The 57,671-nt window shown below is 45.1% G+C and carries 43 protein-coding genes, 1 other RNA gene and 4 pseudogenes (2 of these 48 cut by a window edge); 35 read left to right on the forward strand and 13 right to left on the reverse strand.

Annotated elements, in window-relative coordinates; translation table 11 throughout:
* The 7 genes from trmD to cysS form a co-directional block, all read right to left on the reverse strand.
* Nucleotides 1–465 carry the 5' portion of a tRNA (guanosine(37)-N1)-methyltransferase TrmD gene (gene trmD / locus NG78_RS00245; protein WP_004135485.1) on the reverse strand. The gene continues 357 nt to the left of window position 1, outside the view, so only the first 465 of its 822 coding nucleotides appear in the window; the start codon lies at nucleotides 463–465; its stop codon lies beyond the left edge, outside the window.
* 32 nt (nucleotides 466–497) lie between these two features.
* Nucleotides 498–1,097 (reverse strand): ribosome maturation factor RimM, encoded by a 600-nt coding sequence (rimM, locus tag NG78_RS00240; protein ID WP_032837919.1) that lies wholly within the window; start codon nucleotides 1,095–1,097, stop codon nucleotides 498–500.
* Between the two features lies 1 nt (nucleotide 1,098).
* Nucleotides 1,099–1,332: an RNA-binding protein gene (locus tag NG78_RS00235; RefSeq protein WP_004105376.1), complete on the reverse strand. Its 234-nt coding sequence runs from the start codon at nucleotides 1,330–1,332 to the stop codon at nucleotides 1,099–1,101.
* A 2-nt stretch (nucleotides 1,333–1,334) separates the two neighbouring features.
* A complete protein-coding gene (gene rpsP, locus NG78_RS00230) occupies nucleotides 1,335–1,817 on the reverse strand; it encodes a 30S ribosomal protein S16 (protein WP_004135488.1) in 483 nt (160 codons plus the stop codon).
* Nucleotides 1,818–1,964: 147 nt separating this feature from the next.
* Nucleotides 1,965–3,266 carry an endonuclease/exonuclease/phosphatase family protein gene (locus NG78_RS06090; protein WP_004135490.1) on the reverse strand — a complete coding sequence of 434 codons (1,302 nt, stop codon included), beginning with the start codon at nucleotides 3,264–3,266 and terminating at the stop codon, nucleotides 1,965–1,967.
* Nucleotides 3,267–3,300: 34 nt separating this feature from the next.
* Nucleotides 3,301–4,977, reverse strand: coding sequence for a signal recognition particle protein (gene ffh / locus NG78_RS00220; RefSeq protein ID WP_004135492.1), 1,677 nt, complete (start codon nucleotides 4,975–4,977; stop codon nucleotides 3,301–3,303).
* A gap of 55 nt (nucleotides 4,978–5,032) precedes the next feature.
* Nucleotides 5,033–6,658, reverse strand: a complete 1,626-nt coding sequence (gene cysS, locus NG78_RS00215) for a cysteine--tRNA ligase (RefSeq protein WP_004135494.1) — start codon at nucleotides 6,656–6,658, stop codon at nucleotides 5,033–5,035.
* 193 nt (nucleotides 6,659–6,851) lie between these two features.
* On the opposite strand from cysS, the gene NG78_RS00210 reads away from it, so the two are divergent.
* Entirely contained in the window at nucleotides 6,852–8,189 is a 1,338-nt protein-coding gene (locus tag NG78_RS00210; RefSeq protein WP_004135496.1) for a nicotinate phosphoribosyltransferase, read from the forward strand.
* A gap of 89 nt (nucleotides 8,190–8,278) precedes the next feature.
* On the opposite strand, the gene NG78_RS00205 is transcribed toward NG78_RS00210, so the two are convergent.
* Complete coding sequence (locus NG78_RS00205) at nucleotides 8,279–8,608, reverse strand: DUF3039 domain-containing protein (protein WP_004135497.1); 330 nt, start codon at nucleotides 8,606–8,608, stop codon at nucleotides 8,279–8,281.
* A 163-nt stretch (nucleotides 8,609–8,771) separates the two neighbouring features.
* Between NG78_RS00205 and coaD the strand changes: the two genes are divergently transcribed.
* From coaD to rpmF, 4 genes are all read left to right on the forward strand, one after another.
* Nucleotides 8,772–9,338: a pantetheine-phosphate adenylyltransferase gene (coaD, locus tag NG78_RS00200; RefSeq protein WP_032837922.1), complete on the forward strand. Its 567-nt coding sequence runs from the start codon at nucleotides 8,772–8,774 to the stop codon at nucleotides 9,336–9,338.
* 15 nt (nucleotides 9,339–9,353) lie between these two features.
* Nucleotides 9,354–10,391, forward strand: a complete 1,038-nt coding sequence (locus NG78_RS00195; protein ID WP_004135500.1) for an HlyD family secretion protein — start codon at nucleotides 9,354–9,356, stop codon at nucleotides 10,389–10,391.
* Nucleotides 10,392–11,021: a YceD family protein gene (locus NG78_RS00190; RefSeq protein ID WP_004135501.1), complete on the forward strand. Its 630-nt coding sequence runs from the start codon at nucleotides 10,392–10,394 to the stop codon at nucleotides 11,019–11,021. It abuts the gene before it with no gap.
* 122 nt (nucleotides 11,022–11,143) lie between these two features.
* Nucleotides 11,144–11,338 carry a 50S ribosomal protein L32 gene (gene rpmF, locus NG78_RS00185; RefSeq protein WP_004127492.1) on the forward strand — a complete coding sequence of 65 codons (195 nt, stop codon included), beginning with the start codon at nucleotides 11,144–11,146 and terminating at the stop codon, nucleotides 11,336–11,338.
* Between the two features lie 79 nt (nucleotides 11,339–11,417).
* Here rpmF and rnc read toward each other — a convergent pair whose 3' ends face one another.
* Nucleotides 11,418–12,212 (reverse strand): ribonuclease III, encoded by a 795-nt coding sequence (gene rnc / locus NG78_RS00180; protein WP_032834702.1) that lies wholly within the window; start codon nucleotides 12,210–12,212, stop codon nucleotides 11,418–11,420.
* Nucleotides 12,213–12,308: 96 nt separating this feature from the next.
* Here rnc and NG78_RS00175 point away from each other — a divergent pair.
* The 16 genes and pseudogenes from NG78_RS00175 to NG78_RS00115 form a co-directional block, all read left to right on the forward strand.
* A pseudogene (locus NG78_RS00175) lies at nucleotides 12,309–14,013 on the forward strand (ABC-F family ATP-binding cassette domain-containing protein); the annotation flags it as partial.
* Between the two features lie 152 nt (nucleotides 14,014–14,165).
* Nucleotides 14,166–14,393: pseudogene (locus NG78_RS06260) on the forward strand (ABC transporter C-terminal domain-containing protein); the annotation flags it as partial.
* Between the two features lie 36 nt (nucleotides 14,394–14,429).
* Nucleotides 14,430–15,191, forward strand: coding sequence for a ribonuclease PH (gene rph / locus NG78_RS00170; RefSeq protein WP_004135504.1), 762 nt, complete (start codon nucleotides 14,430–14,432; stop codon nucleotides 15,189–15,191).
* A 24-nt stretch (nucleotides 15,192–15,215) separates the two neighbouring features.
* The gene (locus NG78_RS00165) at nucleotides 15,216–15,902 is read left to right on the forward strand and encodes a non-canonical purine NTP pyrophosphatase (RefSeq protein WP_004135505.1); all 687 of its coding nucleotides are present in this window, start codon (nucleotides 15,216–15,218) and stop codon (nucleotides 15,900–15,902) included.
* Nucleotides 15,903–15,996: 94 nt separating this feature from the next.
* Nucleotides 15,997–16,143 carry a hypothetical protein gene (locus NG78_RS06175; RefSeq protein ID WP_176605909.1) on the forward strand — a complete coding sequence of 49 codons (147 nt, stop codon included), beginning with the start codon at nucleotides 15,997–15,999 and terminating at the stop codon, nucleotides 16,141–16,143.
* A 213-nt stretch (nucleotides 16,144–16,356) separates the two neighbouring features.
* The gene (locus NG78_RS00160) at nucleotides 16,357–18,105 is read left to right on the forward strand and encodes an ABC transporter permease (RefSeq protein WP_004135507.1); all 1,749 of its coding nucleotides are present in this window, start codon (nucleotides 16,357–16,359) and stop codon (nucleotides 18,103–18,105) included.
* A 78-nt stretch (nucleotides 18,106–18,183) separates the two neighbouring features.
* Nucleotides 18,184–19,009: pseudogene (locus NG78_RS06265) on the forward strand (ABC transporter ATP-binding protein); the annotation flags it as partial.
* A gap of 62 nt (nucleotides 19,010–19,071) precedes the next feature.
* A pseudogene (locus NG78_RS06270) lies at nucleotides 19,072–19,698 on the forward strand (AAA-associated domain-containing protein); the annotation flags it as partial.
* 247 nt (nucleotides 19,699–19,945) lie between these two features.
* Nucleotides 19,946–20,314, forward strand: coding sequence for a 50S ribosomal protein L19 (gene rplS, locus NG78_RS00150; RefSeq protein WP_004127473.1), 369 nt, complete (start codon nucleotides 19,946–19,948; stop codon nucleotides 20,312–20,314).
* Between the two features lie 27 nt (nucleotides 20,315–20,341).
* Nucleotides 20,342–21,160: a signal peptidase I gene (lepB, locus tag NG78_RS00145; protein ID WP_004135511.1), complete on the forward strand. Its 819-nt coding sequence runs from the start codon at nucleotides 20,342–20,344 to the stop codon at nucleotides 21,158–21,160.
* Between the two features lie 37 nt (nucleotides 21,161–21,197).
* Nucleotides 21,198–21,902: a ribonuclease HII gene (locus tag NG78_RS00140; RefSeq protein WP_004135513.1), complete on the forward strand. Its 705-nt coding sequence runs from the start codon at nucleotides 21,198–21,200 to the stop codon at nucleotides 21,900–21,902.
* Nucleotides 21,903–22,124: 222 nt separating this feature from the next.
* Nucleotides 22,125–24,752 (forward strand): ABC transporter ATP-binding protein, encoded by a 2,628-nt coding sequence (locus NG78_RS00135; RefSeq protein ID WP_004135515.1) that lies wholly within the window; start codon nucleotides 22,125–22,127, stop codon nucleotides 24,750–24,752.
* Between the two features lies 1 nt (nucleotide 24,753).
* On the forward strand, nucleotides 24,754–25,476 hold the full coding sequence (locus tag NG78_RS00130) for an HNH endonuclease family protein (protein ID WP_004135517.1): 723 nt from the start codon (nucleotides 24,754–24,756) through the stop codon (nucleotides 25,474–25,476).
* Nucleotides 25,477–25,587: 111 nt separating this feature from the next.
* Nucleotides 25,588–26,100 carry a Panacea domain-containing protein gene (locus NG78_RS00125; protein ID WP_004135519.1) on the forward strand — a complete coding sequence of 171 codons (513 nt, stop codon included), beginning with the start codon at nucleotides 25,588–25,590 and terminating at the stop codon, nucleotides 26,098–26,100.
* Entirely contained in the window at nucleotides 26,097–26,573 is a 477-nt protein-coding gene (locus tag NG78_RS00120) for a Fic family protein (RefSeq protein ID WP_004135521.1), read from the forward strand. Before NG78_RS00125 ends, NG78_RS00120 begins: the two co-directional genes overlap by 4 nt.
* Before the next feature lie 450 nt (nucleotides 26,574–27,023).
* Entirely contained in the window at nucleotides 27,024–27,728 is a 705-nt protein-coding gene (locus NG78_RS00115) for a DUF3800 domain-containing protein (RefSeq protein ID WP_004135526.1), read from the forward strand.
* Between the two features lie 78 nt (nucleotides 27,729–27,806).
* Here the strand turns inward: NG78_RS00115 and NG78_RS00110 are convergent, their stop codons facing one another.
* The gene (locus NG78_RS00110; protein ID WP_004135528.1) at nucleotides 27,807–29,258 is read right to left on the reverse strand and encodes a tyrosine-type recombinase/integrase; all 1,452 of its coding nucleotides are present in this window, start codon (nucleotides 29,256–29,258) and stop codon (nucleotides 27,807–27,809) included.
* 228 nt (nucleotides 29,259–29,486) lie between these two features.
* Nucleotides 29,487–29,883, reverse strand: a transfer-messenger RNA (tmRNA) gene (gene ssrA / locus NG78_RS06095).
* A 466-nt stretch (nucleotides 29,884–30,349) separates the two neighbouring features.
* Here ssrA and NG78_RS00105 point away from each other — a divergent pair.
* From NG78_RS00105 to NG78_RS00060, 10 genes are all read left to right on the forward strand, one after another.
* A complete protein-coding gene (locus tag NG78_RS00105; protein WP_004135535.1) occupies nucleotides 30,350–39,598 on the forward strand; it encodes an InlB B-repeat-containing protein in 9,249 nt (3,082 codons plus the stop codon).
* Nucleotides 39,599–39,700: 102 nt separating this feature from the next.
* Nucleotides 39,701–39,913 (forward strand): 50S ribosomal protein L31, encoded by a 213-nt coding sequence (gene rpmE, locus NG78_RS00100; protein WP_004118797.1) that lies wholly within the window; start codon nucleotides 39,701–39,703, stop codon nucleotides 39,911–39,913.
* 93 nt (nucleotides 39,914–40,006) lie between these two features.
* Complete coding sequence (gene prfA, locus NG78_RS00095) at nucleotides 40,007–41,104, forward strand: peptide chain release factor 1 (protein ID WP_004135537.1); 1,098 nt, start codon at nucleotides 40,007–40,009, stop codon at nucleotides 41,102–41,104.
* A gap of 86 nt (nucleotides 41,105–41,190) precedes the next feature.
* Complete coding sequence (gene prmC, locus NG78_RS00090) at nucleotides 41,191–42,096, forward strand: peptide chain release factor N(5)-glutamine methyltransferase (protein WP_004135539.1); 906 nt, start codon at nucleotides 41,191–41,193, stop codon at nucleotides 42,094–42,096.
* Between the two features lie 81 nt (nucleotides 42,097–42,177).
* Nucleotides 42,178–42,858 carry an L-threonylcarbamoyladenylate synthase gene (locus tag NG78_RS00085; protein ID WP_004135541.1) on the forward strand — a complete coding sequence of 227 codons (681 nt, stop codon included), beginning with the start codon at nucleotides 42,178–42,180 and terminating at the stop codon, nucleotides 42,856–42,858.
* A 138-nt stretch (nucleotides 42,859–42,996) separates the two neighbouring features.
* Entirely contained in the window at nucleotides 42,997–44,100 is a 1,104-nt protein-coding gene (locus NG78_RS00080; protein ID WP_004135543.1) for an MraY family glycosyltransferase, read from the forward strand.
* 52 nt (nucleotides 44,101–44,152) lie between these two features.
* A complete protein-coding gene (guaB, locus tag NG78_RS00075; RefSeq protein ID WP_004135544.1) occupies nucleotides 44,153–45,697 on the forward strand; it encodes an IMP dehydrogenase in 1,545 nt (514 codons plus the stop codon).
* Between the two features lie 184 nt (nucleotides 45,698–45,881).
* Nucleotides 45,882–46,589, forward strand: a complete 708-nt coding sequence (orn, locus tag NG78_RS00070) for an oligoribonuclease (RefSeq protein WP_004135546.1) — start codon at nucleotides 45,882–45,884, stop codon at nucleotides 46,587–46,589.
* A 30-nt stretch (nucleotides 46,590–46,619) separates the two neighbouring features.
* The gene (locus NG78_RS00065) at nucleotides 46,620–48,068 is read left to right on the forward strand and encodes a PIF1 family DEAD/DEAH box helicase (protein ID WP_004135548.1); all 1,449 of its coding nucleotides are present in this window, start codon (nucleotides 46,620–46,622) and stop codon (nucleotides 48,066–48,068) included.
* 78 nt (nucleotides 48,069–48,146) lie between these two features.
* Nucleotides 48,147–49,979: a proline--tRNA ligase gene (locus tag NG78_RS00060; protein ID WP_004135550.1), complete on the forward strand. Its 1,833-nt coding sequence runs from the start codon at nucleotides 48,147–48,149 to the stop codon at nucleotides 49,977–49,979.
* A gap of 93 nt (nucleotides 49,980–50,072) precedes the next feature.
* Here NG78_RS00060 and NG78_RS00055 read toward each other — a convergent pair whose 3' ends face one another.
* A complete protein-coding gene (locus tag NG78_RS00055) occupies nucleotides 50,073–50,558 on the reverse strand; it encodes a single-stranded DNA-binding protein (RefSeq protein WP_004135556.1) in 486 nt (161 codons plus the stop codon).
* A gap of 316 nt (nucleotides 50,559–50,874) precedes the next feature.
* Between NG78_RS00055 and NG78_RS00050 the strand changes: the two genes are divergently transcribed.
* A complete protein-coding gene (locus NG78_RS00050; protein WP_004135558.1) occupies nucleotides 50,875–51,942 on the forward strand; it encodes a CAP domain-containing protein in 1,068 nt (355 codons plus the stop codon).
* A gap of 101 nt (nucleotides 51,943–52,043) precedes the next feature.
* Here NG78_RS00050 and NG78_RS00045 read toward each other — a convergent pair whose 3' ends face one another.
* Nucleotides 52,044–54,173: a M13 family metallopeptidase gene (locus tag NG78_RS00045; protein ID WP_004135562.1), complete on the reverse strand. Its 2,130-nt coding sequence runs from the start codon at nucleotides 54,171–54,173 to the stop codon at nucleotides 52,044–52,046.
* Between the two features lie 102 nt (nucleotides 54,174–54,275).
* On the opposite strand from NG78_RS00045, the gene map reads away from it, so the two are divergent.
* From map to ftsE, 3 genes are all read left to right on the forward strand, one after another.
* On the forward strand, nucleotides 54,276–55,049 hold the full coding sequence (gene map / locus NG78_RS00040; RefSeq protein WP_004135563.1) for a type I methionyl aminopeptidase: 774 nt from the start codon (nucleotides 54,276–54,278) through the stop codon (nucleotides 55,047–55,049).
* A gap of 80 nt (nucleotides 55,050–55,129) precedes the next feature.
* Complete coding sequence (gene prfB / locus NG78_RS00035; RefSeq protein WP_004135565.1) at nucleotides 55,130–56,272, forward strand: peptide chain release factor 2; 1,143 nt, start codon at nucleotides 55,130–55,132, stop codon at nucleotides 56,270–56,272.
* A 69-nt stretch (nucleotides 56,273–56,341) separates the two neighbouring features.
* Nucleotides 56,342–57,671: the 5' portion of a cell division ATP-binding protein FtsE gene (gene ftsE / locus NG78_RS00030; RefSeq protein ID WP_004135567.1), read on the forward strand. The gene runs 35 nt beyond the window's last position; the window shows 1,330 of its 1,365 coding nt (coding positions 1–1,330); it begins with the start codon at nucleotides 56,342–56,344; its stop codon lies off the right edge, out of view.

Below are 57,671 nucleotides of genomic sequence, written 5' to 3' on the forward strand. Positions count from 1 at the left end.
GCCGTTAAGCACGTAGTCACCAATCGAATATTCGCGCACGTCGATGCCTTTTGCGCGGTAATATTCCGGAATTCTAGCGTCGTAGCCTTCGTAGCGGCCGCATCCAAATAGCAAATGATTAGCGTGACTTAATTCCGTTGCATCTTTTTGCGTAAATAGTGGGGCAGAAGGGTTTGGGAAAATAAGAATTGGTAAATCTTGCGTATCTTGCGAATCCTGCGCATTTTTCTGATTCGGCAAATTCAGCAGCTCGTCTAAGCATTCAGCCCAAACTTCCGGCTTCATAACCATCCCGGCTCCGCCGCCAACAGGAGTATCGTCAACTGACTGATGCACATCGTGAGTCCACTTTCGCAAATTGTGTGCGCGAATCTGCAGAAGGCCGTTATTTTGCGCCTTGCCAAGCAGACTTAAATCGAGCATTTGAAAATACTCGGGAAATACTGAAACAATATCGATGTCCATCATAATGCACTCTACTACGGAAACTACGGAAACTACGAAAGCCCTGGAATTAAGCCGCCTGGAGGGTCAATAGTCAAATACCCTTCATCAACGTCAACCTCCGGCACAAGCGCCTCAACAAATGGCACAAGCGCAGTCTTATTATCGTCGTCAACCGGATTATTTAAGCGGATTTTTAGCAAAGATTGCGCACCGTCGAGCACATCCACAACTTTTCCAATAGTGCAAGCCGGCAGCCCCAGCTGATTTTCCTCGCAAAGCCGCGCTTGTAAACCGACCAAATCCTTAATATACCAAGCATTTTCGGCAGCAAGTTCTTGCGAATCTTCTGCAGGCGCATACAATTCCAAGCCATTAAGAGCTTCAGCGTCGTTGCGATTTTGTGATTCTTCAAACAGCAGAATCCAGCGATTTTTAAAAGTTCGTGCGCGCTCAATAACAAACTCGCGCTCGCCGTCGGCAGTGCATAACACGTTTCCAGGCTCGAAACGTTCGTAAGGTTCGTCGGTAAAGACTTGTACAGTTACTTCGCCTTTTAAACCTTGGGCTTTGCCGATACGACAAACCCTCAGCAGGTCATTACGACTTTGCTGAGGGTTGTCAAAAGATTGTTGGTCTAAGGCCACGTTCATCTCACTTACGTACGTCCATAATGTCTACGCGCACATTGTGATTGCTTAAAGCTTGCACAACAATGCGAATAGCATTAGCAGTACGACCGTTTCGGCCGATTACACGGCCAATGTCTTCAGGATTCACGCGCACGCGCAGCAGTTCGCCGCGAGCGTTTTCGTGAGAACGCACCGACACATCATCTGGAAAATCCACGATGTTTTTAATGAGATGTTCCACAGCTTGAGCCAGCATGATTACTCAGCCTTTTCCTCGGCTTCGGCAGCTTCAGCGGCCTCTGCTGGTGCTTCAGCTGGAGCTTCTTCAGCTTCGTTTGCAGCAGCTTCTGCTGCGGCCTTTGCCTTTGCAGCGGCTTCAGACTTAGCGGCCTTCAACTTCTGAGCTTCAGCTTCAACAGCCTCAACGCGAGCCTGTGCATCTGGGCCAGCTTCGGAAGTCTTCAAAGTACCTTCAGCGCCGTCAAGACCCTTGAACTTCTGCCAGTCACCGGTGATCTTCAAGAGCTTCAACACTGGTTCGGTTGGCTGTGCGCCAACGCCAAGCCAGTACTGTGCTCGCTCAGAATCAATCTGAATCATAGATGGCTGCTTGTTTGGATCGTAAACGCCGATCTCTTCAATGGACTGACCGTTGCGCTTGTTGCGCGAATCAGAAATGACCACGCGGTAGAAGGCATAGAACTTCTTGCCGAGTCGCTTAAGACGAATCTTGGTTGCCAAAATGGCTCTCCTTATAACTAGAGTCGCGGAATTTCGTTCGGGTGTGGGGCACTCCTTGCGAGCTTCCACATGTTCCTCACGTGGTCGGGAAGAGGGCGCCGATTCACGCGAATAACTTATCCATTATGCCTGCGCGCTTGGACGTTTTTATTCCAGAGAATATAGGGCGATTGATGCGATGTATGCAAGGTGATCAGTGCCGTCTATTACGGCGTTTTTTTGCCACACTGCTTTGGCGTGCAAGTTTTTTGCGCAAAATAGAACGTGATCAAGAGTAAGATTCGGCCATTTAAGCCAGGTAGGCCAAGTTTTTAGGCGCTTTCCAAGGCAAATAGAAGCGTCTAAAAATCCGGATTTTAAAAGAGAACGAAAACTTGGGTGGTCGATTGCTGAATTAAGATCGCCTGTAAGGATTGTGAGAGTAGATAATTCGCAAGTTTCCGCAGTTTCTGTAGTTTCTGCAGCATTACCAACTTTTGCCAGCGCGCGGATTCCCTCACTCCAAGCAGAACATCCTCGCATTGGCGACTTTGGATGCGCGGAAGCAAACTTAACGCAAACGTTTTTTTCATCGCCAAAATCTAAGTAAGTTGTAACGCTAGGAACGCTTGCAGCCTCAATTTTTACAGCATTGTTGCAAGTAGAAATCGCGGAATATTGTGTAAAAATCGCGTTGAATCCACCGTTATTGTGCTCGCTTTTGCTACCTACGCAAGAAGTTGGAAAAATTTCGTAAATACCTAGTTTTTCAAGATTTTTTACTAAGGATTCGCTTAATTCTTGTAAAAGTAACGTGTTTACGTTGTATTTTTTCGCAGTTTCGATTATTTGAGCAGCATTCGCTTTTCCGTATCTGCAATTTAGTGTCATTACGCGGATCTCTTGATGCTGCTTTTCCCGGCATTTGTTGTCGTTTTGGCCTAATCTGACCACATTTGCCGTGTAATTTTCCGGCGCTTGTTTTCCGAATCCGTGTGTGTGGCCACAAAAGCCGTGTAATTTTCCGGCAAATGTTGCTGTTTTGGCGTTTTTTGGAAACATTTGCCGTGTAATTTTCCGGCGTTTGTTGCTGTTTTGGCGGGTTTCGGAAACATTTGCCGTGTAATTCTCCGGCATTTGTAGTCGCGCGCTTCTAAACCTTCCAAACCAGTAAGGCGTATAAGACTTAAGTGAAATCAAAAATAGTACCGCGTAAGCAATGCATAAATATGCGTAAGATTGAGCGAAATTATACGATTGCGGATTTTTAGATGCGTACAGCACTTGCCATTCTGTAGCGAAAATACTGAAGAAAAGCAGTGCCACTACAACATAAGTTGAAAGCGGAAGAAGCGCAATAATATACGGAAGTGGGTTATATTTATCCGCGCCAGCAGGCAGCCACCGAAGCAGCTGCCAGCAAAGAAGCGCCGCAAATATAACCCACAGAATCGCTAATACAAAACTCATCTTCCGAATAGTCGCTTATTTTTCGAGTAATCGCTTATTTTCCGAATAATCCGGCTAATCCGCCGCCGAAGTTAGGTGGAAGTTGATTATCTTGATTTGAATTTTCAGAATTCATAAGCTCTTGTAAGCCTTCAGGAAGATTCTGCGGATTTGGCTGCTGCTTTGCGAAAGCGGAGCCAGCAACGTCGTTACTGCCGCTTCCGGAAGATTCTCCCGAAAGTCGCTCGCGCAACGCGCGCTCCTCAGCCTCGCGACGCATTGGATTACCGGACTTTCCGCCCTTCTTCTTCGACTTCTTATCTTTGCGCTTCGACTTTCCTCCAGGTCCGCCAAATCCTGGAATACCGCCCATTCCAGGCATTCCAGTGCCGCCGCTCATACGCTTCATCATCTTGGCAGCCTGCTCAAAGCGCTGCAAAAGCGCGTTAACCTTAGAAACGCTTACGCCAGCACCGGCCGCAATTCGCGCGCGGCGAGATCCATCAATAATCTTCGTATCTCTACGCTCTTGAGGAGTCATAGAGCGAATAATTGCCTCAGTGCGGTCAATTTCCTTATCGTCAAACTGTTCAAGCTCCTGGCGGTGAGCGGCCATTCCTGGCATCATTCCCAAAAGCTTCTTCATTGAACCAAGCTTACGAACCTGCTGAAGCTGCTCCAAAAAGTCGTCTAAACCAAAGCTTCCTTCAGCAATCTTTTCGGCAGCCTTACGCGATTCTTCCTCGTCGAACTGCTTCTGAGCGTGCTCAATAAGCGTTAAAATATCGCCCATATCGAGTATGCGTGAAGCCATTCGATCCGGATGGAAAATCTCAAAATCCTTCAAACCTTCGCCTGTAGAAGCGAATAAAATCGGCTTGCCGGTAACGCTTGCAACCGAAAGTGCAGCACCGCCTCGAGTGTCGCCATCGAGCTTAGAAAGCACAACGCCCGTAAAGTTTACGCCGTCGTTAAAAGCCTGAGCCGTGCGAACAGCGTCCTGACCAATCATTGCGTCAATAACAAACAGCACTTCTTGAGGATTTACAGCGTCGCGAATATTGCGAGCCTGCTTCATCAAATCCTCATCCACGCCCAAACGACCTGCGGTATCAATAATCACCGTGTCGTACATCTTTTCGCGCGCATAATCAATAGAATCGCGTGCAACTTTAACAGGGTCGCCTTTAGTAAACCATGGCAAAGAAATTGCGTTTCCGCCATTTTGCACGCCCTTTTCCGGCGCAAAAACAGGAACTCCAGCGCGCTCGCCAACAACCTGCAGCTGCGTTACTGCGTTTGGACGTTGCAAATCCGCCGCCACAAGCAAAGGAGTGTGGCCGGAATCTTTAAGCCAGTAGCCAAGCTTTCCGGCAAGCGTAGTCTTACCAGCGCCTTGCAAACCCGCAAGCATAATCACAGTAGGCGGGTATTTTGCAAAATTAAGTGGCCTATCAACTCCAGAGCCAAGCACTTTAGTCAACTCGTCGTTAACAATTTTCACAACTTGCTGAGCAGGATTAAGCGCTTTAGACACTTCTTCGCCAAGAGCGCGCTCGCGAATTTGCGCTGTAAAGGAGCGCACAACTTCAAGAGCAACGTCGGCGTCAAGAAGAGCGCGACGAATCTCGCGGATTGTGCCGTCAATATCCGATTCTGAAAGCTTGCCTTTACTGCGCAAATGCTTGAAAGCACTAGAAAGGCGGTCTGTTAACGAACTAAATGCTGCCATAATTTTCCTATTCTACCCGCTGTTACTAACGTTGCGTTACTGTGTGGTTGCTTTCTTAATGCAAATGCCACGAAGATCCTTTAGCGCCGTCTTCAATTACGATTCCGGCGTTATTCAGCGCATCTCTAATTGCGTCTGCTTTAGCAAAATCTTTTGCCTTTCTAGCATCTGCTCTAGCCTGAAGCTGCAAGGTGATTAAAGCGTCCAAAGCCGCGCATTCCTTACTGCTTTCCCCGTTTGCTCCGGCTGCAGAAGATTTATTTGCGTTAGAAGTCCAAGGCTCTGCATAAGGATCCAATCCAAGCGTGTCTAGCATAGCGCGCACTTGCAAAACGGCTGTATATAGCAGTTTTTGCGTACCACTGTTTTGTGCTTGTGCGCAGTCGTCAAGAATTGCATTACCTTGACGAATTGCTGTAAAGATTGCTGCGTTTGCGCCAGAAACGTTAATATCGTCGTTCATTGCGCGCGTAAAATCTTCCGGAAGCAAGTCTGCGTCTACAGATTGCACTTCTTCTCGCGTCGGCGTATTTTCAAGCAATCTGCCTGCTCGCTCAAGGAAGTTTGTAATGCGATCGTAAGCAGCTTTTGCTTCCACCAAAGCTTGGTCAGACCATTCCAACATTGCGCGGTATTGCACTGCTCCAAGCGCGTAACGCACAACCCAAGCAGAATTATTCGCCAAAACAACCGGCACGGAAAGCCCATTTCCCAAAGATTTAGACATTTTTTCACCCTTGGCTGTAACCCACGCGGAATGCATCCACACATTCGCGCTTTTCCAGCCTGCAGCACGCGTTTGTGCCATCTCGTTTTCGTGATGTGGGAATCGCAAATCTAATCCGCCGCCGTGAATATCAAAATCGTCGCCAAGATAACGGTGGCTCATAGCCGAGCATTCAATATGCCAACCAGGTCGTCCTTCGCCAAAAGGCGTTTTCCAGCGCGCATCCGGCTGGTCGAAATCGCAAGGTGCTTTCCAAAGCGCAAAATCTCTAGGATCGTGCTTGTCAGGGGATGCGTCGGCAGGGTCAGTCGGATTGTAAATATCGTTTCCTGCTGAGTCAACACTTGGGCCTTTTTCGTCTGCAATTGCGGAAGCTTCGTCACCATCAATTTCATTACTATTTTGATTTTGGTGCGTAAGCTCGCCGTAATGCTCCCAGCTTGGCACGTCAAAATAGACGTTTCCAGTAGGATTTCCGGCGCTGTCTTTAATAACATATGCGTGACCGCGCTCAATTAAGCGCTCAATCAGCTCAACCATATCCGTAATATGGCCGGTAGCGCGCGGCTCAACCGTTGGCGGCAAAACTCCCAAAGTGTTGTAAGCTTCAGTAAATTCGCGCTCGTAAATATATGCGCGTTCCCACCAAGTTTGGCCTGCTTCGCTGGCTTTTTTCATGATTTTGTCGTCAATATCTGTGACGTTTCTAACGAACGTAACTTTGTATCCTAAGCGCAGCATCCATCTGCGTACTACGTCAAAAGCAATTGCCGCGCGAATATGACCAATATGCGGCGAGCTTTGCACTGTAGCGCCGCAAACATACATGCCAACTTGCCCAGGTTTTGCAGGCTTAAACGCGCTTGTTTTGTGTGAAGCAGTGTTGTATAAGCGCAAGTTTTCCGCGGCTTTACTAAGTTTTGTTGTCTCTTCGTTCAAAGTCTTATTAAGCATAATTGCTATTATAAATGCTTCTTTATACTCAGAGCGACTTTGAGAAGTTGCATTTCGTGCGTCGGCTCTTTAGTTAGCGATACAATTATTGCGATTTGGTTTTAGATTTAGCTTTAGTAATCCAATTAGATTCATATCTACTACTTATCTATTACCTAGCTGTTTTTATTTTGTTCGTTACGAAAGGAATATCATGGCTGAGATTTCATCTGCTCTTATGACGGACATGTATGAATACACTATGCTTGACGCTGCTCTTAAGGACGGCACTGCAAATCGCAAGTGCGTTTTTGAAATTTTTACGCGCCACTTGCCTCAGGGTCGTCGCTACGGCGTTGTTGCCGGAACGGGTCGCATTTTGGAAGAGCTGCAAAAATTCCATCTTTCGGAAGATGATTTGCGTTTCTTAAGTGATCGTAAAATTGTTAGCGCAGAAACTATTAAATGGCTGGAAAATTTCCGATTCCACGGTAAAATTTCCGGTTATCGCGAAGGGGAGATGTTCTTCCCTAATTCGCCAATTTTGCAGGTAGAAGGCACTTTTGGTGAGTGCACTTTGCTTGAAACTGTGCTTCTTTCTGTGCTTAATTACGATTGCGCGGTTGCGTCTGCCGCAGCTCGTATGGTTTCTGCCTCCGCAGGTCGTCCTTGCATGGATATGGGCGGCCGTCGCACGAACGAATATTCTGCAGTTGCTGCATCTAGAGCCGCGGTTATTGGCGGTTTTAAGGGAACTGCAAACTTGTTGGCTGCAAAACTTTACGGATTGAAGGCAATTGGAACCGCAGCTCACTGCTTTACTCTTGTTCACGACACCGAGCGTGACGCTTTTACTTCTCAAATTGCCGCTCTTGGCAAGGGCACTACGCTTCTTGTTGACACATACAATATTGAGGAAGCTGTAAAGACAGCCGTGGAAGTTGCGGGCCCTGATCTTGGCGGAATTCGTATTGATTCTGGAGATTTGTGCGCTTTGGCTCGTCGCGTAAGAAATCAGCTCGACGAGTTGGGTGCTAAAAACACGAAGATTACAGTTACTAACGATTTGGACGAGTATGCTTTGGCTTCCTTGCAAACCGCTCCTGTGGATTCTTATGGAATTGGCACAATGCTTGTAACCGGCTCTGGCGCTCCTACTTGCGCAATGGTTTATAAGCTTACTGAGCGCGAGGGTGCAGATGGCGTTATGCAGCCTGTTGCTAAGAGGTCTAAGAATAAGGCGACTGTGCCTGGGCGAAAGTTGGCGTATCGTTCATACGATTACAGCAGTGATTCTTGCGGTGTGGCAGATTGCGAACGCGTGATTTCCGGTTCGGAAGTTGCGCTCGCTCAATTTAAGCCTGAAGATTCGTGGGAGAATCTGCTGGTTGATTACATGGTTGACGGTGAAGCTGACGAACAATTTATGGGTCATGATGCGATTATGCGCGCTCAAGATTATTGCGCTTCTGCTTTGAGACGATTGCCGTTGGCTGCGCAAAGTTTGATGCGTGGAGACCCTGCAATCCCAACTGAAGTACGCGTTTTATAAATTGCGCATTGGCAAAAAGCAGCTTAGTTGCAGCGTTTACTAGTAGCGCTTACTAGAAACTTAGTAGCGTTTACTAGTAGCGCTGCTTATTAGAAGTTGAGCTTGCCCATTTCGTCATAAATGCGCTTGCACTCAGGGCATACCGGATAGTCGTTTGCTTCGTGGCGAGGAATCCACACTTTTCCGCATAACGCGACTACCGGTCGCCCTGTTAAGCGCGACTCTTCAACGCGATCTTTAGAAACGTAGTGTGCAAATCGGTCTGCATTTCCACCGTCGTCTAAACGAGCATCTTCATCTACTTCCGGACGCTCAAGTACGGAAGTAGATGTACCTGAACCGGAATCTGGATTAGAGGATTGCGAATCGGCTTCCATAATTGCATTAAGTGTGCTATCTGCTAATAACGTTGAAAGCATTGCGCATCCCTTTCTATAATCATGCCTGACTAAATCTAATCTAATTTAATCAAGCGTCAGTATTAACTAGCATAAAGCATTATTGCAACAAACGCACGAAAACTTTCGCACTCTATTGTGTTATGCGTTTCACTATGAGCTATGTGGGTGATAATCTAAAAGCATGACTATAGCTGTGTGCCCCGGCTCGTATGATCCAGTCACTGCCGGCCATTTAGACGTAATACAACGCTGTACGCATCTATTTGATGAAGTACACGTGCTTGTTGCGGTGAACGCTGCAAAAACGCCGTTGTTTTCAGAGTCTGAGCGTGTGCAGATTATTCGCGAAGCTGTGAAAAATTTGCGTAATGCGCATAGTAATTGCGCTGATACGTGCTCCTGCAATAACGCAGGGAAAATAGTTGTTTCCTCAACAACAGGCTTAATTACCGACTATTGCAAAAAAGTAGGCGCAACGGCAATCGTCAAAGGCTTGCGTCAAAACGGCGACTATGAAGCCGAACTTGGAATGGCTTTAGTAAATCGCAAATTAGCTGGAATTGAAACGCTTTTCTTGCCGGCAGATCCAATACTTGAACATGTTTCAAGCTCCGTAGTTAAAGACGTTGCGCGTCACGGAGGAAATGTTACTGGCATGGTTCCAGATAACGTAATACCCTTATTACAAAAGCTTTTTGCTGAACAAGCTTCAGATCAAAGCAATAATTCAGTTACGCTGAACAATTGAGACAGGAGAGTAGAAATGACAAATAAAGATGAACTTAACAGTGAAACCTCTGGATTAGCAAGCATCGCAAGCGAGCAAGCAGAGGAAAATCGCGCTGAAAATAACGCAAAACTTCCGCTTCATCCTATTCTTGCCGACGAAGAAGATGCACAAGATGAGGTTATAAATACAACAGCATCTGAAGAGCAGAATCTTCCTAAAGGTGATTTATTAGTTGATTTAGATGCAGACAACACAGAAACTTCATCTGTTGCAGCAGTTGGAAATGTTTCTGATGCGAATGAAGTTCGTGACATTACAGCAGATAAAGCAAGTCAAAAAGACAAAAGTAGCAAAAAAGCTTCTGCAGCATCTGCATTTTCTGCTTTCCCTCTACCGGATTTGCGAGAGCGCGAAGACGGCGGTGCAATAGATTTTGAAGAAGATGAAGCTCCTTTAGCTGCGCAAACAACTAAAGTAAGTGACGAAGTGCGTTCAAAGAGTCGTGCAGAATTTACTACTGTTTACGACATTATTGACGCCATGGAAACAACGCTTTCGGAAGCAAAAAACGTGCTATTTGCTGCTGGAATGGTAAAAATTGATCGCGACGAATTTGTTGATCAGTTAGCTCGTTTGAAAGATATGCTTCCAGTTCAGTTGGAACGCGCCTCTGCATTAATGCGTGAAGCGGAACGACGCTTACGCACGGCGCAGGCTCAAGCAAATTCCATTGTTTCTTCTGCTCAGTCTCAGTCTGCAGAAATTATTGAAGAAGCTCAGGAGCGTGCGCAATTCTTGGCAGGTCAAGAAAACGTTACAGCTTTGGCAAAGCAGAAAGCTCGCGATATTCTCGATACTGCTCAAGCTAAGTCAGACAAGCTCACTCAGGGTGCAGATCAGTATTGCGCGAATGTTATGGAAGGCTTAAAGACTCAGCTCGATAAGTTGGAACAAGACGTGCAAGCCGGTCGCAGAGTGTTAGAAGAGCGACGTAGGGCTGCAAAGCGAGCACAAGACGAGATTAAAGAATCTTTATACGATAATAACGACGAAGAAGAAAGGAATGATTAAATGACTTCGCATCCTTCCCAATCACCATGGGCGATTCCAGTAGCGCAAATGGCTGCGCGCGCTGGTAGCAGCATGGCTGTGCACCGCGTATTTCCAGCTCCGGAAGGTATTGGAGATTACGTTATTGGTGTAAAGCCAGGCAGTGACGTGCATGTTGATGGTGACTTTGATGCTGTTGTTGACGGCCTAATGTTCCAGGGAAGTATTACAGCTCCAGTGCACGCCGAGTGCACGCGCTGCTTGATGCCGCTTCGTCGTGATTGGAAAGTAGATGTGTGCGTTTTCTTCCCTTATGTAGATGAGCGCTCGCAACATGCGGATAATCGCAAGAACCGCAAAGATGTTGACGAAGACGAATCTCAAATTTGGGAAGATAATGACGAGTCAGGAAACGTGTATCCGTTAGTTGGCGGCGGCGATTTTGCTGATATTGAGGCACTTATTCGCGACACGATGGTAAGCGAGCTTCCTTTGCAGCCGTTGTGCGAGCCAGATTGCCGCGGACTTTGCCCGCAGTGTGGCGAAAATCTTAACGAGCATCCGGAGCATCACCACGATGTTACGGATATTAGATTCGCAGCTTTGGAAGGATTAAAAGCGCAGCTTGAGGAGGCTGAAAAACGGCATTAATTTTACGCGCGTGAGTAGTTTATGTCGCGCTAGATTGCGAGCAAATTACGCAATTGTACGGTGCGTGCTGTAATATACAGAACGCTTAAGCTCAATCGTTTGAACGAAATAGAGGAAAAACTATGGCACTGCCTAAATACAAGACCTCGCGTGCTAATACGCATTCGCGTCGCGCTAATTGGAAGGCGTCTGCCGTGCAGACTGTGACTTGCCCGAACTGCGGTTCTGAGGCATTCCCACACATGGCTTGCCCATCCTGCGGAACCTTCCGCGGTCGTGTGTACCGCGAAGCTATTCGCTCGGCGCACAACAACTAGGTTGTACTGAAAAACCCTGCCATCGACGGGTGGCAGGGTTTTCTTTTTATTTGCGTATTGTGGCTGTGAGGGGTGGGTGTTACTTACGCGCGTCGAGCGCGTGCCAAGCGACTTCAGCAGCAGCAAGTTGCGCTTTACGTTTGCTAGATCCGCTTCCAACTCCCAACACTTCGTCGCCGTCCTTGTGTGCAAGAACTGCCCGCGCCTCAAAAACTGGAGCATATTCAGGCCCAGAAACAGCCATACGATACTCAGGATCTTCTAAGCCCATATCGTGCGCCTTAACCGTAAGCGAAGTCTTCCAATCAAGCGCTGGGCCTTCTGTTAAAACTTCCGCCAAAGTGTCATCAATCAAACGATGCACCACAGCGCGTGCTTCATCAATACCGTGTTCAACAAAAGTTGCGCCAATAAGCGCCTCAACAATATCGCAAAGAATCGAATCCTTATTATTTCCGCCCTGCTCCATTTCGCCGCGGCCGAGCAAAATATACGGCCCAACATGCAGCTTTTCGCGCGCAACAGCAGAAAGCGCCCATTCAGACACAGCTTTCGCTCGCATCTTCGCAAGTTGACCTTCAGTCATATCTGGATGCGCAGAAAATAGCGTTTCTGTAGACACGAGTTCTAAAACAGCATCTCCCAAAAACTCAAGTCGCTCATAATTTCTAGTACCTGGATGCTCGTGCGAAAACGAGCGATGCGTAAGCGCTTCTACCAAAAGATCCGGAGAAATAGTTGTGCCTAAAGCGTCTAAAAGCTCCTGAGTTGGGTCCCCAGCGCGAGCCTCGCCGTCGTCTAATCTTAAAACTCCACTTGCTTTATGCGCACTCTTCGTATTGTGCTGATTTTCTTGATTATTTTGAGTCTTCATAACAGCACTATTATAGTCCACATTGCCAACACGCACGCTTTTAGATCAAGTTAGATTAAATCTGTTCGTAGAAGTCTGCAGCTATATTTATGCATTATGCCTACGTATGATTTGGGATTAGAACGAGTTTCGCTAGAGTTTGCTACAAAAACGATTTTTACAGACGTAACTCAAGGCGTTTTTGAAGGCGACAGAATCGGTATTGTTGGTAAAAATGGTGACGGAAAGTCAACGCTACTTCGCATGCTTGCCGGCAAAATGCAGCCTGATTCCGGGCGCGTAACTAAGCGCGGAGGGCTTACTTTTGGCATGCTCGACCAGCGTGATCCTTTAGATGACAACGCAACTGTGCGTAAGGCTGCTTTGGAAAATCGCGAGGATTACGAGTGGGCTGCAGACCCGCGCTCGCGCGAAATCGTAGAAGCTCTTCTTGGCGGAATCAATTTGGAAGCAAAAGTTGGTACGCTTTCCGGCGGCCAGCGTAGGCGCGCGGATTTGGCAAGATTGCTTCTTCACGACTGGGATATTTTGGCTTTAGATGAGCCTACGAACCATTTGGACGTTGTAACAATTCACTGGCTTGCAGAGCATCTTCTTCACCGCTGGCAGGACGGCCAGGGCGCGCTTTTGATTGTTACTCACGATCGCTGGTTTTTGGATGAAGTTTGCACATCTATGTGGGAAGTTCACGACGGCGTAATAGATCCGTTTGAAGGCGGCTACAGTGCGTACATGCTTCAGCGAGTTGAGCGCGAGCGTCAGGCGGATGTGCGCGAGGAGCGTCGCAGAAATTTGGCAAGAAAAGAGTTGGCGTGGCTTTCTAGGGGCGCTCGTGCGCGTTCAACTAAGCAGAAATTCCATGTAAAGCAGGCTCGCGAGCTTATTGCAGACGTGCCTCCAATGCGCGATACTTTGGAATTGAAGAAAATGGCAACTTCTCGTCTTGGCAAGCAAGTTGTTGATTTGATTGATGTTACGCAAATTTTTGACGATGCTAATCAGCTAAAAAATATTGATCCGGATATTGCAGAAAGCGCTGCTAGTGCAGAAAAATCAAATAAAGTAGACATTGTAGAATCTGCTTTTGCGCAACCAACTCACGTAGGAAGCGTTACGATTGCAGTCGACGAAAATCAAGAAAATCTTTCTGAAGAAAATCCGGAAACTGCTGCAGCAGAACGAAAAACTATTACCGGCCGCATGATTCTCGACGATGCAACATGGCTAATCGGCCCTGGAGATCGTTTCGGAATTGTTGGCGCAAACGGTGCTGGAAAATCAACGCTATTAAGCATTATTGACGGTTCGCTAAAACCTACGGTTGGCCGCGTGAACATTGGTAAAACCGTAAAATTTGCTGTGCTTTCGCAGCGCCTTGAAGAGCTTGAAAAGCTTGGAAAATATAAAGTTAAGGAAGTTTTAAGCAGGTACAAGCCAAGTTACATTATTGACGGCAAGGAAGTTACTCCCGGTCAGCTTATGGAGCGTCTTGGTTTTAAGCCGGAGCAGCTTATGACGCCGATTGCGGATCTTTCGGGCGGTCAAAAGCGACGCATGCAACTGCTTTTGATTCTTCTAAACGAGCCAAATGTGCTGATTATGGACGAGCCTGGTAATGATTTAGATACCGACATGCTTGCTGTTATGGAAGATTTGCTTGACACGTGGCCTGGCACGCTGATTGTGGTTTCGCACGATCGCTACTTGCTTGAGCGCGTAACCGATCAGCAGTTTGCGCTTATTGACGGCAAAATCCGTCATCTTCCGGGTGGCGTAGATGAGTATTTGCAAATTGTAGAAAAATTGCAACGCGAGCACGAAAATAATATTAATTCTACAAAAGTGCAAAATGGTAACGGAAGTAGCGGAATAAATTCAGTAAGTGCGAAAAGTGCTGAAAGTGCTGCTAGTGCTGCAGAAAGTACAGTAAGTGCGTCTTCAGTAAGTGCGCCGAAACTTACTGGTAAAGCCTACCATGATGCCACAAGACGCGTGGCAGCAATTGAGCGAAAACTTGCAAAACTTGAAGATCAAAAATCAAATATTGAGTCTCAAATGGCTTCTCACGATCCGAGTGACTTCGTAGGTCTTCAAGCTCTTAACGAAGAATTGCAGCAGAATGCGCAAGAAACTAGCGATCTTGAAGAAGAGTGGATGGAACTTTCTGAGCAGCTGCAGTGATTAGAAGATAACAGCCACGTGCTAAATTTGTGAGTTATGGCTCAAATCAAGGATATGCTGGAATCTGTAAAACCAATTCGCGTAGACGGTCGTGAAGTTGACGAGCTTCGCCCTGTGCGAATTACTCGTAAATTTACTGACGTTCCTGAAGGCTCTGTGCTTATTGAGTGCGGAAATACGCGCGTTATGTGCACTGCAACTTTTACTGTTGGTGTTCCTCGTTGGCGCAGGGATTCCGGCTTAGGCTGGGTAACTGCCGAATATTCTATGCTTCCTCGAGCTACTGCTGAGCGTACCGACCGCGAATCTGTGCGCGGAAAAATTGGCGGTCGCACGCATGAAATTAGCCGTCTTATTGGTCGCTGCTTGCGCGGAGTTGTCGATATGAAAGCAATGGGCGAGTGCCAGATTCAAATCGACTGCGATGTTTTACAGGCAGATGGTGGAACTCGCACAGCTTCCGTAACTGGAGCTTACGTAGCATTGGTAGATGCGCTTAATTGGGCGGAAAAGAATGGTCATATTCGTTCCGCTGCAAGCGTTCTTAAAGATGCTGTTTCGGCAGTTTCGGTTGGCGTTATTAATGGCACGCCTATGCTTGATTTGCCTTATGTTGAAGACAGTCAGGCTATGACAGATATGAACGTTGCTATGACTGGTTCTGGCACGTTTATTGAAATTCAGGGAACTGCTGAGCATCGTCCGTTTAATCGCGACGAATTAAATACTTTGCTTGATTTAGCAACAAAAGGTAATCGTGAGCTGCAGAAAGCGCAAAAAGCTGCTTTAGCCAAATAGTAAACAGATTGAAGGAGAGCGGGCGTGAAACTTGTTGTGGCAACACATAATGAGGGAAAACTCGTTGAAATTAAGCGTATTTTAGCTGAACAGTTAGCTCAACTAGCAGATAGGTTCGAACTGATTACTGCTGGTTCTCTTGGTTTGCCAGATCCTGTGGAAACAGGAGTTACTTTTGAGCAGAATGCGTTGCTTAAAGCTAGAGATGTTGCTTCAAGAACTGGCTTGCCTGCTATTGCGGATGATTCCGGTATTATTGTTGATATTTTGGGCGGCGCTCCTGGAATTTTGTCTGCTCGTTGGAGCGGAGTTCATGGTGACGATAAAGCTAATAATGCTCTTCTTCTTAAGCAGCTTTCGGATATTCCGGATCGATTCTTAACAGCGCGTTTTCGTTGTGCTGCTGCTCTTGCTATTCCAGATGCTTGTAGCGAAGTTCCTGAAGGCAGTGTTATGCTGCACACTCACGGTTTTGAAACGGTTAGAATGGGGGAGATGATTGGTCATCTTCTTCGCGAAGAGCGTGGAAACAACGGTTTTGGTTACGATCCTATTTTTGTTCCAGACGAGCAGCCTATTCGTAACGGCGTTCAAATGGAAGGTTTAACTAGCGCTGAGCTTACTCAGGAAGAGAAGAATAGTATTTCTCACCGCGGCCACGCTTTGCGAGCTTTGTTGCCTGAATTACAAGCTTTGTTTATTACAGAATAAATAGCTTTGTTTAAGATTCCTCTGCGCGTAGCGTGCCTTGACACAGGTTTAATCGTTATTTATAATTAGCACGGCGTTAAGGAGGTGATTTGCCGTGAAACATGACAGTAACAGTCATAATTCTAGTACTCGCACTACGAGTGAAGGTTCTGACACTATTGGCAGTAGTAGTTCGGACGTTCCTCCTGAATATATGAAGCCGGCAATCACCGCATTTAGGTTGCAAAGATTGCAAAAATAAAACTTACGAAATCTGCAAAACTTACTTGGAAACTTGCAAAAATAAAAAGTAAGCTGCAATTTTTTGAGCCTAAAAAGCAATCAATGGTGATACGGCTACATAAATCAATCTGAAAATAGATCTAAGAATAGATCTGCAACTAAATCTGAAAAAGATTTAAGAAAATATAAGTAAAGGCAAATAAACCTTTAGCTCCTATCAGAGGACTTTATTATGACCGTATTCACAACTTCGCGCAAGGAAGGCGCAGGCGCACAGGTTGACGAGAACACTCGCTTCTGGTCCGATATTATTGTGTGCGTAGGCATTATTGCTGTTTTTGGCGTAACTGCTTTCCTTATTCAGCGCATAAATCAGCCGATTGGCCCAAGCGGTATTCCTTCTAAAGTGTCTACCGACTTAATTAATCTCCCTTACTACACTTTGCGCTCAGTATTTCGTATGCTTCTTGCGCTAGTGGCATCTCTTATTTTTACTATTGTTTATGGCTCTCTTGCAGCTCGAAGTCGAAGACTTGGCAAGGTGCTTATTCCGCTTTTGGATATTTTGCAGTCCGTGCCAATTCTGGGCTTCCTTTCGGCGACTGTTACCATTTGGTTGGTGATTTTCCCTGGATCGATGCTCGGCGTTGAAGCGGCTTCGATTTTCGCTATTTTTACAAGCCAAGCATGGAATATGACTTTTTCCTTCCACCGTTCGTTGCTCAGCGAGCCGAAGGAGTTGGACGAGGCGGTTCGTAGCCTGCAACTTACGCATTGGCAGCGCTTCTGGGTGTTAGATATGCCAAACGCAATGATTCCGCTGCTTTGGAATTGCATGATGTCTGTTGGTGGCGGATGGTTCTTCCTTACCGCTTCGGAAATGATTTCCGTAAATAATCACACTTACGCTCTTCCTGGTATAGGTAGCTTTGTTGCGCAATCTGCTGCAGATAATAAGCTCGGGAATATTTGGTGGGCTATTGCTTCTATGGTTGTGGTTGTTTTGGCGCTTGACTTCTTCTTGTGGAAGCCGCTTACTGCATGGGCTGAGCGTTTCCGCATTACGCAGAGCGCTTCGGACAATGAGCGTCACAGCGCTATTTTGACGCTTATTCGTCATTCTCACGCCGATGAGGTTATTAGCAAGCTTTTCTTGCCAATTAGAGAGTGGCTAGAAAAGATTACTCGTCCGCTTGGTCGCACAGGAGCTAAGTGGCCTCATAGAGCTTCGCAGCGCAAGTTTGGCGACTGGGCGTTTAACGTTTTAATGTTCCTTATTGTTGCAGCAGGTGTGGTGCATATGCTTTACTTTGTGCATACAACTGCAGGATTGCAAGAGTTTATTACAGCAGGCATGCTTGGTGGAATTACTTTTGTGCGAGTTGCTGTTTTGATTTTTGTTAGCTCGCTTATTTGGGTTCCAGTTGGTGTTTTAATTGGCATGAATCCAAAGATTTCTAGAATTATGCAGCCTATTGTGCAAATTCTTGCAAGCTTCCCAGCGAACTTTATATTCCCATTTGCAATGGCTTTGTTTATGGCTTGGCATATTGACTTGGGTTGGGGAAGTATTATTTTGATGGCTCTTGGCACGCAATGGTACATTCTTTTCAATGTTATTGCTGGCGCTAGCGCTATTCCAGATGATTTGCGTGAAATGACGCGCAGCTTTAGGCTGGCTCGCGTTTTGCGTTGGAAGACGCTTATTTTGCCGTCTATTTTTGGTTCTTGGTGCACCGGTGGTATTACAGCTGCAGGCGGCGCTTGGAACGCTTCGATTGTTTCGGAAATTGTTGAATACGGTAAGCATCGTATGTCTACTGCAGGCTTGGGTGCTTATATTACCAACGCAACTACTATGGGAGATACTGCCCGCACTTTAGTTGGCGTAACTGTTATGAGCTTAATTGTTGTTTTAAGTAATCGACTATTCTGGTCGCCTCTGCAACGTATTTCCGAAAAACGCTACGTATTGAACTAGCTGAATTAAGCAAACTAATTAAATCAACTAATTGAATCAGCTAAAATAACAAATTTTATAAAACAGATTGGCAAAATTATGAATACTTTGAAAAGCAACGCAAAAACAGCGCAATCCTCAATTACAAGCGATATTATCGACGCAAAGCACATCAGTCAAAGCTTCACTTCCGACAGCGGCACAACCCAGCATGTTTTGCACGATATTTCTTTCACTCTTCGCGAAGGCGAAATCGTAGCAATTTTGGGACGTTCTGGTGCTGGAAAATCAACCTTCCTTCGCACAATGGCAGGACTTGTGCAGCCAACGGAAGGAACAGTAACGTATCGTGGCCGAGAGCTTACTGGCCCAAACCCGGGGGTTGCAATCGTATTTCAAACCTTCGCTCTTATGCCGTGGCTTACCGTGCAAGACAATGTGGAACTTGGTTTGCGAGCTAGAGGTGTTAGCAAAGAAAAGCGCACTGAGCTTGCGCTCGCTGCAATTGACGCAATCGGTTTGGACGGCTTTGAAACCGCTTACCCAAAGGAGCTTTCCGGCGGCATGCGTCAGCGCGTAGGTATTGCGCGTGCGTTGGTTTTGCGACCGGATGCTCTTTTTATGGATGAGCCGTTCTCTGCACTCGATGTTCTTACTGCAGAAAACTTGCGTCAGGAAGTTCTTAAGCTTTGGTCTAGCGAGGAGCGCGATATTAAGTCTGTGCTTATTGTTACGCACAATATTGAAGAAGCTGTGCAAATGGCTGACCGCGTGGTTGTTTTAGGCTCGCATCCGGGTCATTTAATTGCAGATGTTCAGGTTGATTTGCCTCGTCCTCGAGATAAGCACAGTGCTGAATTTGAGGCTATGGTCGATAATCTATACGCTATTTTGACCGGTTCTGCTCCAGAAAGTGCTTCTGAGCAGGAGAGTTCACAGTCTAATGATTTGCAGAACCAAACTCAATCTGCAGATACTGAGGATGCTGAAGATGATGAAGCTGCAGCAATTGCAGATATGCTTATTCAGCGTCATCATGACGATGAAGACGAAGACAAGCAAAGCGAAGATGAAGCTGAGTCTGGAGAAGTAAAGGCAGAGCCTGTGTCTGTTCGTTTGCTTCCAAACGCAACCCCAGGCGGTATGGCAGGTTTGCTTGATGTTATTTCAGAAAATCCAGACGGAATTGATTTGGCTGATTTGGCAGCAGACTTGTCGTTTGAAATCGACGATTTGTTCCCGCTTGTTGATGCTGGCACAATGCTTAATCTTCTCACAGCAGAAAACGGCCATATTACTATTACTTCTGCTGGAGAAGAATGGCATAACGCCGACATTTTGCACAGTAAGCAAGTGTTTGCGCGACTAGCTATTGAGCATGCTCCTCTTGTTCACGCAATTGATCAGGCTTTGAGTCGTAACCGCAACGGTAAGCTTCGCGGCGAGTTGATTTTGGATTTGCTGCGCAGTAAGCATACGGATGCGCTTGCTCGTCAACAGTTTGATATTGCGATTAGCTGGGGTCGTTACGGCGAGTTGTTTGATTACGATGCCGACGATGACGAGTTGACTCGTACTGTTGAAACTGCTCCTTTGGACGGTGTTGCACGCTGAAATAGCTTGAAATAGTGTGCAATACTGCTCATTAATAATGTCCATTATTGTGCATAAATTTGATACTTGTATGCTTTCGATAAAAGGATGCCGCATAGTTCTTTTATCTTTAGGTCTAGTCGCTTCTTATTTAAGATTGCGCGGATCGAAAGCCCCCTAAAAAGCGAACTTTTTGGGGAAAATTGCGTAGCGCATTTGCTGCTAACGCTTACTATGCGTCGGTATGCGGCGGCGATGGAGGAATATTATGGTAAATGCTGTAGAAGCATTTGATGCTAAGCATCTTAAGGCAGCTGAGGAAATCCCAGCTTTCCGTCCTGGCGATACTGTTGACGTTAACGTTAAGATTCAGGAAGGTAACAACACTCGTATTCAGACCTTCACCGGCGTGGTGATTGCTCGTAAGGGTGCTGGCGTGCGTGAAACTTTCGTTGTGCGTAAGGTGAGCTTCGGCACTGGTGTTGAGCGTCGTTTCCCACTTCATTCCCCAGCTATCGATTCGATTAAGCTGGTTCGTAGCGGTCGCGTTCGTCGCGCTAAGCTTTACTACTTGCGCGCTTTGCGTGGTAAGGCTGCTCGTATTGCCGAGCGTCGTGATAACAGCGCTGCTAAGTAAATCAACCTTAAAGTGAAGGATTAAATTATGTCTGATGGCACGCAAATTAGCGATACTCATATCGTCGCGGTAGCGGGTCATGGCGTAGATCCTTCACCGGTTCCACCTGAGCCGGAAGGTTATGAGCCTTCCGGCTTTGGTGGTTTTTGGAAAAATAGAAAAAACAAAAAAAATAGTAAAGAGAGCCGAAATATCAAGCGTTTTGCTCATGCTCGCAATCAAAAAAACGGCGATCATTTTTCTCTTAAAGACGCTTTAGTTTGGTTTGGTATTCCAGTTTTTGTAGTGTTAATTATTCGCCTGTTTTTGCTTGGCGCGTATACTATTCCTTCTGGCTCTATGCTCGACACTATTCACATTGGTGATTATGTTGTTACGTCAAAGCTAACTCCTAGCGTATTTCCTTTGCATCGAGGAGATATTGTAGTTTTTGAAGATCCTGCTCATTGGTTAAGTGGAGAGTCTTCTAACGGTCTAGTTGGCAAGGATTTGATTAAGCGTCTTATTGGTTTGCCTGGCGATACTGTTGAATGTAAGGGAGCGGGGGAGCCTGTTACTGTTAACGGTGTTCCTGTTCACGAATCTGCTTATATTCGTCCTGGTGTAGATCCAAGTGCTTTTCCTTTTAAGGTAAAGGTTAAAGCTGGGCATGTTTTTGTTCTTGGAGATAATCGCGCTAATTCTGCAGATTCCCGCTACCATCGTAACGATGGCGACGATGGTTTGGTGCCGATTTCTAAAATCGAGGGCGTTGCAGTGTTCCGCACGTGGCCTTTGGATCGAGTTGGTTTTTTGGATGAGCATCACGATGCTTTTGACGATGTGCCAAGCAGATCTGCTAATTAAACTTATAAATTAAACTTATGCAAGTAAAGTCTTAATTATGCCGAAAGAATCTTCTAAAATACCTCTTATACCATCTCTTAATAATGAAAAAAGTTTGCTTTGCGAAGGATACGATTGGGTTATTGGCCTAGATGAAGTTGGCCGCGGATCTCTTGCAGGTCCGGTAATGGTTGGAGCTGCCGCTATTTGTAAAAATCAAATCGAAGCGCAAACAATTCCTGAAGGTTTAGCCGATTCTAAATTACTTACTGAGCGTCGTCGAGAAGACTTATTTAATCCTCTTCAAAAATGGTGTACTTCTTGGGCTGTTGGATCTTGTACTAATAAAGAAATAGATGAGTGGGGTATTAGTTATGCGCTTGGCGTTGCGGCTTTGAAAGCAATCGCAAAAGTCGAGGAAGATATTCAAATAAGTAAAAAAGAAGACACTCGTATTGCAGCAATATTGGATGGTCCATGCGACTACATTGATAAAGTTGCCAACACTTTTGACGCACCATTTGTGCCGCTTCCTGTAAAAGTGCATACGCTTGTGAAGGCAGACCGCCAGTGTGCAAGTGTTGCGGCTGCTGCAGTTTTGGCAAAAGTTACAAGAGATAATCTTATGGTGACGTTATCTAAAAAACCGCAATACGAAGCCTACGATTGGGCGCATAATAAAGGCTACGGTTCTCTAGCTCATCGAAACGCAATTAAAGAAGTAGGTCCTAGCGATTTGCACAGACTGTCTTGGAATTTGTAAACAAGTGAATTTATAAACAAGTGAATTTATAAACAAGTTTTAATAAGTGTCGATTGTTCTTGCCAAATCTATGCAAATGTTAAACGCTTTCTTTTTGAGCGATTTTCAAAGCCTCAAAATGGCTTAAAATCAACATAATTTAGCGCTAGTCGGCGTGTTGATGGTGTGTGTAAAGCGTAATCTTAAAAGCGGTGGGGGAACTTGTTTTGGGAAAAATTTGCAATGAGTATTCGTAATGAAGAAAAGGATCAGGAGATGATAAATCGCTGTTTTGCGTTCGTTCCAGGCATTAAGCATTTAGTTGCTTTAAGGTCGGCGTGCCTCGCGATTTCTTATCTTATGAATATTGCATTTGCTTACATTTGTGTTGGAATGCTTTCTCCGGTTCTTCGCCCAGTTCGTTCAGTTGGAACTTCTTTAATGAGTTCTGTTGAATTTACTTCGTATACTATTGCTTTAGTTGCTATTATTCTTATAAAATACGCGGCTTTTCACTGGTCTTCGACTATGCAAACAGATATTGAGTCGCGTGTTGCAATGCGTTTGCGCCCAAAAATGCTTCACGCAATGCTATCTTTAAGATCCGCAAATATTGAAGAAACTGGAGATTTTGTAAATTTTTCAGTAAATGACGATATTTCTGCAATCCAGCGTTTTATTGCCGTTCTTGTGCCTCAAATCGTTGCAGCTATTCCTATTCCAGTAGTTATTTCTGCTGTGCTATGCACGGTAAATCCTGCTATTGCTGGCATTTGCGCTATATCTGCAATGTTTAATATTGCGTCTCTTGTGCTAGTTTTGCTTATGCGTTCTGCATATTGGCGTTGCGTTAGTGCGTTGTGCTCTTACGTTATTGCCTCAATAGCGATTGTTGCTACAGTTTGGTTATCTAGCGTAAAAGGCGTGGGTCTTGCTGCAGCGCTGCTAACAATGCCTTTGTTAATGCTTAGTGTTCAGCCGTTTAGAGCTGTTAGCAAGTATATGCATGTTATTCGTGACGCTGTGCTTGGAATGAAGCACGTTGAATCTTTATTGCGCACTGTAACAGATTCTAACGCTCCAATATCTTTTAGTGACGACGGTTCAACATTATCTTTGCCAGATGGTTCCACGAATATTGCTCTGCGCATGCGCTGCGATATTAAATGCAATGGTAGTAACAATAACGAGTTTGAGTGTTTATCTATAGTTGCGCGCTCTGGTGAGCTTCAAGTAGTTCCAAGCAAATATCAGTCTGCTATGCACGCATACATGCTTTCTGGAACTGGGTTTAACAAAAACGCTGACGTATTGCTGTCTTATAGCGATCGTTACGAAGTTCAGGAAGATGATAATTCTCCGTTTGTTTCGCTTGATACTTTTGGGGAAGGCGGCAATTCTTCGTATCTTTCTTTAAACGATGCTACTTACGGCGCTCTTGCAGATATTGTTACTGTTGTTAGCGAAAAAAGTCACCTGTTTTCCATGACTTTGCGCGAAAACTTACTTCTTGCTGCTCCAAATGCCACAACTACTGCTATGTGGGATGCTTTGCGAGCTGCTAGAGTAGACGGCGTTGTTTATGCAGATTATGACGGATTAGATATTCCTATTGATCGTTTGCTAAATAATCCTGATTCAGCATACAATCCGGAAGATATTATTCGTCGAATTATTCTTGCACGCGCTTTACTTCGTCACACTCCTGTTTATATTTTCGACTATTGTGCGCAAGATATTAGCGAGTCAGAAGCCGAAAAAATTATTAAGATTTTGCGTAGAGTTGCGCGCTCTGCAACCGTAATAGTTTTAATGCCTAACGATGCGGGACTAACTTCTGCGGATACTAAAGTTACCGTGGAAGTTTATAAGCATATTTTGGATAATAAGTCAGGCGAAATTCAAAAATCGCAAGCAAGCTCTCAAGCAAGTGCGCAGGCAGGTGTGCAAGCAGGTGCACAAATAAAAAATATCGCACCTATTTCTGCTATTATTTCCGAATCAAGCAAGCGCAACATTTCCAAGTTTAAGCGCGCTATTTTTGCTATTCTTTCCACGTTTATTACAGCACTTAATCTTGCGGCAACAGTGTGTATTCCTGTAACTATTGTTTCTGCAATGTTTGCTGTTGCTGGCAGGCCAATCTTTGGTTTTGTAATGCAACAATGTGTTATGGTTGCTGTTTTATGCATGGCTATTAGAGCTTTTACTCTTGTGATTTCTTTTGCAGGTTTAGACATGCATAACGAGCGTTGGCATAAGGCTCATATAAGTATGAATGTTGGAATGGTTTGCGCTGTTATTCCACTAATTGTTGTGCTTTACTATTTCAATAAAAACTTATCTTATATTGCGATTGCAGCATGCGTGATTATTGTGTTCGTGCTGCCTAGATACTTGCTTATTCGCTCAAAGCATGTTGTAAATAAGCTTCGTTATGAAAAGAATGATGTTGAGTGCGAAGTGAACGATATTGAGCTTGGTATTGATGAGATTCTTGCTTTCCGTCAAGGTGAGCATTGTGTGAATCGAATGATTGCTTCAATGAAAAAAGTTTCGCAACAAGACATGCGTTTAGCGCGTAAAATAGCAGGTATTTCGTCGTTTATACTAGCTTTGGCGTTAGCAAGTATTGCTGCTGCAGCGTTGGTTGTGGCAAATACTGTTCATCCTGTTCCAACGAATCTTCCAGCATGGAGCACTGTATATGCTGTTATGGCAATGGTGTTGCTTGTGATTATGATTCAGCAAGTTATTGACGTTGTTTTGCAGCGTATACCTGCGATGGTAAGAACAAGTGGTAAAGCTGGTAAAGTGGCTGGCAAAGCGGCTGGTAGGGCGGCTGCAGCGGCTGGAGCATCTGGTAAATAGTATGTATATGCGCAAGCGGCGTAAACTTTCAAAAAGACAGTTAGCTGCAATTATTTGGATGATTATACTTGCTGTGCTAATTGGCGTTGCTGTCGGCTTGCTTTTGCCAAAGATTAGTAACAATGTAGGCAAGATTACTGGTGAATACGAGGCGAGTGGAGATGCTGCTAAAGCGCTTAAAAAGCTTCGTGTAGCGAAACCGTATCACAAAGGCTACGAGCGTCAAGTATTTGGGTATCGCACTACGGATGAAGATGGCAACGGTTGCGATGTTAGAGAAGATGTTTTAGCTCGCGATTTGCGAAATGTAAAATACAAGTACGCTGGTTCGTGCAAAGTGCGCTCCGGGCTTCTTCACGATCCGTACACAGGATTGGATATTAATTTCGTGCGTGGCCGCAAAACCAGCGCCTTGGTGCAAATAGATCACGTTGTTGCTTTGCAAAACGCTTGGGAATCTGGGGCTTGGAATTGGAATGCTTCAAAAAGGTTGAAATTTGGCAACGATATGCTTAATTTACTTGCTGTGCAAGGCGCGGCAAATCAAGAAAAAGGATCTGCTTCTGCAGCGTACTGGCTTCCTTCTAACAAATCATTTAGATGCGAATATGTGGCTCGCCAAATTGCTGTCAAATATAAGTATGGGCTTACTGTAACGCGTGATGAAAAGCAAAACATGCTGGCTGTATTACACAATTGCGGTGCGCAAGATCTGCCAAGGTGAATGCACTCAATATAGTCTTATCTTGTGTTTTTATGGTAATATTAACGAGATATTCTGTAGAGTATATTTTACTTGTACATGCGTAATAAGTTTTTTGAAAGGAGATTAAATATGAAAGCTTTAGATATAGCATCAATTTTTATTGATCGATACGGAAAAAAGCTAGCATTAACCAATCTCACTTTGAATAAGCTGGTATATTTTGCGCAAGTAGAATCGTTACGTAATAATCCTGAGCATCCGTTATTTACGGATGAGATTCAAGCTTGGGAATATGGTCCTGTAGAACCTAGTGTTTATAACGAGTTTAAGCAGTTTGGGCGAAATCGTATTTTCAATGCGCCTAATCACGAAACCAGCCAGTATGCTGATTGCATTGTAGATACTGTTGTTAAAAAATATGCTTGGATGAATTCGTTTGATTTAGTAAATTATGCTCATCGTGCTGGAGGTGCATGGCACAATGTGTATGACGCTTCGCACAATAAGCCGATTCTTATACAGAATATTCTGCAATCGTCAGATGTTACTTCGTATCCTGCTAAGAAAAATACGTTTATTAGTGCTGTAGATGCTGTAAAAAAACAGTATCCGAATACTTTGCGTATTCTTGGTGACGCATGAGACAGTATGATGCTCTTGTTTGGAATGAGGAACAGATTATTGCCTTCGCAGAAATAGTGTGTTCTATTCAACGAGAGATTGTTGATACAAGCCAAGGACTTGCTACTGTTAAGCAAGAAGTTCAGGGCAGTGTTGAAAATGTTTTGTATTCTTCATTTGCGATTATTTTTGATGAGTATCCAGCTGATCGAAATAATTATACGGATATTTTTGACCAAATTGCTGACTTTGCTACGCATCTTGCCAAAGACCATATTTTCCCTGATGCCAATAAGCGTACGACAGTATTAACGTGTGTAGCTTTACTTCGCAATAATGGGATTATTCTTGATATCGAAGATAGTGCAAATCCTTTTGACAATGCTTTATATAAATGGATTCAGAATATTGTTGAAGGTAAGATTGAGCGCGCGAGCTTAGCAGAACAGTTACGTTCACACGCTCATTTATTATCGAATGAAGTTAATTATTAGATAGAGTTCCGAACAATCGAGGTGTCCGGGACTCGCTGTCCATTATACTGCAGGTTCATTATGAAATTAGATGCAATAGTATCAGCTATGTTCTCACTCGTTATTATCGCTGGAGTATGGTGCCATTTTTCACCTTGGCTCATAACTGGTTGTGCTGTAATCAGTGCCGTATGTGCGTTAGATGCTGGGAGAAAGCACAAATGACTGATATTTGGCTTCTTTCTGAAGCTCTTGGCGTTACTTGCGATGTTATCCAGGATTATCGCTCTTTCCTTTCCATTCCCGTTCTTGTGTGATGTCTTACCTATCGTATAAATTTTTTTACACAGGCATTTATTGCGCTGTATACGTGGGTAGCTGAATTAACGTTTAAGCGGCGTATTCCGTCGCCAGCCCCACGGTTAGGAAGGCCGCGTTTAGCGGCTTTTCCTATAGTTAGAGGATTATTATATGAATATTTTTGTGTATGCGGATGAATCTGGAGTGTTCGATTATAAGCACAATGACGTGTTTGTTTTTGGCGGTCTTATATTTTTGGATAAAGATGAAAAAGATTCTGCACAGCGTTTGTATATTGCAGCTGAGAAAGTTCAGCGCGATAATGGTGCTGCTAGCGGGCATTCAGAGATGAAGGCAATTTATCTTAAAAATAAGCAAAAGTATTCCATGTTTCGCTCTATGAATCATTATCATCGTTTTGGCGTTGTTGTCGAGCAAGAATATGTTAATAAGAAGATTTTTGATAACAAGAAAACTAAACAACGATATTTAGATTATGCTTTTAAGATTGCCGTTAAATCTGAGTTGCAGAAAATGCTTGACAATAATGAAATATGCAAAAATTCTATAGAAAACATATACGTTTTTATGGACGAACATACTACAGCAACAAACGGTAGATATGAATTACGTGAAGCATTAGAGAATGAATTTAAGAATGGAACGTATAACAGGACTTGGGAAAAATATTTCCCACCATTGTTCCCTGGTATGAAGTCCGTTGATTTGAAATTAAAAGATTCAAAGCAAGATGCGCTTATTAGAGCAGCTGATATTGTAGCTAATAGATTATATTGGGCTGCGTCAAATAAGGATTATGATAAAGTAAAAAATTCTATTGATTTTATTTTTCTCCCAAATAAACATGAATGCTAAAGATGTCTAACAATAGCAACCAAAGGCGTTGAAAATTGCGATTTTGCATTTTCAGTGCCTTTTTTGCGTATTTTTAGCCTAAAGTAGCCGTGAAAGTAGCTGAATTTGATTTTCTGGGGGCATTTGACTGATTATTGTGGCTTGCCTCGTTTTGTCTATTGCTTTGAGCGTTGTCACTTGCTGATCTAGCGTTAGTGCTGATAGTACTGCTATGAGTGGGTCTTTTTCTTGATTTTGTGTAGGTCCTACATTATTTTGTGTAGGCCCTACAGTTTTTTGCATTTCTACGTTTTGTGATTTTATGCCGAGTTGTTCTTCTTTTGCTTGTTCATTAAGTCTAGCTGATGTACGCTTGCGTTGCGCTTGGCTGATTTGCTGGTATACGGATACAGTTTTAATGTCGCTATGACCTGCAACTTCCATGAGTTCTGCAAGGCTTGCGCCTGCTTCTCCGTAGTGTGTGAGTGCTGTGTGTCGAAGGTCGTGGAAGTGCATGTCTTTTAATGATGGCATGTGTGCTATTGCGCGGTTGAAGCTTTCTCTAAGGCTTGCTGGGGCAACGAACGCTCTAGGTGTGCGAGTATGTAGAATCAGCTCATCTGGTTTGCCGCTTGGCATTTGTTGCCGCATGTGCGTTTCAAAATATTCGCGCGTCCATTCTGGTATTGGTACTTTTCTTATGCTGCTTGCTGTTTTTGGCTTGCCTACTTCAAGGCGTCGTTTTTGCCCTAAGTGGTTTATGCTTTTTAGGCTTTTGTTGACGCTGATAGTCATTGCGTCAAGGTCTACGTCGCTTCTGGTGAGTGCGCAACATTCGCCTTCGCGTAATCCGCACGCTCCAGCTAGCATGACTCCGATGCGTAAATGTGGCGCCATCATGCTGTATATATCAACGAGTTGCGCGATGCTGATGGCGATGCTTTCGTGCCTTGTGCGTGGTTTTTTGAGTTTGAGTGTGCAAGGGTTGCGCTGTAATAGTGTTTCTCCAGCTGCGTTTACTTCTTTTGCACAAGCGTAGTTGAATATGCTTCTAAGTAGTATGTAGCAGTGTGATCGTGCTACTGTATTTCTTCCTGTAAGTTCGTCGCAGTCGAATGCGTCATACCAGTTTTGTATGTCTTTGCTTGTGATTGTTTTGATGCGTCTTTCTCCAAATGCTGGTAGAAGATAATTGCGCAATCGTCCTTCTTTGTGTGATTGTGTAGTTTCTTCCAACCTGCTCCCGTCTGGTTTGCGCTGATTTTGCATATAGTCGTCTGCTAACTGCGCGAATGTGATTGAGCTTTTATCTATTTCGTGGCGGTTGATTTTGGCTGGGGGAGTCCATGTGCCTAATGCTATTTCTTTTTCTGCTTGAGCAAGCCATGCTTCTAGCTCTACGCGGTAGGCGGCTGGCAAGGTGCGCGTGAATTCTTTTGGCAGTGACGGGTTTTCCGCTAGTGCTGCTGGAGGCGTTGGATAGCGCGCTTCTAGTGCTTGCCCGTATGATCGTGTTACTTTTCTGATTTTCCCGAATTTGCGCCGTGCCATTAACGTTCCCCTTATTTAACCGTTTTATACCGTTAGGACGGTGAGAGGCGTCAACTATTGCATCTTGATTTTTTGACGCCTTCCGCAACGCCTTTCATAATGTATTATATTGTATCAAAATGTATTATTTTGCACAATTCAATATTAAAAGCTCTTGAGTCTAAGGCATTGGAAACATTGGCTTTTGCTACAAAAAACGCCACTGTTTAAGCAGTGGCGTTATTGCGTTTGTGGAGTCGCGGGGAATTGAACCCCGGTCCGGTGACCGTACCCTCGGTCTTCTACGTGCGTAGTCTGCTGGCCGTGCGGCAGTTTTTCTGCCCCCATGTTATAGCAGACAATTCATGGCGAGCATATCTACAGTAAAAGTCCCTGAATTGCCCTGCAGCCCGGCAATTCAAGCAAGTCTTCTAATGACGTTCAGCACCACCCCGAAGACGTGAGTGGGTGAACGGAGCAGCTGCTCACTGGTTAATCCTGGCGCGAAGCTCAGGCAGCGAGAGCGAACTCAGTGCGATTAGATTTAGCACTTATTCTTTTGCGAAAGGACGTTTACGAGTGGACTTTCGCATTCTCGGCACGCTTCCCCGCGGCGAACAGATCGCCGTCGAAACCGATCGACCCCTTTTGAATTTTCAAATAATTGCTGCATTAAAGCAGACTTTACTATAGTACAACATATTCTGCGCGGCTGCTATGTGTGAGTTGTTGTGCGTGAGTTGTTGTGCGTGAGTTGTTGTGCGTGAGTTGTTGTGCGTGAGTTGTTGTGCGTGAGTTGCTGTGCGCAACTTACAATGCGCAAATTGCTGTGCGCAAGCTGCTATATATATAAATGATTCGTATTGCATAAAAGTACAATTATAAAAAGTTTGATGGGGGGGGGTATAATGCTAATACATGTAGTTATAATATGACGTTTGGAAGATTCAAGGAATTGTGCGGATTTGCTTATTTATGACTTTTAAGCACGTTAAACAATTGTTTATTTTGTGAATGCATACTCTACAGGTGTATAGTGTATACGTTATAATTTATATGAGATTTGGGCGTAATATTCTACAAATTTATATTGGTTGGATTAAGGAGAAGTAATGGCTGTTAGCAAGGATTTGCGTGGTGGTTCGGTTAAAAGAGCACTTCATAAAGCTGAGAAGGCTAATAAAAATCCTAATGCTAAAAAAGCTGTGAACGCCAAAAAGACTACGTCGCTAAAGGCTACGGCAGTAAAACCTGCTCGTTTTAATCGCGGTGTTGCTGGCGTTGCTGTTGCTTCTACTTTAGCCATGATGCTTCCGTCCGCGGCGGCTTCTGCATTGCAGATTAACCAGCAAAATATTGTTGATAGTGCAAATGTTGTTAGTAAAGCTGGCAAGGGTAACTCGCGATCGCAAGAGCTTAACATGCTTCGCTGGGGGGTAGGAGCTAGAAGAGAAAGCAGGCAGACTAAGGCTTTTGTGGAAATTGCGCGGCGTGAGATTGAAGCGCAAAAGCAGCGTGAAAATGTTGAGAACGTTCAGAATACGCAGACTGCAATTTCTTCTGAGGATTTTAACGGCGATAAGTCTGCTACGCCTACAAAGACGTCTGAAATTAAAAATACAGCTTCAGGCTCAAAGGCAAATGTTACTTCTTCAGAAAATACAGCAAGTGCTACTGAATCGGCTAATCCACCAGCTAGTGCTCAGTCCTCTGAGTCTGCGAAAGTTAAGCAGTCAGAAGTAAAGCCAGTTGATACTCCTGCAGTGAATCAACCTGTGCAACCGACTACAAAGCCAGAATCAGCGCCAACTGCAAAACAAGATGAAAAGAATCCAGCAGAAGTAAAGCAACCGGAAGTAAATGCTGGTGAAGTTAATACGTCTGAAAATAAGCAGCCTGCAGCTGAGCAGTCTGTAAATGCTGAAAGCTCGAAGCCTGCAACTGAGCAGAATACAAATGCACAACCTGCAAGCACTCACGCAGAAAATGCGAATACAGCAAGCGATGCAAGCACGCCCAAAGTGCGTAAGCCTAGGTCTGCTGATGGCGGTGATAGTGCTGCCGATGGGAGTAGTGTACCTTCTGCGGCAAGCGTGACTGCATCTTCTGCTGCGACTCCTGCAAATAATGCGCCTACATCTACGACTGCGGCTCCTGCAGCTAATACACCTGCACAGTCTGCTCCTGTAACTCCTACAAGTACAGGTTCTGGAACTGCAGCTAAGCCAAGTGCAGCTACAACTGCACAAGGAAGTGCAGAAAGCTCTGCTCAAGGTTCGCAAACCAATACACACGGTGCAACTACAGGCGCCACAGGCGAAGATAAAAGCGCTACGCCTTCAACTCCTGGCTCAACACCTGCTCCAGAGCCTCGGTCTACTTCGAACAATCAGCCAACGACTTTACCTTCTTCTACACCGGCCGCTGGCACACAGAACGCTGGCACAACTAACGCAGCAACTGATCCAAATAGCCAGGTAATTAAGCCGAATGAGCAGAATCCAACGGCCGGTGACCAGCAAACTGCCAACGATCAGGTGCAAACTGACAAAAAGCCAAAAGCTACATACAATTTGCAAATTCGCTATACGATTGGCGGTGCTGCGAATAAGCAGCTTGTGCAGCCGTACGAGCTTACGATTGACGAAGGTAAGCTAAACAATCTTGATAAAGATTACGAATACATTGAGCTTCCAAAGGCTGCTGGATACCGCCCATCCGTATATCATTCTGGTGATTACCAGTACTACGTTAAAAAAGGTGAGGGAGATAACAGCAAGTTCGTTATTGACGACGGTACGAATGCGGATGCTATTCGCTACTTGCGTTTGAATAAGAAGCTGATTACTGATTATGCTGTGAAGAAAAGGCAGGCTGTTGAAAGCAACAACAGTGCGCAAACTTCGCAGAATACATCGTCTACGCAGTCGGGTTCAGATGACGGCATTCAGTACTACGGCGAGTTGAACATCAACTACGCTCCTAAAACAGCTAAGTACTATGTGCGTCATTTGGTGCAGGATCTCGATCATAAGGATGAGTTCCACGATGCTCCGAATTTGGGTATAGGTAAAGTAATTACTGTAAAGCATAAGGATGGCAGTACTGAGAGAATACACGTTACGGAGATTACTGGCACGGTTGGTTCAGATGTTAGTGCTGTTTCAACGTATATTCCAGGCTATGAACCGGAGCATAATCTTATTAGCTCGCCGCTTTCGGATTCTGCGGATGAAAAAGACAAGTTGGTTTTGAACCTTCGCTACTACCGTAAAGCGTATGAAGTTACTTATGATTCTGTTGGCGGCACGGATGTTACTGCTCAAAAAGTGTATTACCAGCAACCTGTGCCAAAAGTTGCAACGCCAACTAGGCGTGGCTACACATTTAAGGGTTGGTCTGTAGTAGATCCTAGCAAAAAGATTGATCCGCTTTATGCTAGGAATGATATTGTTTCTCTTGATGACTACAAGATGCCGGATCACAATGTGCAATTCCTCGCTAATTGGGAAGCGAACAATACTACTAGCTACCGCGTGAACGTGTGGGTGCAAAAGGCGGATTTGGTTGATAAAGAGCATCCAGAGTCGCTTGCAAACTACGACTTTGTTGGTCTTGTTGAGCGCAAGAATGTGCAAACTGATAGTGACGTTGCGCTTGATAATATGGATGATGCTGGCGTTGCTAATGATACTAGTAAGCTTAATGGCGAAAGCGTAGATGATTATGTAGAAAACCCGGAACTCGGCTTAACGAAAGAAGAGCTGCAGGGTACAAAAGCGAATAAATACAAAGACGGCTTAATTGAAAAGTTCAACTGGATGAACGATACGCATGTAACAGACTTAGATGGGTACGATACTGAGAATCCTGATGATCCAAAAAATTATACTGTAAATGCTAAGGGCGAAAGAGTTTATAAAGATAACTTCACGCGCTACTTCCACGTGAATAAGGAGCTTACTAAAAAGCTTAACACTGAGGAACATTATCTTGTGCCGGGCCGCTCAGATTTAGGCAAACGCAGTAAATCGAAGCTTTGCGCGGACGACTTAAACAACACTCTTAACTTAGTTTACGACCGCAAGACTTACGAGCTTATTTTTGCTAAGCCTGCTGGAGTAGTTAATGGTAACAATGCTGCTATAAAAAGAAAAGACGAGCATGGAAACACAACTATTTATTGCTATGCTGGCGGCGGCAATTGCTCAGATAAGTATGATAAAAGAGACAAAGATGATGATGACAATACAATTAACCATAAAGGTTACCGCGTAAATGTTCGTTACGGTCAAAAGCTTACTGATATTTGGCCTGATGTAAATGAATTAGATTTTAATGAAACTGCAGGCTCTCTTGGGTGGCAGATTGGATATGCAGGGGAAGTAAAGTATCGTGACACTCCTCCGTATCGTTTTACTAAAGAAGAATTTGCTGACCCTCGTTGGCGTGTAGTGGGTGATAAGAAAGCGCCTAAAATTAGCGATAATCCTGATAGTGATCCAGATAGTACATACGAGCTAAAAGATAATCAGCGTCTGCTTACAGCTGATTCCAATAAGAGCCAGGTTATTCCTATTCAGGTAATCATTGAAAAGCAAAGTATTTCCTCTGCTAAAAAAGGCAATGTTCCAGGCGATGATGATTATGTGCTTTCAACAGATTCGTATAGAAAAGATGATACTGAAAGCACGGAATACCTTCATAAGTCTTCATCCATAGCTGGTTTTAACTCTGTTAAAAAAGAGGGTCGTATAGATCTATATGATAATGGTGATTTTGATTATGATAAATTACCAGAACTATATGAACTTTCTATTGAATATAAAAAAGATGCTGAAAAAACAGAATGGGATGATTTAGATGATGATGTGAAAGAAGCTTTTAAGGAAAAGTATCATGTAGGCTTCCGTGATCACTTAGCTGGTGTAGGCGAAGACTCAGAAGAAAAAGAGCAAAACGGCTACCTTGTATTTAAATACAACCGCCAGTCGTACGCTGTGCAGTTTTATAATGCGGACGGCAATGCTATAACAAAAGACAATGTCGCTGCTACAGAAAAACTGCCGTTTGAGTATAGCTTGACTAAGCGCGGCAAAAAAGATTTGACGGGCGAAGACAAAGATTTATACGGAAACGATACGTCTTACGATGCTTCTGTAACTAAAAACGATGCTAAAGATACGTCTAAGCAGTTCGATGGCAAGTACACTTTTACGCTTAATGGTACTAAGTATTCAATCATTCGCCCTGATAATTTGCCAAAAGACTACGTGTTTAAAGGCTGGGCTGTTGATCAAGCCGGCACTAGGTTTATAAATGGCGAAAACAAAGATATTACAATGCCAGTTAACGGCATTAAGCTTTACGCTGCGTGGGGTGCTCCAACTGATATTCAGCACACTGTAACGTTTGACTACAATATGCCGAAAACTGACGAAAACGGCAATGAAATAGGTGGCTCCGACGTAGTTACGGAAAAGCAGTTCGATCACTACCAAGTTATTGACGAAAAGAAAATAACCACTCCAGTGCGCAAAGGCTACGACTTCTACGGCTGGGAGCTTGTTAAAAAGGGCGATCAGGTAGTAGCTGCTAATACTCCGTACGCTTTTGGCAACAAAGTAGTAGAAGATATAACGCTTAAAGCTGTGTGGATTGAAGATACTCGCTACAACGGCACTTTTAAGCACATATTCTTAAAGCCAGGGTACACGATTGCTGATTATAAGACTGCTACTGATGCTGCAGCCAAGGCCGCGATGGTAGACCACGTTTCTACTCAAACAGTTTCCGGCTTGCGCGAGCATTTGCGCTACAATGCGGAGGCAGTCTACAGTGACGAAACGCACTTCCCAGATAAGCATTTCACTAGCTTTGAAGCCTCGAAGGACGAGAATAATAATACTGGCGAGTTTATTTACCAAACGTACAATACACGCAAGTATAAGGTTCGCTACGTAACTATTGGTGAGGATGGCAAAGAAAAGGAACTTCTTCCAGAAAGCGAAGTCAGCTCTGTAAATCGAAAGTACGACGTAGCGTTCTACAAGCCGATTGAAGGCTTTATGCCGGAAAGTACGCAGCAGAATATTGAATACGCTACTGGCGAAGATGGCAAGCAAATTGGCGAAAAAACAATCACCTTCAAGTATAAAGACGTACGCGTGCTTAAGCGTCAGGATGATGCTCAGCATCGTCCAGATCACTACACGCGCTACGTGTTCAAAGTGGATGATAAGCAAGGCTCTATGGGTAGCGTTGTTGACTGGCAGAACAACAATGTAGCTGACGGCTCTGCTCTTGTGTACGATGCGATTAAGGGCACGAAGGCATATCAGATGCCGCTTCCAACAGTTAAAGCGAAGCCTGGATTTGAGTTTGCTGGTTGGACTTCGCAAATCGGTTCGTATGCCCCTGGCTCTGCGAAGCTTGATTATGCTACCGGCTTAACGCGTTTGCCGAAACGCTCCGAAGAGCAGAACAGCCCTGAAGTAATTTACACCGCTAACTTCAAGCTAAAAGCTCCCGTTGCTACAGCTCCGCAAGTGCTTACGCCAACTGAGAATATTAGTACTACAAGTAGTGATGCTAAGAAGCTTATAACGAATGCTGATGAGTATCCGAATGATGCTACTTTCAGCTTTGCTGGCGGCGCAACATTCGATAAAACTCCAGGTTTGCACAAGATTAAAGTGCAAGTGCATCTTGATGGAAATACTGCTGAAGCTGAAGTGCTGTACCGTGTGCTGCCGGATTTGGTGTACGCAAGCGATTGGGAGAAGTTTAGCCAAAGCGATTACGGTAAAGATCATATTAACGACTACGCGCCTATCACCTTTACTGGCAAGAACGATGAAGGCACTATTATTGGTCACGATACGACTGGCACTACTCCTTCTACTGTCGGAACAACTACGCTAACTGCTTACGTTTACAAAGGTAAGGATGTTAGAATCCGCGTGCCGCAAGCATTCGGTAAGGATCACAGCAGAGATAATTACCACTATGTGTTTAAGGGTTGGGCAACTAAGGTTGTAGAACCGACTACTGAGAATCCGAAGCCAAAACAGAAGTACGATATCGATTCTGAAGGTCGTTATAAAGATGTTAATGTTAAGGTTGACGATAATTCCGGCAAAACTTACCACGCTGTTTACAAGAAGATTGAATACTTCTCGAGTTCGTCCGACGGCGGTGAAGTTCCTAAGGATGCTGTAGTTGCAATCTTCAAGCCTGCGCCAGGACGAAAGTGGAATGATGACACAAGTGGTCCTAAAGTGTTCTACGTAAAGAAGGGTACTGATCTTGAAAAGATTACAAAAAACGGAAGTAAAGCATTAGACTGGCTTAATAGTCAGCTAACTGGTGCTACTGGTAAGTGGTCTAGAAGCAGTATGCGTAACGATGGTATTAAGGTTGACACCATTCCAAATGTTGCTGAGTCTGAAGGCAAGTGGATTGTCAATGAATCATTCCAAGAGTTCGTGGCAGATCAGGAGCCTTTAGCTACTCCAGATGCTAGAAATGATACTTTGCTTGCAATTCGTGGAGATAAAAGTACTCTTCCAGAGCCAAAAGATTACATTGCTAATTATGCTGTTTTTGACGGCGATAATAAGAATCCAAATGTTAAGAAAATTGATGTAAAGTATGCATCTACTGCTCCAACTATTGATAAAGCTGGCGTTTACACTGTTCCGTTAATAGTTAGTGTGACTTATAGTGACGCGGACACCGTTGACTATAAGACTGTTGGCAAGCTTAAAGTAATGCACGACTTGATTTACGGTGAAAATGTAAATGATCTTGGCACTAGTCCAACTGAAGATGATAAAAATGAGCATGACAAAATAGCTAGTGAGTATAAGAAGGTTAACTTCATTACGAATAATAGTTATGGAACTATGGCTAAAGGTTCTCGCACTTTGTTCTACGCACATACGAACAAGACTTCTGGTGTGCGTGCACCGCAGGCTATTGGCAAGGATTATGACGCTGATGGATACCATTACGAGTTCGTTGGTTGGAAGAAGCTTGCTAGCTTTACAAAAGATAACAGTAGTGCTGAGACTCTTACTACTGATAACGTTAAGTCAGACGAAATTTTGCAAAGCTCAAGCATATTGAAAAGTGCGTATGAAGCTGACACTACGTATCAAGCGGTTTATAAGCGCGTAGAGAACGTAATTGACGCTTCCCAGCAAGACGAGATTCCAGACGGTTACGTTGCGACCATATTCCTTCCAGGATTTGGCAGAACGTGGGCTGACGGTTCGTATAAGCCAAAGCTGCTGTATATTCGTCACGGAAAAGATAAAGAAGATAATATTAAGTTTGCTAAGAAGGTTGCAAGCGACACTGCTGCAACGCTTTCCGGTTTTACAAAGTGGCAAATGTATGATGCAAAGAGTCGTAAGTCAAACATACTCTTACATGACAATTGGGATATTAGCAAGCCGCACATCTTCGTTGCTGAGCAAAATGGCGTTGACGATGTGAAGATTCCAGAAACAGTTATTGGCGTTGGTGAGGGTATTCCAAACATTAATAAGCTCGTACATAACACTGACCCTAGAGTGAGTGTATCTATAGATGAGAATGTTAAGGTTGATGTTTCAAAGCCTGGAATTTCAACAATTATGGTGAATGTAACTAAGCCTACTGATGAAAAAGATAAGACTACAGGAAAGCAAAAAACTGTTACAACTAAGTTGCCTGTGCGCGTGTACGTTTTGCCAAAAGTTATTGCAGATAACGATTTGCCAGCTAAAGGCACTGCTGCAGCTAAGTTCATAGAAAAGAACTATACGAAGGTGACGTATGTAGCTGGAGATGGCGGAAGTTTGCAAAAATCGCCTCTTAAGAATGCTGGAGGCGAGCTAGTTTCAGTATATTGGGTGCGAAACGACGCTACTGATTTGCTTATGCAGGTTCCAGACGTGCTTGCAAATAATGGCTACGTGTTCAAGAATTGGTCGCCTAACACGACTGAAAAGCCAGCGGCTCCGGCAGATAAACGCAAGGCCACAGAAGAAGAACGAGAAGCTTTGGCTCGAATGGCAATTATGGATGGTATGCCATATGTAGCAAAGTTGATTCGTAACTCAGATAAATCTACGCTTGCTGCTTTGCAAAATCTGCTGAACGAAGCGCAAAAGCAACATGCTGCGCAAGTCTACAATGCTAAGCGTGAAGAATTAGCTAAAATTGCAGAAATGGATGGCAAATCTTACGTAGCTAAATTGATTCGTGATTCTCGCCATTCTTCAATAGAAGCGTTGAAGAATTTGCTAAGTGAAGCGAAGATTGATGTTGATAGCATTGTTGAAAAGAATCTTCAAAGAGATAACCTTGCAAAAATTGCTAAAGAAGCTGGAAAGGAAAAACTTGCTGAAGAAATTAGTAAATCTAATGATTCCTTAACCGATTTGCGTACGAAGCTAGAGAAGGCAGGAATAGACTTAACATTTGCTAATTTTGAGAACGAAATTGATAGTTATGTTCTTGATGAACAGCGAGAAGTGCTCGCTGAGCTTGCTGATGAAGCAGATAAGCCATCTGTTGCAAAGATAATTCGCAGCTCCAAGAAGTCTAGTTTGGAAGCTTTGAAGCAGGTTTTGCGCAATGCTGGAGTAAATCCAGAGATTTCGCTACCAGAGCCACAGCCAACGCGCGAAACTACTATTACTGCAAACTTCGAGCAGATGGATCCTGTGGAGTTTAAGTTTAGCGGCAAGGCGGTTGAGGGTGTTCCTGCAACGTTTACGCTTGCAAACTTAACTAAGGGAGTTCTTAAAGATGATGGAACAACTGATACAAACGCAACCGTTTCAGTGGATGGTAAGCCGTTTACTGTTAATGCGTTGTCTAGTAGTAGTAGTTTGAAACAGCTTGGAATTTCTTATTCTTGCGAAGGCACTACTTGCACAATTTCTGGTACGCCTAAGATTGTTGATGGTAAGAAGGTTGTTGAACTTACCTTTACGAGTGTAGATAAGTATGGTCGCAAAGCTGTGGTGACGGTCGATATTGAAGTACTTCCAGCATCGAATGATGTTAATCCAACGCCAACTCCGGAGCCACAGCCGGAGCAGCCAGTTCCAGCGCCTGTTCCAACGCCTGAGATTCCGTTTGTACCAGATTTTGCGCATTCTGTGATTCCTGAAGCTCAAGTTATAGAGCCTGAGGTTGAGCAGCCTGAGCCAGAAGAGCCACAACCAGAGCCAGAGTCAAAGCCTGCGCTCGCTAAAACTGGTAGTAATGTTGCGCAATCTGCAATAATTGCCAGCCTGTTAGCGTCTGTTGGTTTAGTTGGATTCGTTGGAAAGCATCATCGCAAGCGTGAAGACAAAGAATAACTAAATGCGTCGAGGGTGGTGACTAGAATAACGAAGGTTCCGGTTCACGCTTAGCTATTGGGGCTTTGCGACCCGGGTCGCCCGAATTCCATAGGAGACATTATGAAGCAGGGTATTCATCCCGATTATCACGCAGTGCAGGTTACCTGCTCTTGCGGAAGCACTTTCGTAACTCGTTCCACCGCTGATGGCGATCACATGACGGTTGACGTGTGCTCAAAGTGCCACCCATTCTATACCGGCAAGCAGAAGATTCTCGACACCGGCGGCCGCGTGGCTCGCTTCGAGAAGCGCTACGGTAAGAAGACTAAGTAGCTTTTATGACGCCAGCCCTGCTTTCGTGTAACTCGCGGAATCGGGGCTGGCGTTTTATGTGCTAAATTAAATATTTTTAACTTAAGGAATATGATGGCTGAGTCAGTAGATGAACAATTCCCGGCAGCAGTTACCGCGTTAGAAGAATACCGCGATATTGAAAGTCGCATGGGAAGCCCGGAAGTTGCGTCAAACCCGGACGCTATTCGAAAACTCGGCCGTAGGCACGCAGAACTCGGCTCAATCGTAAACGCTTACCTAAATTACAAACAGCTTTGCGACGACTTTGAAGCCGCAAACGAAATGGCAAGCGACGACCCAGATTTTGCAGAAGAAGCTAAGCGCTTAGAAGCGCAGCTTCCAGCAGCAAAAGAAAAGCTACGCACGGCGCTAATTCCTAGGGATCCGGATGATGCGCGCGATATGATCATGGAAATTAAAGCTGGCACGGGCGGCGAAGAAGCGGCACTATTTGCTGGCGATTTATTGCGTATGTACATGCGTTACGCGGAAAAGCGCGGCTGGACTACCGTAATCCAAAGCGAAAATTCAACGGAACTTGGCGGCGTAAAAGACGTGCAGCTTGCTATTCGTGCAAAAGGCACGCCTGCTCCAGAAGATGGCGTGTGGGCAAGCATGAAGTATGAGGGCGGAGTGCATCGCGTGCAGCGAATCCCAGTTACGGAATCGCAGGGGCGCATACAGACTTCCGCAGCCGGCGTAATCGTGTTCCCAGAAGCAGACGAAGATGACGACGAAATCGAAATCGATCCAAAAGATTTGAAGATTGACATTTTCATGAGCTCTGGCCCTGGCGGACAGTCCGTGAACACTACTTATTCCGCGGTTCGCATGACGCATATTCCAACCGGAATTGTTGTTAGCATGCAGGATGAGAAGTCGCAGATTCAAAACCGTGCGGCAGCTTTACGCGTGTTAAAGTCGCGCTTGCTCGCCATGAAGCATGAGCAGGAGGCAGCAGAAGCTGCTGATATGCGCCACTCACAAGTGCGTTCGTTGGACCGTTCTGAGAGAATCCGCACGTACAATTTCCCAGAAAATCGTATTGTAGATCATCGTACGAATTACAAAGCTTATAATCTTGACCAGGTTCTTGACGGCGACTTGCAGCCGGTTATTGACAGCGATATTCAGGCGGATGAAGCCGACCGCTTAGCGCAAGCCAAGTAAGTAGCCGATTAAGTTAAGTAAGTTAAGTCAGTACGTTAAGTAAGTAACTTAAGTAAACTAAGTAAAATTTCTAAACGGTTCTTAAAATGCGCGAACTTTTGCAAAATGCTATTGCGCGTCTTCGTGAAGCAGGCGTGGAGTCTGCAGAATACGACGCGCGTTTGCTGCTGGCTAAAGCTTGCGGCGTAAGCTTAGCTGAGCTGAACAAGGCGCTAATACTCGGCGATTTAACCGATTTTTCGCAAGATTATGCTAGTAAATATAGCGATTTTGTTTCTAGGCGTGCTTCGCGCGAGCCGCTGCAGCATATTGTTGGTCGCGCGCCTTTTCGCTACTTGGATTTGCAAGTTGGCAAAGGCGTTTTTGTGCCGCGGCCAGAAACGGAAATTGTTGTTGAAGCTGGATTGGATTGGCTTAGAGAGTCTGGTATTAGCAAGCCTACGGTAGTCGATTTATGCGCAGGATCGGGCGCAATCGGATTGTCGATTGCAACGGAAGTTGCAGACGCGCAAGTATGGGCTGTAGAAAAATCTCCTGAAGCTTTCCAATATTTGCAAAAAAATTTTGAAGAAACTGCAAAAAAGTGGGAAAATATTCAGATTTTCAGTCGCTATCATGCTGTGCTTGCAGACGCAACCAAAGCGCATATTTCGGATTGTATGCCGGAACTTCACGCAATTTGCGGCAAAGTAGATTTAGTAATAACGAATCCGCCTTACGTGCCGGAAAATCAAGTTCCGGAACAGATTGAAGTGCGAAAATACGATCCGCCGCTTGCGCTTTATGGCGGCTCTGCGGACGGCTTGCTTATTCCGGAGCAGATTATGTGCGCGGCTTTTACGCTTCTTAAGCCTGGGGGAGTGATGGTTATGGAGCACGATATTTCGCAAGGAGATGCGCTTAAAAAGTATGCGGAAAGCGTAGGCTTTTCGCGTGCGCGCGTTGGAAACGACTTAACTGGCAGACCGCGGTACACTTTTGCGGAAAAGTAAAATTTTAATCAAAAATAAAACTTGACTCAAACAGAATAAAATAAGCAAAATAAGCAAAATAAGCAATAAAAGAGGCAAAAAATGAGCAAAATTTGCAATATCAACGAAGAATCCCTGCAAATGGCAGCGCAAATTATTAACGAAGGCGGTGTAATCGTAGTGCCAACAGACACTGTGTATGGCGTTGCATGCGATCCGTTCAATGAAGCCGCTGTTGCCAAAATTTACGAGCTTAAGCGCAGGCCGCGCACAAAAGCGCTGCAAATTTTAATGAGCGGAGTGGAAGATTTAGAAAAACTTGGGCTTTATTTGCCTTCTCCGCTGGATATTTTAGGTAAAAAGTTCCTTCCGGGCGGATATTCTCCGATTGCGCGTGCGAAGAAGGGCTCGGTTGCTTCAAATCTTGCAACGCTGTGCAAAACGAATGAAACTGATGCTCAAAACGATGCGCAAACTCAAGCAACTGAAGCAACTCAAGGCGTGCGCGTGCCGGATTGCCCTGAATTAATGCAAATTTTGCGAGTTACCGGCCCACTGGCTGCTTCTAGCGCGAATCGCAGCGGTAACGAAAGTGCAGACAGTGTAGAAGAAGCGTTTGCGGCTTTCGGCAACGAAATTCCGCTGTATTTGAACGCAGGCCCGACTCGCTCGCACGTGGCAAGCACTGTAGTTGGTGCGGATTCAAACGACGAGGATGGCATTGTTATTTTGCGCGAAGGCGTGATTTCGGAGAGTGAAATTCGCGAGGCTTTGCGAAAGTAGCGAAAATAGAGAAAATATCAAAAATAGCGAAAGTAGCGAAAGTATTTACTAATTTTGCTATACTGCCGAATCGTTACAATCAAAATAAGCAAATATATAAGACAAGCGAATATCAAAAATAGCAGAAAGACATAGCCGATGAGGGTGTACCTATTTATTGCCGCAATTGCAGGTGGGGCAACGTGGCTGATTACGCCGCTTGTGCGCCATCTTGCGATTCAAATGGGGGCTGTAGGTAAAGTTCGTGCGCGCGACGTGCACACGATTCCAACTCCTCGCATGGGCGGTGTGGGTATGCTTTTTGGATTTGCGGTCGCCATGGCTTTCGCAAGCTCAATGCCTTTTATTTCCGGGCTTTTTGCTGGAACTCACCAGCCGTGGGTGGTGCTTGCCGGAGCAGTCATGATATGCCTGCTTGGGGTATGCGACGACATTTGGGATTTAGATTGGATGCTAAAGCTTGCCGGCCAGCTTCTTATAGCCGTGTTCGTTGCGTGGGGAGGGTTGCAAATTGTAACTTTGCCGCTAGCCTCCCTAGTAACGGCGTCGCCAAGCGTATCAATCGCAATAACTGCCATACTTATTGTGGCCTCAATTAACGCAGTAAATTTCGTAGACGGATTAGACGGCTTGGCTTCCGGAATCGTTGCAATAGGCGGCATCGCCTTCGCAACCTACTCCTACATGCTCGCGCGCACGTCGCCATCCTACGCATCAATGGCAACTCTTATCGACGTTGCAATGGTGGGAATGTGTATCGGCTTTATTTTGCACAACTGGCATCCTGCGAAACTTTTTATGGGCGACTCCGGCTCCATGCTAATCGGCTACTTAATTACTTGCGCGTCGATTATTATGACCGGCCATTTGGATCCTTCCGCAGTGCACACGAGTATTTATTTGCCTGTATTTATGCCGATTTTGCTGCCGATTCTTGTGCTGTTCCTGCCGGTTCTAGACATGTGCCTGGCTATTTTTAGGCGTGTTGCTAAGGGGCAGTCGCCAATGCACCCGGATCGCATGCACTTGCATCACCGCATGCTTCGCATTGGTCATTCTGTGCAGGGCGCGGTGCTGATTTTGTGGGGATGGGCGGCGCTGATTGCGTTTGGCTCTATTATGATTCTGTTCTTTAAAGCTGTGTACGTGCTTGTTGGAATGATTATTGCGGCCGCGCTTCTTTCGGTGCTAACAATGCTTCCGTACTTGCGTCGCCGCCTTCCGGAACTTCGCAATTCGTAGCGTTTTGTGGTGCGTTTCGGCAAACGTCATAGCAAAAACGTATAGTAACTCTATGGCTACAACTGATATTAACGCGGAATCCGTGTATGCCCCTGTCCCTCCAGTTTTTGCGAAGCTCGGTCTCGCTTATGACGACGTGCTGTTGCTTCCAAACGAAACTGATGTTATTCCGTCCGAAGTGGACACTTCCACTCGTCTGACTCGCGAAATTACCATGAAGGTGCCGGCTATTTCGGCAGCTATGGATACTGTTACCGAGTCCGATATGGCTATTGCCATGGCGCGTAACGGTGGTATTGGCGTACTTCACCGCAATCTTTCTATTGATGATCAAGCTGCGCAAGTTGATATTGTTAAGCGCAGCGAGTCGGGCATGATTACCGACCCTCTTACAGTTCACCCAGACGCAACGCTCGCAGATTTAGATAAATTGTGCGGGCGTTTCCATATTTCTGGTTTGCCGGTAGTGGATAGCGAAAATCGTTTAGTTGGCATTATTACCAACCGCGATATGCGTTTTATTGCTTCCGAAGATTACGATCGCTTGAAGGTGAAGGACGTGATGACGCGCGAAAATCTCGTCACCGGTCCTTCAAATATTTCTAAGGATGATGCTCACCGCTTGCTTGCGGATAACAAGGTTGAAAAGTTGCCTTTGGTTGATTCTGAAGGCAAGCTTACAGGCTTGATTACTGTTAAGGACTTTGTTAAGACCGAGCAGTATCCGGATGCTACTAAGGATGATCAGGGCCGCTTGCGCGTTGCTGCTGGCATTGGTTTCCTTGGGGATGCTTGGCAGCGTGCGTGCGCGCTTATGGAAGCTGGAGTTGACGTTCTTGTGGTTGATACCGCAAACGGCGAAGCTCGCTTAGCTCTCGACATGATTCGTCGCATTAAGGCAGATAAGGCTTTTGACGGCGTGCAAATTATTGGCGGAAATATTGCAACTCGCCAAGGTGCACAAGCTATGATTGACGCTGGCGTTGATGCTGTAAAGGTTGGCGTTGGTCCAGGCTCTATTTGCACTACGCGCGTTGTTGCAGGCGTTGGCGTGCCTCAGCTTACAGCAGTTTACGACGCGGCTCAGGCTTGCAAGGCTGCTGGAATTCCATGCATTGCAGACGGTGGTATTCACTATTCCGGTGATATTGCTAAGGCTTTGGTTGCGGGCGCGGACACTGTTATGCTCGGCGGCACTTTGGCCGGCTGCGAGGAAGCTCCAGGCGAAAAGGTTCTTCTTCACGGCAAGCAGTACAAGCTTTACCGCGGCATGGGTTCGCTTGGTGCAATGGCTCCTCGTGGTAAGAAGTCTTATTCGAAGGATCGTTACTTCCAGGCAGACGTTACCAGCTCCGACAAGGTGGTTCCAGAAGGCGTTGAAGGCGAAGTTCCATATCGCGGACCGCTTAACGCTGTGCTTTACCAGCTTCTAGGTGGTTTGCACCAGTCTATGTTCTATGTTGGTGCGCACAATATTAAGGAATTGCAGGAGCGTGGCCGCTTTATTCGTATTACGGATGCTGGCCTTCGCGAATCTCATCCTCACGATATTGTGATGACTGCAGAAGCGCCAAACTACAGCGGTTTCCACAACTAAATCGAGTGGTGCTCGTGGTGCGCGATTAAATCGCGTATAAATCGCAAATAATTTTGCTCTAAACGGCGAAAAGTTACGCAAGTTCCTCACAACTTGCCTGCTTTTCGTCGTTTTTAGTACGCGCCTCGTCTGTACGAAGATGTAGGCTGATGGGTTCAAAAAAAATATTAGGAAAGGAACGAAAATGGCTGAAGCTAAGGAAGATCTTACGTTTACGCCGGAAGAGTCGCGCTTAATTTGGATTGATTGCGAGATGACTGGACTCGATATTTTCCATGACGAATTATGCGAAGTATCTGTAGTTCCAACTGATTTTAATTTTAAAGTTCTCGACGACGGTATTGATTTAGTGATTAAGCCAAGCGACGCTGCTGTGGCTCATATGAACGATTTTGTGCGCAATATGCACACTTCTTCTGGACTTGTTGACGAGTGGAATAAAAACGGTTTGCCGTTGGAAGAAGCTCAAAAGCAGGTAGTTGAGTACGTAAAGCGCTTCCTGCCGGCTCGCGGAAAAGCTCATCTTGCTGGAAACTCAGTCGGCTCCGACAAAAAGTTCCTCGACCGCTACATGCCGGATTTAATGGCAAATCTGCACTATCGCGTAATCGACGTAAGTACGTTGAAAGAGATTTCGCGCAGGCTTTACCCAGACGTTTACCGCAATAAGCCGGCAAAACATGGCGGTCACCGCGCGCTCGCGGATATTATTGAGTCGATTGACGAGCTTCGTTACTACCGCGACATGATGTTCGTTCCAGCTCCAGGCCCAAACGAATCACAAGCAAAAGCCGGCGCGCAGCATATTGAAAGCACGAGCTTGCTTCGTGACTACGAACGCCGCGGAGAAGCGCTAGAAGACGTAAATTCTGCAGAAAAGCGCGACTATTAAACGCAATAGCGCAAATAAAAGGTACTGCCAATGAAGCAATCCGAAGCCTTAACCATAATCGACGCTGGCGCGAGCGCGTTCATTACCGGCGCTCCGGGTGCAGGTAAAACCTACGTATTAAACGAAGCTATTCGCGAAATGCGAAAGAACGGTTTAAGTGTTGCCGTGACTGCTTCTACCGGCATTGCGGCAACACATTTAAACGGTCAAACAATTCACTCTTGGAGTGGTGTTGGAGTTTCAAACGCGCTTACGGATACGCTTCTTAAAACCATTAGATCTAGGCGCGGAAAGCGCATAAAAGCCACGGACGTGCTCGTGCTGGACGAAGTTTCAATGATCCACGCGTGGCTTTTCGACATGGTTGATGAAGTATGCCGTAAAGTGCGCAAAAATCCCGCTCCTTTCGGCGGTCTCCAAGTAGTTATTTCGGGCGACTTTTTTCAGCTTCCGCCTGTAAGCACTTCTATGCGAAATCGCGACGTGTTCGAACCTAGCCCGGAGTTTATTTCTTCGCGCCAAAAGTATGCTGCAGCAGGCAAAAATCCGGAAGGCTATATTACAGAATCCTTCGCATGGGACGCTTTAAAACCTGTTGTGTGCTACTTAACTGAGCAGCATCGTCAGGATGACGGCAAGTTACTTGACGTTTTAACAGATATTCGTAGCGGTCTAGTAAGTGATGACGATAAGCAAGTGCTTTCCAGTCGTCTTGGCGAATATCCTCAAGACGACGAAGTTGCAGTGCATCTTTTCCCAACGAACTCGCAAGCAGACGGATTAAATAATGCTAAACTTGCGCAAATTGATGCTGATACTCACGAGTTTGTGGCAACGGAAGCTGGGCCTAAAAATCTTGTTGATCGCTTAAAAAAGAATATGCTTGCTCCGGAGCGTTTAGTTTTAAAGGCTGGGGCTGCTGTGATGGCTTTAAGAAACGATCAGGAAAAGCAGTATGTAAACGGCTCGGTTGGGCGAGTGTTGCGTTTTGCGCCTGAATCTAAGGGCGGATGGCCGATTGTTGAGTTTGAAAACGGCAATATTGTAACTCTTAAGCCTGCCGCGTGGGAAATGACGGATGGCGAAACGGTTCTTGCTAGTGTAAATCAAGTGCCTCTTCGTTGCGCGTGGGGAATTACGATTCATAAGTCGCAAGGTATGACGCTTGATGCTGCAGTAATGGATTTGCGTAGAACTTTCGCTCCTGGAATGGGTTACGTAGCGCTTTCGCGTGTGGAAAATCTGCAAGGTCTTTACTTAGAGGGTATTAACGAGCGCGCGTTTAGTGTTTCGGCGGATGCTGTACTTCTTGACGGATCTTTGCGCGATGCTTCAAGACGCGCGAGTGAGGTGCTTTCTAGCGAGGGTGCTTCCGCGTTTGTTGCTAAAAAAGCAGATGTCGATTTTGCGGATCAGCAGGAACTTGATATTTTTGCAAGTACTAACAACGACGAGTTTGGATTCGATAACGAGTTTTAGTTGAAAATTACGTATTGTGAGTTTGTTTAGTAGTGTAAACAAGTGTTTATGTCCTCATGCGCAAATAGATTGGAACGCATGAATTCCAATGTACTTCGTATGTCTCAGCTGTTCCTTCGTACGCTGCGCGAGGATCCTGCAGACGCGGACGTGGCTTCCGCAAAACTTATGCAGCGCGCAGGCTATATTCGTAAATCTGCCCCAGGTGTGTGGACTTGGTTGCCGCTTGGCCTCAAGGTTTTAAACAAGGTTCAGGCGATTATTCGCGACGAAATCAACGGTATCGGTGCGCAGGAAGTTCACTTCCCAGCTCTTCTTCCGCGTGAGCCTTATGAGGCTACAAACCGTTGGGAAGAATACGGCGACAACATTTTCCGTCTTAAGGATCGTCATGAGGCTGACTATCTTCTTGCTCCAACGCACGAAGAAGTTTTCACGCTTCTCGTTAAGGATATGTATTCTTCTTACAAGGATTTGCCTGTTACTTTGTACCAGATTCAAACGAAGTATCGCGACGAATTCCGCCCGCGCGCTGGTCTTATTCGCGGCCGCGAGTTTATTATGCAGGATGCTTATTCGTTCTCGATTGACGAAGATGGTTTGAAGTCTGCTTACGTTGAGGAGCGCGCTGCTTACGCTCGCATTTTCGACCGTTTGGGCATTAAATACGTGATTGTTCACGCTGTTTCCGGACCAATGGGTGGTTCTGATTCCGAGGAGTTCTTGGCTCCAATGCCAATTGGCGAAGATACTTTTGCGCTCGCACCTTCCGGAAAAGCTTGGAATGTTGAGGCTCTTACCACTCCAGAAATGCAAGATGTTGATTACTCAGCAACTCCTGCAGCAGAAGCTCTTGAAACTCCAGACGCTAAGACGATTGAAGCTTTGGCTAAGGTTTCTAACGACTTGCATCCTCGCGAAGATGGCCGCGATTGGCAAGCGTCCGACACTTTGAAGAACCTTATTATTGCTGTTAAGCATCCGGCAGACGCTGAAGGCGGCGAGCATGAGGAGCCATGGCGCGAAATCGTTGCTATTGGTATTCCGGGAGATCGCCAGGTAGATATGAAGCGTCTCGAGGCTCAGTTTGCTCCTGCAGAAATCGAAGAAGCAACTGAGGAAGATTTGAAGGCTCATCCTGAGTTTGTTAAGGGCTACATTGGCTTTAGCGTATTAGGTCCTCAAGCTCGCAAAGAGGGTAGGGGTATTGCAAATCCTGTTCGCTACTTGATGGATGCTCACGTTGCAAAGGGAAGCGCCTGGATTACAGGAGCTGACGAAGACGGAAAGCACGTTTACAACGCTGTTTACGGCCGCGATTTTGAGGCGGACGGTGTTGTTGAAGCAGCTCAGGTTCGCGATGGCGATATGAGCCCAGATGGTTCCGGTCCGTTAAGCTTCGAACGCGGTGTGGAAATCGGCCAGGTGTTCCAGCTTGGCTTAAAGTATTCTAAGGCTTTGGGCTTAAGCGTTCTTAACGAAAACGGTAAGGCTGTGCCAGTTTGGATGGGCTGCTACGGCATTGGCGTTAGCCGTGTGATCGCATGCTTGGCAGAAACGCATCACGACGACGCTGGTCTCGCATGGCCTATGGCAATTGCTCCAGCTCAAGTTCATGTTGTTGCAACAGGCAAGGATCAGGTTGCTTTCGACGCTGCTGAAAAGGTTGTTGAAGAGCTTAGCAAGCAGGGCATCGAAGTAATCTTTGACGACCGTCCAAAGGTTTCACCAGGCGTAAAGTTCAAGGATGCTGAGCTTGTTGGCGTGCCGCTGATTGCTGTTGCTGGTCGCGATACCGTGAACAATGGAACTATTGAAATCCGCAATCGCGATGGCTCAGACGTTGAGGCAGTTCCAGTTGACGAAGCTGCTGCTCGAATCGTATCTCGCGTAAACGATTTGCTTAAGTAACGACCTGTTTTTACAATTTGCCGCCAGGAATACTACTACTATTCTTGGCGGCATTATTGTTTATCGTGGTGCACGAGGTATTATTTACTTTCTTTAGATATCAGCATCACCCCCAAATTCGTCGTCCGTGCTGTCTGAGTGAGAGTCAGTACGTTCTATTTTTTCGCTCTGTGAGTGATTGCTGTCTTTCGTCTGTCCGTTTTTGGCAGTATCAGCGTTTCTTTTTGTAAATTGCGTAGTTCCGCGATTTAAATCGTGCCCAATAGCAGAAGCTTCCAAAATTACGCGATTATAATCGTTTCCATCTTTTGTCCAGCTTTCTGTACTCAAGTTGCCGTATACAACGATTGCATCGCCTTTATGAACGCTTTTTAGCACGTTTGAAGCCAAAGTCCTATACGCTTTCACAGTCATCCAAGTAGTTGGACGCTCATGCCATTGCTGCTCGTCGTTTCGGTAATATGATTGCGTGCTCGCAATTCGTAGCGAACAAGCCGGAGAATTTTCACTTCGCCCAAAGCTTACAGGCTCAGCGCCTACGTATCCACTAATAGTCACGGTCGACTGTTGTTGTGCCATATTTCATAGTCCTTTCACAAATTGGACTGCAGCCATTTCAGCCCCGAAATACAGAGCCATCATTGCCTCTGAGCTTCGCAGCCACGAGGAAATGCCGCAGTAATAACAACTATGAACTTTGCGCAACAACTTTGCCAGCAAACTTTTCTATTGTGGTTAAAACCTAGGTTTTATCCACAATGTAATTGATCTCTTGACTACAGCAAAATACGTATTAAACGCTCAACAATTATCTGTGCATGCGTAATAATTCCTCATTGCAGGGTAGTATTGAGCAAACGTATTGAAAATATTGAATGCAGTGAAGAAGATATTTATGGTGGAAAATAATCAGCAATATGCAAAGCATAAATCTAATATGCGCATAAGTTGGGTTAGTATCCTTGTTATTTCTGCTGTATGCCTAGCTACGTGCGCAATATCGCAAAATTTTGCTGATTTTACTTTAGAAAATTCTAATGCGTATCATCAGGCTTATCATCAGGCGTATAATCGCGAATATCATCATAAATATCATCAGAATCCAATAATTCAAACAACTAATTCTGCTTCTTCTGCAGCTTTTATTCAGTCAAGTAATGTAGCGCGTTACGTTCTTTCTTCTATTCGAAATGCAAGATCTAGGCTTTACGATAATCGCAGCACGTATTTTAATGGCGTTCCTTTGCAAGATTACGTGAGTCGCTACGGTCTTACTAAAGAAGCGTATGTTAATAATATTCAGTACGATTCTGCAAATGAAGAGGATGCTTTCCGTCGCGCGCAAGAAACCGCTCAGCATGGGCAGTTTGGCCATTTTGGCCCAGATGGTGTGAGCGAGCCTGATTACACTGGCCGAAAGGCGTGGGGTGAAAATTTAAGTTGGGGTGTGGATCTTGCTGGTTCTATGCAATTGTGGATTCAAGATGAAGAGTCGGCTTTGCGTGCAACCGGCGGAAGTTTTAACGAAGATAATGGCCATTTGTATCAGATTTTGAATCCTAGCAATATTTCTTTCGGTTACGGAGAGGCTTCGGGCGGCCCTTATGGTGTTGTTGGAGCGTTGACACTGTCGGAATATAACGGAGATATTGATTATCCGGATGGCAAGATTGGCCCAGAATCTCCCGAAGAGCAAAAAAAGCGTGCTGAAGAGGAGCGAAAGAAGAAGGAAGAGCAGAAGCGTAAAGACGAGGAAGCTAAGAAGAAAAAAGCTTTGGCTAAAAAGAAGCATTTGAAGCATAAGCATCATAAAAAGTTAGCGAAAGCTATGAAGAAAAATGCTTCAACGTATGAATTTATTGTGATTATTTCTGCGATTTTAAGCGTGCTTGTTTTGTGCGCAATTGCAGTGGTAGCTTGGATTTTCTTAAGACGAAAACTGATTTCTAAAAATAGAAAATAATAAGCCTGCAAACGTTTATTAAGCGTCTGCAGGCTTCTATTTTTGACTTATTTTTTGACTTATTTTGACTTATCGCGACTTATTTGCGATTTATTCGCAACTTACCAAATGTGTACGCGCTCAGCAGGGTCGAGCCACATTTCGTCGCCTTCTTTAACGTCGAAAGCATCGTAGAACAAGTCTACGTTTCGAGCAATGCCGTTAGTGCGGCATTCAGCTGGAGAGTGTGGGTCGATTTGAAGCAGCTGTTCCGCAATCTCGTTACGAGCTTTGGAACGCCAAACCAACGCGTAGCTTAAGAAGAATCGTTGCAAAGCAGTGAAACCATCAATTTTAGGAGCGTTCAGCAAAGTTTCGCGAATCGCATCTTCACTTCCGTCAATTTCATGCCCTTCACTCTTTTGCAAAGCGAAAGCGTATGCTTTAAGCGCAATAGTTACGCCGCTTAAATCGCCAATATTCTCGCCGATTGTTAAAGCGCCATTTACGTGAGGCATCGCATTACGCTCTTCTTTGCTCTTCAAGTGAGAGTATTTAACAATAAGCTGCGTTGGTGTAAAAGCATTGTATTGTTCAATAAGCTTCTTAGTGCGCTCAGCAAAGTTAGCTTTGTCTTCTTCAGTCCACCAATTGTTAAGCACGCCGTCGCCGTCGTATTCGCAACCCTGATCGTCAAAACCGTGGCCAATTTCGTGACCAATCACGGCACCAATAGCGCCGTAATTTGCTGCGTCTGGAGCGCTTGGGTTAAAGAATGGCGGTTGCAAAATAGCAGCTGGGAACACGATTACGTTCAGCAGAGGATCGTAGTAAGCGTTCACAGTTTGCGGAGTCATCTGCCATTCTTCGCGGTCCACAGGATTTCCAGCTTTTGCAGTATTCCTACCAAAACCAAATCGAGAAACTTCGCGCATGTTATCAACTAAACCAGCGTTTTCGTTAATGTTTAACGCAGAGTAGTCAACCCAATGATTCGTGTAACCAATATTTGGCTCAAACTTGCTAAGCTTTTCCAAAGCCTTCGCTTTAGTTTCCTCGCCAAGCCAGCTGCTGTGCGAAATCGACTCTCGGTAAGCGTTAATAAGATTGTTAACTAATTCTTGCATATACTTTTTAGAAGACTCAGGGAAGTGCAAGCGCACATATTCGCGGCCAACTTCCTCGCCGCAGGCATCGTCAACAACTCCAACTGCTCGCTTCCAGCGGTCGCGCTGCTTTGTTGCTCCCGAAAGTACTTTGCCGTAGAAGTCAAATCGCGCTTCTGCAAAATCTTCACTTAGCAAGCTTGCCCAGCACAAAATTACGTGCACGCGCGCCCAAAGCTTCAAATCTTCTAATTCTGCTTCCTGCCAAATCTTATTCAATCCTTCTATAAAGCTTGGCTCGTGAACTACTACTTTGCTAAAAGCTTCACGAAGATTGATTGGCTGATGCTTTGCTTCTTCGCAAGTATCGTACGATTTTTGTGCAGCATCTAAGAAGGCATCGAGATTAAGCGCTTCAAGATTTTTTGCCAAATCAGCATAATTGTAAGGATTATAAGTTTTTTGAGAATCGCGGGTTGCTACGTTATCCCAATGCTTGCTTGCAATCTGCGTTTCAACATTCAAAAAACGCTCGGCTTGCGCTTGGGTAGTAGCACTATCTCCGTAACCTGCCAATCGCAGCAAAGAAGCTACCATTTTTACGTATTCAGCGCGAATTGGAGCATAATTATCTTCGCGATAGTATGCTTCATCCGGCAAACCCAATCCCGACTGCTCAATATGCATAATATTCGTCTTAGGATCTTTAGGGTCTCCGTAAACGCCAAAATAGAACATTGCATCAGGTCCGCCGTATGGGTTTAGTGAGCCAATAGTGCGAACCAAATCTTCCTTGCTGCAAGCTTTATCCACAGCGTCTAAATCGCTTTTAATTGGCGTAATTCCAGCTTTTTCAATAGCTGCAGTATTCAAATAGTTGCGGTATAAAGTTTGAGATTTTTTAGCTGAGCAATCTTCGCTTTCTAAAATATCTCGAATTTGCGTCTCTGCATCTTCTGCAAGCTTGTGGAAAGCACCGTACATTGGGCGGTCGTCTGGAAGAGTGTAAGTGTCAATCCAAGGACCGTTTATGTAACGGAACAAGTCGTCTTGTGGACGAATAACCGACGAGAAGGAGGCTGGGTCAAAATCTACAGCAGAAATTTCCTTCTGTGATTCTTTATTATTTTCATTGTTATTAAGCATGAATTTAGCTTACAAGTATTAAGAGACACTATTAGCTAGTATTTTCGCAATATTTTCGCCATATTTTGCGCTATTTTCGTGCCTGCGCGTTAGTCTTGAAGCATGATTGAACTTAAAACTCCATCTGAAATTGAAGCGATGAAACCTGCAGGTTGCTTCGTTGGTAATATTCTTAAAGACTTAAAAGCAATGACAAAAGTTGGCACGAATCTTCTTGAAATTGATGACTTTGTTCGCCAACGCATTATGAGCCGCAAAGGTGCGTCTTCTTGCTATGTTGATTACGCTCCTGATTTTGGAACTGGTCCTTTTGCGCACTATATTTGCACGTCTGTAAACGATGCTGTTCTTCACGGAGTTCCATACGATTACAACCTTAAAGATGGTGATTTATTAACTCTTGACTTGGCAATTAACGTCGACGGCTGGGTTGGAGATTCTGCTATTAGTTTCGTTGTTGGAAAGCATGCAGATCCTGAGGATTTGCGCTTGATTAAGTGCACTGAGGAAGCTTTGGAGGCTGGCATTAACATGGCTCAGCCTGGCAACCGTCTTGGTGATATTTCTGCAGCTGTTGGTTGCGTTGCTCACGAGTATGGTTACAGCGTAAATCTTGAGTTTGGCGGTCACGGAGTCGGTCATATTATGCACGGCGATCCGCATGTTCCTAACGATGGCACTGCTCACCACGGCTACAAGCTTCGCCCAGGTTTAGTTATTGCAATTGAGCCATGGTTCTTAAAGACTACTGACGAAATTTACCAAGATCCTAAGGACGGTTGGACTCTTCGCTCTGCTGATGGTTCTCGCGGCGCTCATAGCGAGCACACGATTGCAATTACGGAGAATGGTCCTGAAATTTTGACCGTACGCTAAACTTATCAATAGTTGATTTTGTAAGTATTTTGCGAGTAGTAATTGCGTAAAACAAGTATATAAAGAGGTACTTTAAGTAAATGGCGGAATTTGATTTTGCACAGGCGTTACGCGATGTTGAATCAAAGTATGCTTCGATTGAGAAGGCTTTAGACGTCGATTCGTTGAAGGCTACGATTGCTGATTTAGAAAAGCAGGCTGCTGAGCCTGGGCTTTGGGATGATTCTGAGCATGCTCAGCAGGTTACGAGTAAGCTTTCCGCGGCTCAATCTCAGTTGAAGCGTTTGCAAGCTGTAGATCAGCGCATTGATGATACTAAGACTTTAATTGAGCTTGGCCAAGAAGAAGGCGATGCTGATTCTATGAGCGAGGCTCAAGATGAGCTTGGAAATATTGCTCACGAGTTGGACGATATGGAAGTTCAGACTCTTCTTGACGGCGAGTACGACGCTCGTTCTGCGGTTGTTACGATTCGTTCTGGTGCGGGCGGCGTGGATGCTGCTGATTTTGCTCAAATGCTTCTTCGTATGTACTTGCGTTGGGCTGAGCGAAACGGCTACAAAACTAAGATGATGGACACATCTTATGCGGAAGAAGCTGGTATTAAATCCGCAACTTTCCAAGTGGATGCCCCGTACGCGTATGGTCGTCTTTCTGTAGAAGGTGGCACTCACAGAATGGTTCGTATTTCGCCATTTGACAATCAAGGCCGTCGCCAAACTGGCTTTAGCGCAGTGGAAGTAATTCCTTTGGTTGAAGCTACGGATCATATTGATATTCCAGATTCCGACATTCGCGTGGATACTTTCCAAGCGTCTGGTCCTGGCGGCCAGGGTGTGAACACTACGTATTCTGCTGTTCGTATTACGCATTTGCCAACCGGCTTGGTTGTTTCTATGCAAGATGAGCGAAGCCAGATTCAAAACCGCGCAGCGGCAATGGCTGTTTTGCAATCGCGTTTGCTTGTGCTTAAGCACGCTGAGGAAGCAGCTAAAAAGAAGGAACTTGCTGGAGATATTAAGGCAAGTTGGGGAGACCAAATGCGCTCATACGTGCTTCATCCATACCAGATGGTGAAGGATTTGCGCACTGGCTACGAAACTTCACAAACTCAAGCTGTTTTTGACGGTGATATTGATGGCTTTATTGAAGCTGGCATTCGTTGGCGTCACGAGCAGCGAGTTGAGGCTCAAAAAGAAGCTGAAAAAGAAGCAGAAAAATAATCCTAAACTAAAGCTAAATCTAGAACTAAAAACCAATAATTACACATAATCTTCGGAAGGATTGAAACAATGTCGCTGATTTCATTAGATCATGTGTCAAAAATATATCCGAGAGGTACGCGCCCTGCATTAGACGATGTGTCTTTGCATGTTGATCGCGGAGATTTTGTGTTTCTTGTTGGTGCTTCTGGCTCTGGCAAAACCACATTGCTTAGTTTGCTGCTTCGCGAAGAAGAAGCAAATGGTGGAGAAATTCACGTTGCTGGTAACGATTTGCGCAGACTTTCTAACCGTCAGGTTCCACAGTATCGCAGATCTCTTGGATTTATTTTCCAGGATTATAAGCTGCTTAATAATAAAACAGTTTATCAAAATGTTGCTTTTGCTTTGGAAGTAATCGGCACTAGTAGGGCGACTATTCGCTCGCTTGTGCCTCGCGTGCTAGAAACTGTTGGATTAACCGGTAAGGAAAATAATTATCCGCATGAGCTTTCTGGTGGTGAGGCTCAGCGTGTGGCTATTGCTCGCGCGTATGTAAATCATCCTCAAATTATTCTTGCAGATGAGCCTACTGGTAATTTGGATCCAACTACTTCTCTTGGAATTATGGAAGTTTTGGATGCTATTAACAGAACTGGCACAACAATTGTTATGGCTACGCATAATGAGGAGATTGTGAACTCAATGCGTAAGCGCGTTGTGGAACTTCACGAGGGTAAGATTGTTCGAGATGAGCGCGAAGGTTCTTACGATTCTGCTCTTTACTTCCCGGATTCAGATGTTGAACAAAAGTCTAAAGCTCAGCAGTCTGTTGAAAAAAATAGTGAAGAGGCTGAAATTTCAGCTTCAAGCAATCAGCCTGAAAATACTGAACGTCATAAGCGACTTTCTAAAAAAGCTCAACGTGCGCAGCAGGCTCGCGAAACTGTTGATATTGTTACGCAATCTCTTCAAAGTGACACGGCAGAAAATGATGGTATTGCGCGCCTTGCTCAGTCTGTTCATTCTGGAAGAACTGGACGCTACGGCGAAGTGTTCCAGTCTTTGGAAACAACAATGACTTGGGGAAGAGGATTGGTTACTACAAACGATAAAGACGTTGAAGAGGATGTTTCAGAAGTTGATATTTCGGAAGATAATAAAGAATCCGCTGAAGCTGCAGAAACTGTTGAATCCACTGAATCTCATGAAACTCATGAATCTACTGAAAGTTCTGAAGTGAGTGAAAAATCGCAATCTGAAACTAGCGAGGAGTCGCAATCTGTAGCAGAAAATCATTCACAATCTGATTCTGAATCTGATAGTAAGTCTCAGCTCCCTCCTATGCCTCCAGCTCCACCTAAGCCATCTGTTGCGGCTGCAAATACTAATAATGAGAACATTAGTGTTGACGATAGCA

Origin of the sequence: Gardnerella greenwoodii 00703Dmash, assembly GCF_000263635.1 — a bacterium.
In the GTDB taxonomy this organism is placed as follows: Bacteria; Actinomycetota; Actinomycetes; order Actinomycetales; family Bifidobacteriaceae; genus Bifidobacterium; species Bifidobacterium greenwoodii.

Bases quoted from the DNA above. Each gene is read 5' to 3' on its own strand.
- rnc (WP_032834702.1), bottom strand. From the start codon at position 12,212: ATGAAGACTCAAAATAATCAAGAAAATCAGCACAATACGAAGAGTGCG.
- rimM (WP_032837919.1), bottom strand. From the start codon at position 1,097: ATGAACGTGGCCTTAGACCAACAATCTTTTGACAACCCTCAGCAAAGT.
- NG78_RS00190 (WP_004135501.1), top strand. From the start codon at position 10,392: ATGACTTCGCATCCTTCCCAATCACCATGGGCGATTCCAGTAGCGCAA.
- NG78_RS00060 (WP_004135550.1), top strand. From the start codon at position 48,147: ATGAATTCCAATGTACTTCGTATGTCTCAGCTGTTCCTTCGTACGCTG.
- NG78_RS00085 (WP_004135541.1), top strand. From the start codon at position 42,178: ATGAGCAAAATTTGCAATATCAACGAAGAATCCCTGCAAATGGCAGCG.
- map (WP_004135563.1), top strand. From the start codon at position 54,276: ATGATTGAACTTAAAACTCCATCTGAAATTGAAGCGATGAAACCTGCA.
- NG78_RS00195 (WP_004135500.1), top strand. From the start codon at position 9,354: ATGACAAATAAAGATGAACTTAACAGTGAAACCTCTGGATTAGCAAGC.
- NG78_RS00055 (WP_004135556.1), bottom strand. From the start codon at position 50,558: ATGGCACAACAACAGTCGACCGTGACTATTAGTGGATACGTAGGCGCT.
- NG78_RS06090 (WP_004135490.1), bottom strand. From the start codon at position 3,266: ATGAGTTTTGTATTAGCGATTCTGTGGGTTATATTTGCGGCGCTTCTT.
- rph (WP_004135504.1), top strand. From the start codon at position 14,430: ATGGCTCAAATCAAGGATATGCTGGAATCTGTAAAACCAATTCGCGTA.
- NG78_RS00065 (WP_004135548.1), top strand. From the start codon at position 46,620: ATGAAGCAATCCGAAGCCTTAACCATAATCGACGCTGGCGCGAGCGCG.
- coaD (WP_032837922.1), top strand. From the start codon at position 8,772: ATGACTATAGCTGTGTGCCCCGGCTCGTATGATCCAGTCACTGCCGGC.
- rplS (WP_004127473.1), top strand. From the start codon at position 19,946: ATGGTAAATGCTGTAGAAGCATTTGATGCTAAGCATCTTAAGGCAGCT.
- NG78_RS00120 (WP_004135521.1), top strand. From the start codon at position 26,097: ATGAGACAGTATGATGCTCTTGTTTGGAATGAGGAACAGATTATTGCC.
- NG78_RS00045 (WP_004135562.1), bottom strand. From the start codon at position 54,173: ATGCTTAATAACAATGAAAATAATAAAGAATCACAGAAGGAAATTTCT.
- NG78_RS00115 (WP_004135526.1), top strand. From the start codon at position 27,024: ATGAATATTTTTGTGTATGCGGATGAATCTGGAGTGTTCGATTATAAG.
- NG78_RS00050 (WP_004135558.1), top strand. From the start codon at position 50,875: ATGGTGGAAAATAATCAGCAATATGCAAAGCATAAATCTAATATGCGC.
- prfA (WP_004135537.1), top strand. From the start codon at position 40,007: ATGGCTGAGTCAGTAGATGAACAATTCCCGGCAGCAGTTACCGCGTTA.
- NG78_RS00130 (WP_004135517.1), top strand. From the start codon at position 24,754: ATGTATATGCGCAAGCGGCGTAAACTTTCAAAAAGACAGTTAGCTGCA.
- NG78_RS00235 (WP_004105376.1), bottom strand. From the start codon at position 1,332: ATGCTGGCTCAAGCTGTGGAACATCTCATTAAAAACATCGTGGATTTT.
- NG78_RS00140 (WP_004135513.1), top strand. From the start codon at position 21,198: ATGCCGAAAGAATCTTCTAAAATACCTCTTATACCATCTCTTAATAAT.
- NG78_RS00205 (WP_004135497.1), bottom strand. From the start codon at position 8,608: ATGCTTTCAACGTTATTAGCAGATAGCACACTTAATGCAATTATGGAA.
- rpmF (WP_004127492.1), top strand. From the start codon at position 11,144: ATGGCACTGCCTAAATACAAGACCTCGCGTGCTAATACGCATTCGCGT.
- NG78_RS00080 (WP_004135543.1), top strand. From the start codon at position 42,997: ATGAGGGTGTACCTATTTATTGCCGCAATTGCAGGTGGGGCAACGTGG.
- orn (WP_004135546.1), top strand. From the start codon at position 45,882: ATGGCTGAAGCTAAGGAAGATCTTACGTTTACGCCGGAAGAGTCGCGC.
- NG78_RS00110 (WP_004135528.1), bottom strand. From the start codon at position 29,258: ATGGCACGGCGCAAATTCGGGAAAATCAGAAAAGTAACACGATCATAC.
- NG78_RS00105 (WP_004135535.1), top strand. From the start codon at position 30,350: ATGGCTGTTAGCAAGGATTTGCGTGGTGGTTCGGTTAAAAGAGCACTT.
- rpmE (WP_004118797.1), top strand. From the start codon at position 39,701: ATGAAGCAGGGTATTCATCCCGATTATCACGCAGTGCAGGTTACCTGC.
- NG78_RS00160 (WP_004135507.1), top strand. From the start codon at position 16,357: ATGACCGTATTCACAACTTCGCGCAAGGAAGGCGCAGGCGCACAGGTT.
- NG78_RS00135 (WP_004135515.1), top strand. From the start codon at position 22,125: ATGAGTATTCGTAATGAAGAAAAGGATCAGGAGATGATAAATCGCTGT.
- ffh (WP_004135492.1), bottom strand. From the start codon at position 4,977: ATGGCAGCATTTAGTTCGTTAACAGACCGCCTTTCTAGTGCTTTCAAG.
- NG78_RS00210 (WP_004135496.1), top strand. From the start codon at position 6,852: ATGGCTGAGATTTCATCTGCTCTTATGACGGACATGTATGAATACACT.
- prfB (WP_004135565.1), top strand. From the start codon at position 55,130: ATGGCGGAATTTGATTTTGCACAGGCGTTACGCGATGTTGAATCAAAG.
- lepB (WP_004135511.1), top strand. From the start codon at position 20,342: ATGTCTGATGGCACGCAAATTAGCGATACTCATATCGTCGCGGTAGCG.
- prmC (WP_004135539.1), top strand. From the start codon at position 41,191: ATGCGCGAACTTTTGCAAAATGCTATTGCGCGTCTTCGTGAAGCAGGC.
- guaB (WP_004135544.1), top strand. From the start codon at position 44,153: ATGGCTACAACTGATATTAACGCGGAATCCGTGTATGCCCCTGTCCCT.
- cysS (WP_004135494.1), bottom strand. From the start codon at position 6,658: ATGCTTAATAAGACTTTGAACGAAGAGACAACAAAACTTAGTAAAGCC.
- NG78_RS00125 (WP_004135519.1), top strand. From the start codon at position 25,588: ATGAAAGCTTTAGATATAGCATCAATTTTTATTGATCGATACGGAAAA.